The organism is Pseudoalteromonas sp. SG45-1 (assembly GCF_014164135.1).
In the GTDB taxonomy this organism is placed as follows: Bacteria; Pseudomonadota; Gammaproteobacteria; order Enterobacterales; family Alteromonadaceae; genus Pseudoalteromonas; species Pseudoalteromonas distincta.
The window spans coordinates 57,672-115,342 of sequence record NZ_JACJEP010000004.1; the positions used below are offsets into that span (position 1 = coordinate 57,672).

General features: G+C 38.4%; 51 protein-coding genes (2 of these 51 cut by a window edge). 36 read left to right on the top strand and 15 right to left on the bottom strand.

The window, feature by feature from the left end; all coding sequences use genetic code 11:
- Positions 1-438: the beginning of a cytochrome c/FTR1 family iron permease gene (locus H5117_RS05200; RefSeq protein ID WP_182716667.1), read on the bottom strand. The gene continues 1,416 nt to the left of window position 1, outside the view; only the first 438 of its 1,854 coding nucleotides appear in the window; it begins with the start codon at positions 436-438; its stop codon lies off the left edge, out of view.
- A 283-nt stretch (positions 439-721) separates the two neighbouring features.
- Positions 722-2,005 (bottom strand): sodium:proton antiporter, encoded by a 1,284-nt coding sequence (locus tag H5117_RS05205; RefSeq protein ID WP_182736429.1) that lies wholly within the window; start codon positions 2,003-2,005, stop codon positions 722-724.
- Positions 2,006-2,336: 331 nt separating this feature from the next.
- On the opposite strand from H5117_RS05205, the gene H5117_RS05210 reads away from it, so the two are divergent.
- From H5117_RS05210 to H5117_RS05220, 3 genes are all read left to right on the top strand, one after another.
- The gene (locus tag H5117_RS05210) at positions 2,337-4,253 is read left to right on the top strand and encodes an ATP-dependent DNA helicase (RefSeq protein ID WP_182736431.1); all 1,917 of its coding nucleotides are present in this window, start codon (positions 2,337-2,339) and stop codon (positions 4,251-4,253) included.
- A gap of 9 nt (positions 4,254-4,262) precedes the next feature.
- A complete protein-coding gene (tsaB, locus tag H5117_RS05215) occupies positions 4,263-4,964 on the top strand; it encodes a tRNA (adenosine(37)-N6)-threonylcarbamoyltransferase complex dimerization subunit type 1 TsaB (protein WP_182736433.1) in 702 nt (233 codons plus the stop codon).
- 68 nt (positions 4,965-5,032) lie between these two features.
- Positions 5,033-5,362 carry a hypothetical protein gene (locus tag H5117_RS05220; RefSeq protein ID WP_182736435.1) on the top strand — a complete coding sequence of 110 codons (330 nt, stop codon included), beginning with the start codon at positions 5,033-5,035 and terminating at the stop codon, positions 5,360-5,362.
- Between the two features lie 95 nt (positions 5,363-5,457).
- Here the strand turns inward: H5117_RS05220 and H5117_RS05225 are convergent, their stop codons facing one another.
- Positions 5,458-6,747, bottom strand: coding sequence for an alkaline phosphatase (locus tag H5117_RS05225; RefSeq protein WP_182692913.1), 1,290 nt, complete (start codon positions 6,745-6,747; stop codon positions 5,458-5,460).
- Positions 6,748-7,156: 409 nt separating this feature from the next.
- Here H5117_RS05225 and H5117_RS05230 point away from each other — a divergent pair, with 409 nt between their 5' ends.
- From H5117_RS05230 to rnd, 3 genes are all read left to right on the top strand, one after another.
- A complete protein-coding gene (locus H5117_RS05230) occupies positions 7,157-8,008 on the top strand; it encodes an alpha/beta hydrolase (protein ID WP_182736437.1) in 852 nt (283 codons plus the stop codon).
- A gap of 115 nt (positions 8,009-8,123) precedes the next feature.
- Entirely contained in the window at positions 8,124-9,776 is a 1,653-nt protein-coding gene (fadD, locus tag H5117_RS05235; protein ID WP_182672373.1) for a long-chain-fatty-acid--CoA ligase FadD, read from the top strand.
- Between the two features lie 51 nt (positions 9,777-9,827).
- The gene (rnd, locus tag H5117_RS05240; protein WP_182736439.1) at positions 9,828-10,958 is read left to right on the top strand and encodes a ribonuclease D; all 1,131 of its coding nucleotides are present in this window, start codon (positions 9,828-9,830) and stop codon (positions 10,956-10,958) included.
- Positions 10,959-11,281: 323 nt separating this feature from the next.
- Here the strand turns inward: rnd and minE are convergent, their stop codons facing one another.
- From minE to minC, 3 genes are read right to left on the bottom strand one after another with little or no spacing between them, the layout of a single operon-like run.
- Positions 11,282-11,545: a cell division topological specificity factor MinE gene (gene minE / locus H5117_RS05245; RefSeq protein WP_004334706.1), complete on the bottom strand. Its 264-nt coding sequence runs from the start codon at positions 11,543-11,545 to the stop codon at positions 11,282-11,284.
- A 1-nt stretch (position 11,546) separates the two neighbouring features.
- Positions 11,547-12,356, bottom strand: a complete 810-nt coding sequence (gene minD / locus H5117_RS05250) for a septum site-determining protein MinD (RefSeq protein ID WP_004334708.1) — start codon at positions 12,354-12,356, stop codon at positions 11,547-11,549.
- Positions 12,357-12,361: 5 nt separating this feature from the next.
- Complete coding sequence (minC, locus tag H5117_RS05255) at positions 12,362-13,066, bottom strand: septum site-determining protein MinC (protein ID WP_024596847.1); 705 nt, start codon at positions 13,064-13,066, stop codon at positions 12,362-12,364.
- 155 nt (positions 13,067-13,221) lie between these two features.
- Between minC and H5117_RS05260 the strand changes: the two genes are divergently transcribed.
- Both H5117_RS05260 and H5117_RS05265 read left to right on the top strand, forming a co-directional pair.
- Positions 13,222-13,509, top strand: a complete 288-nt coding sequence (locus tag H5117_RS05260; protein WP_004334712.1) for a YcgL domain-containing protein — start codon at positions 13,222-13,224, stop codon at positions 13,507-13,509.
- On the top strand, positions 13,502-14,518 hold the full coding sequence (locus H5117_RS05265; protein WP_004334714.1) for a lytic transglycosylase domain-containing protein: 1,017 nt from the start codon (positions 13,502-13,504) through the stop codon (positions 14,516-14,518). Before H5117_RS05260 ends, H5117_RS05265 begins: the two co-directional genes overlap by 8 nt.
- A gap of 40 nt (positions 14,519-14,558) precedes the next feature.
- Here H5117_RS05265 and H5117_RS05270 read toward each other — a convergent pair whose 3' ends face one another.
- Positions 14,559-15,104: a GbsR/MarR family transcriptional regulator gene (locus H5117_RS05270; protein ID WP_024596846.1), complete on the bottom strand. Its 546-nt coding sequence runs from the start codon at positions 15,102-15,104 to the stop codon at positions 14,559-14,561.
- Positions 15,105-15,309: 205 nt separating this feature from the next.
- Between H5117_RS05270 and adhP the strand changes: the two genes are divergently transcribed.
- A complete protein-coding gene (gene adhP / locus H5117_RS05275) occupies positions 15,310-16,320 on the top strand; it encodes an alcohol dehydrogenase AdhP (protein ID WP_024596845.1) in 1,011 nt (336 codons plus the stop codon).
- Between the two features lie 138 nt (positions 16,321-16,458).
- On the opposite strand, the gene H5117_RS05280 is transcribed toward adhP, so the two are convergent.
- Positions 16,459-18,879: a TonB-dependent siderophore receptor gene (locus H5117_RS05280; protein WP_182736442.1), complete on the bottom strand. Its 2,421-nt coding sequence runs from the start codon at positions 18,877-18,879 to the stop codon at positions 16,459-16,461.
- 218 nt (positions 18,880-19,097) lie between these two features.
- On the bottom strand, positions 19,098-20,375 hold the full coding sequence (locus H5117_RS05285; RefSeq protein WP_154902860.1) for an amidohydrolase family protein: 1,278 nt from the start codon (positions 20,373-20,375) through the stop codon (positions 19,098-19,100).
- 154 nt (positions 20,376-20,529) lie between these two features.
- Here H5117_RS05285 and H5117_RS05290 point away from each other — a divergent pair, with 154 nt between their 5' ends.
- From H5117_RS05290 to H5117_RS05375, 18 genes are all read left to right on the top strand, one after another.
- The gene (locus H5117_RS05290) at positions 20,530-22,371 is read left to right on the top strand and encodes a DUF885 family protein (protein ID WP_182736444.1); all 1,842 of its coding nucleotides are present in this window, start codon (positions 20,530-20,532) and stop codon (positions 22,369-22,371) included.
- Positions 22,372-22,468: 97 nt separating this feature from the next.
- Complete coding sequence (locus H5117_RS05295) at positions 22,469-22,981, top strand: YcgN family cysteine cluster protein (protein ID WP_004334734.1); 513 nt, start codon at positions 22,469-22,471, stop codon at positions 22,979-22,981.
- Entirely contained in the window at positions 22,981-23,493 is a 513-nt protein-coding gene (locus H5117_RS05300; RefSeq protein ID WP_024595017.1) for an RNA methyltransferase, read from the top strand. Before H5117_RS05295 ends, H5117_RS05300 begins: the two co-directional genes overlap by 1 nt.
- Positions 23,494-23,571: 78 nt before the next feature.
- Positions 23,572-24,462 (top strand): ABC transporter substrate-binding protein, encoded by an 891-nt coding sequence (locus H5117_RS05305; RefSeq protein WP_182736447.1) that lies wholly within the window; start codon positions 23,572-23,574, stop codon positions 24,460-24,462.
- Between the two features lie 88 nt (positions 24,463-24,550).
- Positions 24,551-25,807 (top strand): sugar MFS transporter, encoded by a 1,257-nt coding sequence (locus tag H5117_RS05310; RefSeq protein ID WP_024595015.1) that lies wholly within the window; start codon positions 24,551-24,553, stop codon positions 25,805-25,807.
- A 255-nt stretch (positions 25,808-26,062) separates the two neighbouring features.
- A complete protein-coding gene (locus H5117_RS05315) occupies positions 26,063-27,952 on the top strand; it encodes a methyl-accepting chemotaxis protein (protein WP_182736449.1) in 1,890 nt (629 codons plus the stop codon).
- 5 nt (positions 27,953-27,957) lie between these two features.
- Complete coding sequence (locus tag H5117_RS05320; RefSeq protein ID WP_182736450.1) at positions 27,958-29,040, top strand: GGDEF domain-containing protein; 1,083 nt, start codon at positions 27,958-27,960, stop codon at positions 29,038-29,040.
- Between the two features lie 13 nt (positions 29,041-29,053).
- Positions 29,054-29,668, top strand: a complete 615-nt coding sequence (locus H5117_RS05325; RefSeq protein WP_024594646.1) for a DsbA family protein — start codon at positions 29,054-29,056, stop codon at positions 29,666-29,668.
- 251 nt (positions 29,669-29,919) lie between these two features.
- Positions 29,920-30,672 (top strand): DUF3450 domain-containing protein, encoded by a 753-nt coding sequence (locus H5117_RS05330; RefSeq protein ID WP_004334751.1) that lies wholly within the window; start codon positions 29,920-29,922, stop codon positions 30,670-30,672.
- A gap of 10 nt (positions 30,673-30,682) precedes the next feature.
- Complete coding sequence (locus H5117_RS05335; protein WP_182736454.1) at positions 30,683-32,050, top strand: MotA/TolQ/ExbB proton channel family protein; 1,368 nt, start codon at positions 30,683-30,685, stop codon at positions 32,048-32,050.
- 3 nt (positions 32,051-32,053) lie between these two features.
- The gene (locus tag H5117_RS05340; RefSeq protein WP_182736457.1) at positions 32,054-32,581 is read left to right on the top strand and encodes a MotA/TolQ/ExbB proton channel family protein; all 528 of its coding nucleotides are present in this window, start codon (positions 32,054-32,056) and stop codon (positions 32,579-32,581) included.
- Positions 32,582-32,634: 53 nt separating this feature from the next.
- On the top strand, positions 32,635-33,048 hold the full coding sequence (locus H5117_RS05345) for a biopolymer transporter ExbD (protein ID WP_004334764.1): 414 nt from the start codon (positions 32,635-32,637) through the stop codon (positions 33,046-33,048).
- 12 nt (positions 33,049-33,060) lie between these two features.
- The gene (locus H5117_RS05350) at positions 33,061-33,666 is read left to right on the top strand and encodes an energy transducer TonB (protein ID WP_024597386.1); all 606 of its coding nucleotides are present in this window, start codon (positions 33,061-33,063) and stop codon (positions 33,664-33,666) included.
- Positions 33,667-33,710: 44 nt separating this feature from the next.
- On the top strand, positions 33,711-35,039 hold the full coding sequence (locus tag H5117_RS05355) for a lipopolysaccharide assembly protein LapB (protein WP_165723864.1): 1,329 nt from the start codon (positions 33,711-33,713) through the stop codon (positions 35,037-35,039).
- Positions 35,040-35,335: 296 nt separating this feature from the next.
- The gene (locus tag H5117_RS05360; RefSeq protein ID WP_182736461.1) at positions 35,336-39,424 is read left to right on the top strand and encodes a hypothetical protein; all 4,089 of its coding nucleotides are present in this window, start codon (positions 35,336-35,338) and stop codon (positions 39,422-39,424) included.
- A gap of 64 nt (positions 39,425-39,488) precedes the next feature.
- Complete coding sequence (locus H5117_RS05365; protein ID WP_182736471.1) at positions 39,489-42,185, top strand: TonB-dependent receptor domain-containing protein; 2,697 nt, start codon at positions 39,489-39,491, stop codon at positions 42,183-42,185.
- A 203-nt stretch (positions 42,186-42,388) separates the two neighbouring features.
- A complete protein-coding gene (asd, locus tag H5117_RS05370; RefSeq protein WP_182733035.1) occupies positions 42,389-43,528 on the top strand; it encodes an aspartate-semialdehyde dehydrogenase in 1,140 nt (379 codons plus the stop codon).
- A gap of 339 nt (positions 43,529-43,867) precedes the next feature.
- A complete protein-coding gene (locus tag H5117_RS05375) occupies positions 43,868-45,757 on the top strand; it encodes a bifunctional diguanylate cyclase/phosphodiesterase (protein WP_220491762.1) in 1,890 nt (629 codons plus the stop codon).
- 151 nt (positions 45,758-45,908) lie between these two features.
- Here H5117_RS05375 and H5117_RS05380 read toward each other — a convergent pair whose 3' ends face one another.
- Positions 45,909-47,069, bottom strand: coding sequence for a GGDEF domain-containing protein (locus H5117_RS05380; RefSeq protein ID WP_182736483.1), 1,161 nt, complete (start codon positions 47,067-47,069; stop codon positions 45,909-45,911).
- 477 nt (positions 47,070-47,546) lie between these two features.
- On the opposite strand from H5117_RS05380, the gene H5117_RS05385 reads away from it, so the two are divergent.
- Positions 47,547-48,671: a DUF748 domain-containing protein gene (locus tag H5117_RS05385; RefSeq protein ID WP_182736485.1), complete on the top strand. Its 1,125-nt coding sequence runs from the start codon at positions 47,547-47,549 to the stop codon at positions 48,669-48,671.
- A gap of 88 nt (positions 48,672-48,759) precedes the next feature.
- Here the strand turns inward: H5117_RS05385 and H5117_RS05390 are convergent, their stop codons facing one another.
- Positions 48,760-49,569 (bottom strand): ion transporter, encoded by an 810-nt coding sequence (locus H5117_RS05390; RefSeq protein WP_007583228.1) that lies wholly within the window; start codon positions 49,567-49,569, stop codon positions 48,760-48,762.
- Between the two features lie 100 nt (positions 49,570-49,669).
- On the opposite strand from H5117_RS05390, the gene H5117_RS05395 reads away from it, so the two are divergent.
- From H5117_RS05395 to H5117_RS05415, 5 genes are all read left to right on the top strand, one after another.
- Positions 49,670-49,882, top strand: a complete 213-nt coding sequence (locus H5117_RS05395; protein WP_007583226.1) for a hypothetical protein — start codon at positions 49,670-49,672, stop codon at positions 49,880-49,882.
- 14 nt (positions 49,883-49,896) lie between these two features.
- On the top strand, positions 49,897-50,178 hold the full coding sequence (locus H5117_RS05400) for a hypothetical protein (RefSeq protein ID WP_182736487.1): 282 nt from the start codon (positions 49,897-49,899) through the stop codon (positions 50,176-50,178).
- Positions 50,179-50,246: 68 nt separating this feature from the next.
- Positions 50,247-50,438, top strand: a complete 192-nt coding sequence (locus H5117_RS05405) for a YwbE family protein (protein ID WP_004334795.1) — start codon at positions 50,247-50,249, stop codon at positions 50,436-50,438.
- Positions 50,438-50,956, top strand: coding sequence for a DUF4240 domain-containing protein (locus tag H5117_RS05410; protein ID WP_007377587.1), 519 nt, complete (start codon positions 50,438-50,440; stop codon positions 50,954-50,956). Before H5117_RS05405 ends, H5117_RS05410 begins: the two co-directional genes overlap by 1 nt.
- Positions 50,957-51,395: 439 nt before the next feature.
- The gene (locus H5117_RS05415; RefSeq protein ID WP_004334802.1) at positions 51,396-51,857 is read left to right on the top strand and encodes a hypothetical protein; all 462 of its coding nucleotides are present in this window, start codon (positions 51,396-51,398) and stop codon (positions 51,855-51,857) included.
- Between the two features lie 27 nt (positions 51,858-51,884).
- On the opposite strand, the gene H5117_RS05420 is transcribed toward H5117_RS05415, so the two are convergent.
- The 3 genes from H5117_RS05420 to H5117_RS05430 all read right to left on the bottom strand — a co-directional run bounded on the left by H5117_RS05420 (position 51,885) and on the right by H5117_RS05430 (position 54,046).
- Positions 51,885-53,144 (bottom strand): Y-family DNA polymerase, encoded by a 1,260-nt coding sequence (locus H5117_RS05420; protein WP_024598178.1) that lies wholly within the window; start codon positions 53,142-53,144, stop codon positions 51,885-51,887.
- Positions 53,132-53,545: a S24 family peptidase gene (locus H5117_RS05425; RefSeq protein WP_004334808.1), complete on the bottom strand. Its 414-nt coding sequence runs from the start codon at positions 53,543-53,545 to the stop codon at positions 53,132-53,134. The genes H5117_RS05420 and H5117_RS05425 overlap by 13 nt, the downstream gene beginning before the upstream one ends.
- An 81-nt stretch (positions 53,546-53,626) precedes the next feature.
- The gene (locus H5117_RS05430) at positions 53,627-54,046 is read right to left on the bottom strand and encodes a MarR family winged helix-turn-helix transcriptional regulator (RefSeq protein ID WP_182712376.1); all 420 of its coding nucleotides are present in this window, start codon (positions 54,044-54,046) and stop codon (positions 53,627-53,629) included.
- Positions 54,047-54,249: 203 nt separating this feature from the next.
- On the opposite strand from H5117_RS05430, the gene H5117_RS05435 reads away from it, so the two are divergent.
- The 3 genes from H5117_RS05435 to H5117_RS05445 all read left to right on the top strand — a co-directional run bounded on the left by H5117_RS05435 (position 54,250) and on the right by H5117_RS05445 (position 57,421).
- Entirely contained in the window at positions 54,250-54,993 is a 744-nt protein-coding gene (locus tag H5117_RS05435; RefSeq protein ID WP_182672349.1) for a siderophore-interacting protein, read from the top strand.
- 141 nt (positions 54,994-55,134) lie between these two features.
- Entirely contained in the window at positions 55,135-56,124 is a 990-nt protein-coding gene (locus tag H5117_RS05440) for an LLM class flavin-dependent oxidoreductase (RefSeq protein ID WP_182736489.1), read from the top strand.
- 283 nt (positions 56,125-56,407) lie between these two features.
- Positions 56,408-57,421, top strand: a complete 1,014-nt coding sequence (locus H5117_RS05445; protein ID WP_024609084.1) for a patatin family protein — start codon at positions 56,408-56,410, stop codon at positions 57,419-57,421.
- 200 nt (positions 57,422-57,621) lie between these two features.
- Here H5117_RS05445 and H5117_RS05450 read toward each other — a convergent pair whose 3' ends face one another.
- A protein-coding gene (locus H5117_RS05450; protein ID WP_182694871.1) for an Lrp/AsnC family transcriptional regulator crosses the window boundary here: on the bottom strand, positions 57,622-57,671 show its final stretch. It continues 382 nt past the right edge of the window; the window shows 50 of its 432 coding nt (coding positions 383-432); the start codon falls outside the window, past its right edge; its stop codon occupies positions 57,622-57,624.

The window sequence follows — 57,671 nt, forward strand, 5'->3', positions numbered from 1 at the left end:
AAGCGGACCGTCGCCTTGACCACTAGGGCCGTGACACATTGAGCAGTTAGTAGCAAAAAGCGCTTTAGTTTGCTCAACCGGAAGCAGCGATGTAGGTAACGATAGTTGTGGCATAAATGTAAGCAGCGACTCACGAAGCGCTGAGCTTGCTGCACGTACATCGGCAACACTCGCTTTATTGGCAATCGCTGTATGCAGTGTTTTAGCTTGTGCCTTTACTGTATCAAACTCATTGGTTTGGCTTGATAGCTGTCCAGCTTGCTCAATAATAACGTGCGAAAATTCAGTCATTTCTTGATATTCGTCGGGGTCTAGTATTTCACCATTTCCAACAGCTGCCACGTAATCTACACCTACATACTCTGCAAGCTGTGCAATTTGTTTTATTTTTGTTTGCTCATTAGGTGAGGCCGACACATTAAAGCTTGCCATAGCCATTATAAAAAGCACAATAAAACAATGAAGTTGTCGTTTGCCCAGAGATACCAAATTTAAAAACACGTGAGAATTATTTTTGGACATTGAAAAGCCCTACAGAGGAAAAGCCAAAATTATAATTGTTTTCATTTGCATTTCAAGCGGATTAATTTAAACAAAGAAGATAAATAAAAAGGATAACAATTTATAGAACTTTAAAGTGTTTTTGTAACACGTGAGTAACAGTAACCAAGTGATTTATATAATAACTTGGTTACTGAGTTGATTGCTCACAAAGCATTTATTACTTTGCTTGCTCAGCTGATTTAATACTGCTTTGAATAAGCGGTGAAATAGTTAAGCCTTGTACAATAATAGAAAATATAACCACAACGTAGGTAACAATCACGATTAGGTTATGTAGGTCAGAGCCACCTACAAAAACTTGCTCGCGTGGAATTGCTGCCGCCATTGCCAGTGCAAGACCACCGCGTAGCCCACCCCAGGTTAAAATTTTAACACTGTGTTTATCGTAACTTCTAAAGCGTTTAAAGATGACAAAGGGTGCGCCTACGCTAATAAAGCGTGCTAGTAATACTGCAGGTACCATTAGTAAGCCTAAGCCAATTTCACCAAGCGTGATTGGCATCGTCACTATTAGCATACCTATTATTAAAAACAGTAGGGCATTTAAAAAGCTATCGGTTGCATGCCAAAAATCTTTTACGTAACGAGTGTCTTCAGGCCCCGTGCGCTCAGTTGCTTTAGTACGAGTAATGTTACCCATTAATATGCCGCTTGTTACCATGGCAAGTGCGCCTGATATTTCCCAAATATTTGCAGCAGCAAAACCTGCGGTAGGAATAGTTAAGGTTATCAATAAGCGAATGTTTACATCGCGGCTGTTAATAATTAAAAAGTGGCCAACCAAAGCGATAACCAAACCAAACGCAATGCCGCCTAGGGCGTCTACAAAAAAGAGTTCTGCTATATCGCCAAATTGTGCATCGGTGCCATAAAAAGCAACCGAAAAAATGGTCGTAAATATTACTAAACCAATACCGTCGTTAAATAGTGACTCACCTTCTACTTGAACTGAGATTCCTTCTGGCGCTCGCATTTGTTTAATAATTGCAAGTACGGCAATAGGGTCGGTTGGGCTAATAAGCGCGCCAAATAATAAACAGTATATAAACGGTACATCAAAGCCAAATAAGGCAAATAGATAAAAACTCAAATAACCAACTACAAAAGTGGAAGCAATAGTAGAAAATAGCACTAGTGCGGTTATTTCCCAGCGCTGTTTACGAAGCGCCATAAGGTTAATTTCCAATGCGCCAGCATAAAGTAAAAATCCGAGCATACCTTTGAGTAATAACTCGTTAAAGTTAATACTGGAAACAATTTGGGTCATGGCTAACGCATTTTGATCGCCTAATAATTTAACGGCAATAATCAATAATAAAGAAATAACAACTGAGCCTGTAGTAATGGCAATTGTAGTTTGCATTTTGAGGATATATTGGTTTGCAAAAGCAATAAAAATTGCAATGGCAGAGAGAAAACAAATGAGATACCAAGCATTCATTGGCTAACCTTACTATTTTTTTAACGACACACGAAAAAGAGGATTATAAACCCGCGTATGGTACTCCTGTAATATTTCAGAGTCACAGTTTTTATGCCTAAATATAGCTTTTAATACGGATTATTTTTAGTAAGAGTTAATAGAAAATTAGGCTTTGTAAATATTGTCATTATTAAATTAAATGTACGTTATAAATACACAGTGTATTGTAAAATCGAATGATTAATCTCACTATTAAAGTGCGTATTAATTCGTAAAGTAAAAGTGGGTTTTGTAATTACTTGCCCTTAATGCTTTGCTTACGTAAAATCCCGCTATTATTTATTTTAAAGTGATTGGTATTATCAAACAGCTGTTTAGTGCAACCGGGCCTTTAGCGTTATCTTTAGATGGGTATACGCCTCGCCAACCACAAATTGATATGGCAGTAGCTGTTGCGGATGCATTAAAAAACAGTTCGCAATTAGTTGTTGAAGCAGGCACGGGTACGGGTAAAACATTTGCATATTTAGCCCCTGCACTTAAGTCAAAAGGGCGCACGATAATATCAACAGGTTCTAAAGCTCTACAAGAGCAGCTTTATCACCGAGATTTACCGCAACTAGTTAAAGCTTTAAGTGCTTCAAAAAAAACCGCCTTATTAAAAGGGCGCGCCAATTACCTATGCACCTACCGACTTAATCAACATGTTGCACATGTACCTACTGACGACTCCGACGTAATGCATCAACTAGCTATGGTAGCTAAGTTTGCAAGCGAAACACAATCGGGCGATTTGGCCGATTGTATAGGTATAGAAGATGATGCCAAAGTACTGCCTTATGTAAATTCAACAGCCGATAATTGTTTAGGTAAAGAGTGTCCAGATTTTCAAAGCTGTTATATACGCAAAGCACGTTTAACTGCGGCCGATGCCGATGTGGTTGTAATTAATCACCATTTGTTTTTTGCTGATATGGCTGTAAAAGAAAGTGGCTTTGCTGAACTTATGCCAAAAGCCGACGCATATATATTTGATGAAGCCCATCAGTTAAGCGAAATTGCCAGCGATTACTTTGGTGAAAGTGTTAGCACTAAAAAGTTGGTAGATTTAATTAATGATTTACGTGCTATTTATAGAGCTGAAATTCCCGATATGCTGCAACTTGGTAAAAGCTTAAACAAGCTTGAGACAAGCGTTGCTGATTTACGTTTACAATTCGGTGTTGATGGCAGCCGTGGCGATTGGCGAGAAAAACTAAGCGATAAACAAATTTGCGCGGCGCTCCATCGTGTGATCAGTGATTTAGATTTTGTTTATCAAGTACTCAAGCTTTGCCTAGATAGAAGCGACAAAATTGAGCATCCATTTGAACGTGCACTTGCGTTTAAAGGGCTGTTAGAGCGGGTTTTTGATACAGCCCAAACCGGCTTTAGTTATTGGTATGAAACAACGCGCCGTTATTTAACAATTAATATAACGCCATTGAATGTATCAGCTAAGTTTGCTCAAATGATGCAAGACACGGGCGCAGGATTTGTATTCACTTCTGCAACACTTTCGGTTGATAACAAACTAGAGCATTTTAATGCAAGCCTAGGTTTAAAGCCAAAACAAAGCATGATGGTAGATAGCCCATTTGACTACCCTAATCAGGCGCTGCTGTGTTTACCTCGCTACTTACCCGAATCGCATGCTGATAATATGCCACATGCAATTGTAAAACTAACGCTTGAGCTTATAAAATCAGCACAAGGGCGTTGTTTTGTGTTATTTACTAGCTATCGAATGATGCACTTAGTGGCCGAAGGGCTAACTACACAAATAGACTACCCAGTTTATATGCAAGGGCAAATGTCTAAGCGTATAATTTTAGAGAAATTTACTCGCCATGGTAATGCGGTATTACTCGGCACGGCTTCTTTTTGGGAAGGTGTCGATGTACGCGGCAGTACATTAAGTTGTGTTATTATAGACAAATTGCCATTTGCAGCCCCTGACGATCCATTGCTACAAGCTAAAATGCAAGATTGCCAAATGCAGGGAAAAGACCCTTTTTCACACATACAATTACCGCAGGCTGTAATTGCGCTAAAGCAAGGTGTAGGGCGTTTAATTCGAGATAGTAAAGACAAAGGCGTACTTGTAATATGTGATAATCGCTTAGTTACACGCCAATATGGCCAAGTATTTTTAAAAAGCTTACCACCGATGCGCCGCACGCGAAGCTTAGAAGATGCCAATACATTTTTAAAACAAATTAATTAGAGTACTAAAATGATCAAAAGTAATATCCTTGCCCTTGATGCTTCAACTGAAGCACTTTCAATTGTTTTACATTACCAGGGCCAAACGTTTCATCATTTTGAAGAGTGTCCGCAGCAGCACAGCCAAAAAATACTTCCACTTGTGGATGAACTTTTAACTAAAGCAAACTGTAAATTAAAAGACTTAGACGTAATTGGTTTTGGCCAGGGGCCAGGTAGTTTCACCGGTGTACGTATTAGTGTTGCTATAGCGCAAGGCTTAGCGTATTCAACTAATTTGCCGCTTGTTGGTGTGTCTACACTGGCTACTATGGCTCAACAAACGTTTGAACAAAAAGGCAGCCTGAGTGTTTATCCAAGTATAGATGCGCGTATGGGGGAGATATACTTTGCACATTACCAAGCGCAAAATAATCTAATGCTTTTAGTTAACCAAGAATGCGTTATAAAACCTGATTTACTAAATAATGACTATATAGCGACCACTGAGCCATCTGTAGCTGTGGGCACGGGCTTTAAAACCTATCCTGATGCGCTAAATGACTTTGAAAACGTGACAATTAATACTGATATTACATTGCCTGATGTGCGTTATATGTTAGCGCATGTTGAAGCCGCGTTTTTAGCGGGTGACGTTGTAAAAGCGAGTGACGCTCAACCTAAATATGTGCGAGATACGGTAACGTGGAAAAAGCTACCAGGGCGTGACTAATCATATTATTTGCAAATTGGTTGTTTTTAAATCATAATTTTATACAATATTAAGGTTGGAGACGCGTAATGACGCTGCCTATTGGTTCAGGTTTTTTTACCGGGGATATTCCGGGTAGGGTTAGCCCTACTAAAGTTGTTACTAATAAACCACAGAGTTTATTAGACCAGCCGGCTTCTCAAAAAACGAATACCGATTATGTAAAAAGCAGTGTCGAGGGCGTCGAACTTGCTAATCAGCTGTTTAAAAGCAGTGCTAAAAGCAATGAATACAGCCAAACAATTTACGACCAACCGACAGCTCAAGTAAGTAAAGCGATTTCTACTTATACTGAATTTGCTAATTTAGAACGTAGAGCCGAAGTACAAAATTTAATAGGTGTTGATATATACGCTTAAAGCTTAATTGAGCGCTTTAGATAAATACAGCGATAAAATTCAATAAAAAGCCCGAACATGTGTTCGGGCTTTTTGTGTTCAAAACGAGGTGAAATTTACTGCTCAATAAAGCCAATCAGCTTATCTGCAATATCAGTATTATTTTGTGAGCCGATAAATTGCTCACTGCCTTTGCCATAGGCAAATACTTGAACGTCTACAGCGGTGTGTCCGCCAGTTGTCCAGCCAGTAAAGCTTGCATCACTAATAATACTTTTAACAGCTAAATTAAGCGCTTTTTCGCCCATTTTTTTAGCTTGCTCAAGTTTGATTTGGTTTTCAGTTGTAAATTCAATATTGGTGTTAGCAGTCCATACTGGTTTTAAGTCTTTAGACTCCATAAGTTTGTCTGTTAACTTACTAGCCGTTGCCTTAACACCTTTAATTACGTCTGTTTCCCATTTAAATTGGCCGTGCGAACCAATAGTTAAGCCGCCCGTTGAGTGATCGGCTGTAACTACAAGTATAGTGTCTTTATTTTTATCAACGTACGCTTTTGCTTTTTCGATTGATTTAGCAAAGTCGTCCATTTCAGCCATCGCACACGCTATATCGTTAGAGTGACCACACCAATCAATTTGGCTGCCCTCAATCATCACAAAAAAGCCTTCTTCATTCTGGTTATCTAGTAAACCAAGCGCTTTAGATGTTAACTGAGTAAGGCGAGTTGGGTTCATATCAAGGGCAAATGGCAAGCCTTTGCTTGCATACAAACCTATGGCAGGTATTTGTGTAATTTGTCCCAGATTATTAATATCGTCACCGTATTGGTAACCTGCCGCTTTAAATTCTTCAACTAAATTACGGTCGTCACGAATAAAATATTTAGTACCGCCACCTAGCATTAAATCAACAGGTAATTTACCAGCAATCTTATTATCAATATAATCGTTGGCAATATCATCGTAGTTGTAACGAGATTCATTGTGGGCTGTAAAGCTAGCAGGTGTTGCATGGTTTATTTGTGAAGTTGCTACAAGCGCTGTTGTCATACCGCGCTCTTTTGCCATTTCAAGCATGGTTTTAACTGGCTTTTTATCTGTATCTACAGCAACTGCACCATTATAACTTTTATGGCCGCTACTAAGCGCTGTAGCACCCGCAGCGCTGTCTGTTACATAAGTATGGTCATCAGGGTAGGTGTGAGCCATGCCTTTTAAAATAGTGTCAAAAACCGTGCCTTCTACTTCTTTTGTTGCAGGGTCATCTTTAAAATAGCGATAAGCCGTGGTGTAAGCCGGACCCATGCCGTCACCAATCATATAAATTACATTTTTAGGTGCTGATTCTGCGTAAGCACCAGAAGCGGTGCATAAAAGTGCCAATAAGCTGATCTGTTTTTTCATGGTTGTACCTTATGAGTGTACCTTATTTAATAGCCGCTGATATTGTATACAGATAGTATGATAAATAAATGAATATCTAAGATATTTATAATTTAGGGTTATATGGATAGAATTGTAGTTAACGCTGTTAGTTCTATTTATTTAAATTATACTGGTTATAGCTTAACTACATATGATGCTATCACCTTTTAATTGTTCAAAAGGCATACAAAGCAAATATATTTAAAAAGATCAGCTTATTTTTTTTGTAATTAAGCTTATGATATCGTTTAAATTTTATTTTATATTTTTTACTTTCTTTAGAACATCAAGATAATTAAATAGCGAATTTGGCACCATTTTCTCGGTTAGTGGTCTGACAACTTGTATGCTATAAATAATGATGCTCTAAATTAATAAAGGACTTGCCGTGCAGCCATTTAATATTGAAACCAATAACTTGAATATTCATGGCTTAAAAGTAGGTTCTGGGGATGAAATAGTAATAGCGTTGCATGGTTGGTTAGATAACTGCCACAGTTTTATACCAATGTTAAGTAAAGCTAAGCCAAAGCACACTTGGTACTGTATTGATTTTGTCGGGCATGGTTTATCATCTTGGCGAAGTGATGATGCACATTATTATTTTGTTGATTATATTGATGATGTGTACCAACTTATTAATGCGCTTGGTGTTAAAAAAGTGCATTTAGTTGGGCATTCGATGGGAGCCATGGTTGCAGGGCTTTTTGCTAGTTGCTTTGGTGATTATGTAAAATCTGTTACCTTTATTGAGGGGATTGGGTGTGTTACAACTCCCAGCGAAGGCGTATGTGAACAGCTAAAAAGTGCAGTATTAAATAGAGCGCGTTTAAAAAATAAGAAGCAGAGAGTTTATAAATCGAAAGAGCTTATTTATGAAGCACGTGCTCAAACAACCGATTTGAATAGTGAGCTTATTGCTCTTTTAATGCAGCGAAATATAAATTCGGTTTTAGATGGTTATACATTAACAACTGATCCAAAGCTTAAAAATCACTCAGGTTTTAGGTTTAATGAGGCGCAATGTATTGGTGCAATAAAAGATTTAATTGCACCGTGCCAATTAATTTTAGGTAACGAAGGTTATTCGTTTGTAAAACAAAATCTGGCAAAGTATATTAGTTATTACAATAGCTTAAAGGTCATTAATGTAGATGGTGGGCACCACTGTCATATGCAAAGTAGTGAACTATGTTTTAAGCATATTCAAGACTTTATGCTGCAAAATGGTGCATGTTAATTGTAAGTTTACGTAAAATGTGGGATTATTCCTCCATTAGAGTATTTGCTCAATTGTTAAAGCGCCTTACTTAGATTAAGGTTAATAAAAATATAATTATAAACAGGGGCTAAGAGTGGAAAAAATCTGGCTTAAGCGCTACCCAGAGGGTATGCCTGAAACAATCGATCCTGAGCATTACAACTCGTTACTCGAAGTGTTCGAAAAAAGTTTTACTGACTACACCGATTTACCTGCATTTACTAATATGGGTAAAACGCTGTCTTATAGCGAAATAGATACAGCAACAAAAAAAGTTGCTTCCTACATTCAAAATGATTTAGGTCTTAAAAAAGGCGACAAAGTTGCCGTAATGATGCCTAACTTACTACAAACACCAGTCACCATTTTAGGTATTTTACGTGCAGGTTGTGTGGTTGTAAATGTTAACCCACTTTACACTGTGCGTGAGTTAGAGCATCAGTTAAAGGATTCTGACACTACCGCTATTTTCATTTTAGCAAACTTTGCTGACACACTTGAAAAGTCACTTGCACACACTGATGTTAAACACATTGTAGTAACGCAAGTAGGCGATATGGTTGGTGGGCTTAAAAAGCACATAGTCAACTTTGTTGTTAAGCACATTAAAAAAATGGTGCCAAAGTTCAACTTACCAAACACAATTAACTTTTCAGACGTTCTAGCTGCAGACGAAACTAAATATACACGTCCTGAAATGAGCTTGTCCGATCTTGCTTTTTTACAGTACACCGGTGGCACAACAGGTGTATCAAAAGGGGCAATGCTGAGCCATGGCAATATGGTTGGTAACCTTGAGCAAGTTTCAGGCTGTTTAGACAAAGTGTTAAATCGTGGTACAGAAGTTGTTGTTACCGCTTTACCGCTTTATCATATATTTGCTTTAACAGCTAACTGCCTGACGTTTATGAAGTACGGTGGTTTAAATATATTAATCACAAATCCACGAGATATGCCTGGGTTTGTTAAAGAGCTAGGTCAGCATAAATTTACAGCTATTACTGGTGTTAATACGTTATTTAACGGTTTATTAAACACACCAGGTTTTGCTGAACTTGATTTCAGTCATTTAAAAATGTCACTTGGTGGCGGTATGGCCGTGCAACGTCCTGTTGCTGAAAAGTGGCAAAAAGTGACTGGCTCAAAATTAATGGAAGGCTATGGCCTTACAGAATGTTCTCCATTAGTAACTATTAGTCCTTATGATTTAGAAGCATATAACGGCTCTATTGGTTTGCCTGCGCCTAATACTGAGATTAAGCTAATACTTGATAACGGTGAAGAGGCCGCTAAAGGTGAACCGGGTGAAATGTGTGTGAAAGGCCCGCAGGTTATGGTGGGCTATTACAATCGACCAGATGCAACAGCTGAATGTTTAAAAGATGGCTGGTTTGCAACAGGTGATATTGCAACTTATGACGATGAAGGTTTCTTCTTTATTGTAGATCGCAAAAAAGACATGATCATTGTATCTGGCTTTAATGTTTTCCCTAATGAGATAGAAGAGGTAGTGGCTATGCACGAAGGTGTGCTTGAAGTTGCTGCTATTGGTATTCCTCACGATGTAAGTGGTGAACAAGTTAAAGTTTTTGTTGTTAAAAAAGACCCTTCTTTAACTGAAAAAGATATAATAAGTCACTGTCGTGATAATTTAACTAATTACAAGGTCCCAAAACTGGTAGAGTTTAGGGATGAGTTACCTAAAACTAACGTAGGTAAAATACTCCGAAGAGCCTTGAAAGATTAGCAACCTATAAAAAAGCCGACATATGTCGGCTTTTTTATTGTAGGAGATTAAGTGCAATACCAATTGATCGAAACCCAAAATCAACTGAACACTTTTGTTGAACAAATAAAAAATAAGCCTATTTTAGCTATTGATACTGAGTTTATGCGTCGTCGCACTTTGTATCCAGAAGTTGCACTTATCCAAGTTTTTGATGGTGAGCATTTAGCGCTTATCGATCCGTTAGCTGAGCTCTCATTATTCGATTTTTGGGAAATACTAAAAGATCCTAGTGTTTTAAAAGTACTGCATTCTCCTTCAGAAGATATTGAGGTTTTTCAAAAATACGCAGGCTTTGTTCCATCCCCACTTTTTGATACACAATTTGCGTTGCAGTTACTTGGGGAAGGTAACTGTATGGGCTTTGCCCTCATGGTAAAAGAGTTGCAAGGTATTGAAATAGATAAAAGTGAGTCACGCACTAACTGGCTACAACGTCCGTTAACTAAAAAACAGTTAGATTATGCTGCTGCAGATACTTTTTACTTATTGCCGTGTTTCGAGCTGATTATAGAGCGTATTAATGCCGATGGGTTCTTTGACATTGTAATAAACGAGAGTGAGCTGATAGCTAAAAAACGTGCGTTTCAAACACCAGACGAGCTTTTATGTAAAGATATTAAAAATGCATGGCAACTCAAACCGCACGAACTTGCGGTTTTAAAAGAACTTGCTGTATGGCGCAGAAACAAAGCCATTAAGAAAAATTTAGCGCTAAATTTTGTGTTAAAAGAACATAACATGACTGAAATTGCCAAACGTGGTCCTTCAAGTTTAAATGCTCTACGTCAAATTCCAGGAGTTGAAGCTATTGAAGTTAATCGCTCTGGTGTAGATATAATCAAGTGTATTGAAGTTGCCAAAGCAGTACCAGATGCTGAGCATCCTGAAGTACTTAAGCGCTTAATTGATTTTCCTACTTATAAAAAAGTAGCCAAAGATATTAAACAAAAGATCACTAAAGTCGCTAAAGAGCACAATATACCAGAAGACGTTATGGCCTCTAAAAAGCAAATTAATCAATTGATTAGTTGGAATTGGAAGTTAACTAATGAGCAAAAACAAAGCCATATTAAGCCTGATTTATTAAGCTCTTGGCGCTATAACTATGTTAAAGACGCTTTAAAAGAATGGGATACTTAAGACTAGATATTTTTTTTACTGTGTAATACTTATACCAATCCGCAATAATACTTAATCATTTTGCGGCGCTAAACGTGTCGTTACCTGTGTTAAAAAATCTCATTTAGAACAACTAAATAGCGATTTTTTTGCTTAGCTATCAACACGTTTTTCCATCCTCAAAATAGATCACTTAATTAAGCGAATTGGTATTATCTATAATTTTTGTGTTACATAGTGAAAAAGTTTTAGTTGCATGCAAGGGATTAAAACGTAGATATTTAGAAAGTTATTAAAAAGTAAATGAAAATAAAGAGGGCGCTTATAAAGCGCCCTTTCTTCAATTACTTCTTTTCTTCATCAGGTAGTGTAACGTTTAGCTCAAGTACGGCTAAATCGTCTTCGTTTTGATCAAACTGAACCTGAACTGCATCGGTACTTACGTTCACGTATTTACGGATCACATCTAAAATATCTTGTTTTAATTGTGGTAAGTAATCCGGCGTTCCTCGCTGAGAACGCTCGTGCGCGACAATGATCTGCAATCGCTCTTTTGCTAGTGACGCACTGTTTTTCTTTTCTGAGCGGAAGTAGTCAAGTAAAGACACGTTAACCTCCAAAAATCCGTTTAAATAAGCCTTTTTTCTCAACGTCTAAGAAGCGAAAATCGACGGTTTCACCTAGTAAGCGGTTAATTGCATCAGAATAAGCTTGGCCTGCATCAGATTCTGTATCCAATATAACAGGTTGGCCTGAGTTTGAAGCACTTAATACCGCTTGCGATTCAGGAATAACCCCTAATAATGGGATTGACAGAATATCTTGCACATCTTCTACCGATAGCATTTCACCTTTTTCAACACGACCAGGGTTATAGCGTGTTAATAGTAAGTGTTCTTTAATATTTTCTAGGCCTTCTTCAGCACGTTTTGATTTGCTGTGTAAAATACCTAAAATACGATCTGAATCTCGAACTGACGACACCTCTGGGTTTGTTGTAACAATTGCTTCATCAGCAAAGTACATCGCCATCATAGCGCCAGCTTCAATACCTGCTGGTGAATCACATACTATGTAATCAAAGTCTTCTTTTAGTTCATTTAGTACGCGTTCAACACCTTCACGTGTTAAAGCATCTTTATCACGAGTTTGTGAAGCAGGTAGTAAAAATAATTTATCTACACGTTTATCTTTAATAAGCGCTTGGTTAAGGTTTGCCTCACCATTAATTACATTTACAAAGTCATAAACAACGCGGCGTTCACAACCCATAATTAAATCTAAGTTACGTAAACCAATATCAAAGTCGATAATAACTGTTTTATAGCCTTTTAACGCTAAGCCTGTGCCAATTGCAGCACTTGATGTTGTTTTACCAACACCGCCTTTACCTGAGGTAACGACAATTACTTTTGCCATGAGATTTATCCTTTAACCAAAGCTGAAATTTCTAATGATTCGTCTTTTTGTTGTATTTGCACTGCATTTCCCCAATGTTCACCTTGTAGCGAATCACTGATCCAGTAATTACCATCTATTGAAACCAGCTCGGCTTCAAGTTTTTGGCAAAAAATGTGTGCTTCTTTAAAACCTTTTGCGCCTGCAATAGCGCGACCGCGTAGGGTGCCATAAATATGCACATTCCCATCGGCAATGACTTCCGCACCATGACTAACTGCGCCAAGTACTATCAAATCTCTATCTTTTGCATAAACTTGTTGTCCAGAGCGAACTGTACCGCTGATAATTTGCGCTGGTAAATGCACCGTTTTTTCTACAATCGATGTATTGGGCTCTTGTTTAACAGGTTCGCTCTTAACGTCTTGTGAATAATTTAAAACAGATAAGCCAGCAGCCTTTGCTTGAGTATGTTGCTCATCTGAGCCATTACACACACCAACCGCATTAAAACTCATTCGCTCGATTAATGATTTTAAGTGAACAAAATCAAGTGAACTGTTTTTGATTTCAATTAAATTAACGACAATAGGCGCACCCTCAAAAAACTTAGGGGCCTGGGCTATTTTTACATACAGTTGTTCTGCTAAAAGGTTTATATCAGTACTATAAAGATGCAAAACTGATAACGTAAAAAGATTCCCTTTTAACTCAAAAATTTGGTCCGACATACACGCTCAATTGATTTGTCTGATTAGAAATTAATTTTAGATAAACGTAGGCTGAATAGGGCCTTTATTGAAATTTCTAATCTAATTTTTCTAACTTATTATTACTCTCATGTTATAGTGTGCGGCATTGTTAAGCAAGAATTTATAGGGCCATAATGCTCACTGCAGTATATAAAAGTAAGAAAAAAGCGGATACGTTCTTATTTGTTGAAAAAAGAGATGATTTTAGTAAAGTTCCGGAACCTTTGATGGCTATGTTTGGTCAACCTGTTTATGTGATGATCATCAATTTAGCAAAACGTGAGCATTTAGGTGGGGCAGATTTAGAAACTGTAAAAGCAGCGTTATCAAATCCTGATAAAGGCTACTACTTACAAATTCCACCACCTGAGCAAAATTTGCTAAGCCAATTACGAAAAGACAATGGAGTTGATAGTGATTAAAAAACTTATCGTTATATTATGTGGTGTATGTTTAAGCTCACCTGTTATGGCAAAAACTCAGGCTGAATTTCAAGATTATTTAGCGAATTTAAAGCAAGAAGCTATCGCAAAAGGTTACGAAGCCAAACTTATTGACGATGCGTTTGCAACAGCAACGTATAAAGAAAAAGTGGTTTCGGCTGACAAAAACCAGCCAGAAGTTAAAGAAACCCTTGAAACGTATTTACCAAAACGTGTACCACAATGGAAAATTGACCGCGCACGTAAGCTTTACGCAGAAAACAAAGAGGTACTTGAAAAAGTAGCGAAAGAGTTTGGCGTACAAGCACGCTTTATAGTCGCGCTTTGGGGGCTTGAAAGTAACTTTGGTACAATTCAAGGCGGTCATAACGTTATTTCATCATTAGTGACACTTGCTTTTGATGGACGCCGAGAAGCACTTTATAAGCGCCAGCTTTGGGCTGCACTGGATATTTTAAAGTCGGGCCACATAACGCTTGATAAATTTAAAGGCTCTTGGGCAGGCGCAATGGGGCAAACGCAATTTATGCCTACCTCTTTTAATGCTTACGCGGTTGATTACAATAACGATGGCCGTAAAGATATTTGGACTACAAAAGAAGATGCATTTGCCTCAATTGCTAATTATCTAAAGCAAGAAGGCTGGAACGACTCTCTTACGTGGGGTCGCCAAGTTCAGTTACCTGAAAACTTTGATAGTAAATACGTTTTAGTGCGTGGTACCAAAACTCGCAAGCAGTGGTTAGAATATTGGAACGACTCAGAGCGCTCATTAGCTGATTGGCAAGCACTGGGTGTTCGTAAAGCTGATGGTTCTGATTTACCTAATGTAGACGTACGTGCTGCGCTGGTTATGCCTGATGATATAAATGGTCGTATGTACTTAGCGTACGATAACTACAAAGTGTTTATGCATTGGAATCGCTCGTATTACTTTGCTACTAGTGTAGGTTACTTGTCGGACAGAATTGGTTATCCAAAAATCTAATTTTTAAAATATACCTATAAATAAAGCCGCAATTGCGGCTTTATTCTTTTTTGAATATCTTTTCTTTTAGGTCAATAACTTTACCAATTCCAGAACCTAGCTTCATTAGCTTATTAAGTTGCTCTGGCGTTAAACGCTGTAGTTCTGATGACCATTTAGTGACGGTTTCAAGTAGGTTGTGAATCTCACCCATTTGTTTTTGTGCATAAAGCTCATCATCGTTACTGGCTTCGTCTAATAAGTTATCGCGTAGTAGTGTTAAGGTGGGCTCAATTTCACGTTTTTTACGTTCTTCAAATACGCGATTTGCCATATCCCAAATATCGCCAGCAGGGGCGTAGTACTCTTTACGATCGCCAGGAATATGCTGTACTTTAATTAACTGCCACGATTGCAGCTCTTTAATGCCCATACTTACATTACCGCGAGAAATACTAAGCGCATCTGCAATCTCATTAGCTGTCATTGGGTTTTTAGTAATAATCAGCAAACCACACATTTGTCCGATCGTACGATTGAATCCCCATCGGCTGCCCATCTCACCACAATGCATTACAAAGGCAAAATTCTTTTCGGATAAACTCATAGCTTAGTAACTTTCAGTAATTTCAGAAAGTAAATGCTAGCACGCTCATTATGGATAGCAAGTTCTTAGCAGGCTTATAAGTTAATTTAAATGACTAAAATATGATTTAGATTAATATTTATACATCTATATTAGGATATGTTGTACACAACAATACATAAATAAATCCTTATCTTTAATTTTCTTCACATACGATGGAATGACTATGAAAGCTGCAATTAATACTCAATACAAAGGTAAATTAGAAATAACAGACTTACCAATTCCTGAGGTGGGAATAAATGATGTTTTAGTAAAAATAGCGGCCTGTGGCGTTTGCCATACCGATTTACATGCCTGTCATGGGGATTGGCCAGTAAAACCAAAAATGCCATTAGTACCAGGGCACGAAGGTGTCGGTGTTATCGAAAAAGTCGGAAGCAACATTAAGCACTTAGAAGTTGGCGATAGAGTCGGTATTCCTTGGCTCTATAGTGCATGTGGGCACTGTGAGTTTTGCCTAGATGGTAAAGAAACACTGTGTTTATCGCAGCACAATACTGGCTATTCTATTGACGGTAGTTATGCAGAATATTGTTTAGCGCATGGTGACTACGTTGTAAAAATACCAGAAGAACTCGGTTTTTCTGAGGCTGCTCCATTATTTTGTGCAGGTGTTACAACCTATAAAGCATTAAAAGTATCCGGTGCTAAACCAGGGCAGTGGGTTGCTATTGTTGGTGTGGGCGGGCTTGGTCATTTAGCAGTACAGTACGCTAAAGCAATGGGTTTTAATGTAATAGCTGTTGATACAGGTAAAGAAAAACTCGCGCTTGCTAAAGAGCTAGGCGCAGATATCACCCTCGATTTTAAAGAGGTGGTTCCAAGCGAAGCTATTTTTGAACAAGTAGGTGGTGCGCATGGCGTTGTGTGTACTGCAGTGTCTAAAGCTGGATTTGAACAAGCCTATAAAAGTGTACGCCGTGGCGGTAAATGCGTATTAGTGGGATTACCTCCAGAGGATATGCCACTTCCTATTTTTGATACTGTGCTTAATGGCATTTCAGTAGTTGGCTCTATTGTTGGTACACGTAAAGATTTGCAAGAATGCTTGGAATTTGCAGCGCAAGGTAAAGTAAAAGCGATTATTGAAGAAAAACGCTTAGAGGACATTAACGAAATTTTTGATGATATGCTCAAAGGTGAAATTAACGGTCGCATAGTGGTTACCATTTAATTTAGATTAAGCGTTTATAAAACACAAAAAAGCACGGCTTCTAAATTAGAAAACCGTGCTTTTTAAGTCTTTAACTAACCTGAGCGCTGAAAATAGCTGCTTGAGATAGATTTATTATCCAGAGTTCAGGTTAGCTAGTTAAAGTGTGTAACTAAAACTTAGTTTTGCATTACGCTCTTCCCCTGGCATACCACCTAAAAACATCGCTTTTGAGTAATACTTTTTGTTGAACAAGTTATTTAAGTTTAACTGCATATGCCATTTATCAGTTGTATACGATACAGCTGTATCGTAAGTCGTATAACTTGGTACATAACCATCAGGAATCGAGAATGAACTTGAATTAGTACTTCTGTTATCTACAAACGTAATACCACCACTTATATTTACAGCTTCAGGTAAATTAAACATATCTGCGTAGTAGGTTACCCACGTACTTGCTGTTACGTAAGGCACACCTTTTTGGCGTGTGTCGTAACTGCTGCTATTAGGATTACTTTTGTCACGTGCATCTTGATAAATACCGTTTACGTTTACTTTCCATTTATCGTTCAAGTAAGCATTTAAATCAAGCTCAACACCTTTTGTTTGCTCTTTACCATCATAATAGCTTTCAGGTACATCTGAGCCTGATGTTAATGCGTCATAAAGCGGGTTTGCGTATTCTAAATTAGTACGAGAGCTTTCAAATATAACAACAGATGCGAGTAGTTGGTCATCAAATGCTTTAAATCTAAAGCCTAGGTCGTTACTTATAGACTCTGAATCTTCACGGTCAGCTTCGTTTCCTGCCACAGAGCCTAATACACTATACGCTGTACGCCCTTTTGAATGATTTACAAATACAGATAAATCTTCAGATGGCTGATACGTTGCACCAAGGTTATACGTTAAGCCAGAATCTGATGTACTCGCTTCAGGTGTTGGCTCTGCACGGCTAGAACTGTAGCGCTCATCAACACCAAAGTGCTCATAAGTTTGCTCAATTCGGTTATATGCCACACCAATACGCGTTGTAAGTTCTTCAGTTATGTAACCAACATGTTGAATGCCTAAGCCCCATGCTTGTACTTTTTTATTGTAGTCACTTGTTTTAAGCGGATCGTAATCTTCAAAGTTACCGGTTGGCCAATTTGGTTCTCTTATATCGTAAATATACGGCAAAGAACCTTGGTACGTTACATCACCATCATTGTTTGTGAGTACGTAATCTTGATCCCATATTGAGAATTGTTTAAAACGAATATCTCTATCTTCGTAGTTGGCGTTAACTAGTAATTCGTTATCTACGTCGCCTAACATAAAGTCATAACGTAAATCTAAGAAGTACTGCCATGATTTTTCATCTGCTTCTACTTGGCGGTATTCTTGGCGGCGTGCTGCATACGGGTAAAGTACACCGTCTTCAACTAATGGAGCACGAGGGTCGTTATTAATTATTCCATCGCGTGTTGAATAGACGTAGTTATATGCACCTGTTTGGCGCGCAAAACTTGATGTGTAGTTACGGTACTGTAGCTGCTGGTTTAAAAACAAATCGTCAGTAATGTAATAGTTATGCGTTAATTTAAAACGCAACTCTTCACCTTCGTTAGCATCAGCCATTGGTGAAATAATACCATTTGTGCCAAAGCTATAAGGTGTTAAGCCATCAGATGCAGATAATGAATTAGCAAGTTGGTCGCGTTGTGCATCACTTAACTGTACGCCGCTTACTGTCGGATCGTTTACTAAATCGGCACCAGTTACTTCCCCCGCGCTTAAGCCGTTTGCAGTTTCTGCACTGTAAATACGAATAGGATGACCAATAGAATCAACCGCTATTTCATCTTTTATATAGGCTGCAGAAAGCATGATGTTTTGTCTGTCATTAAGCACGTATTTAAGTGAGGTATAAATTTCGTCGCGATCTTCTTTTAAATCGCGAAAGCCGTCACTTGACGCTGTTTTAGCCATTACACGATAAGCTAAATCATCTGTTATAGCGTTAGTGCTATCAAACGATAATGAATAGCTATCCCACTGGCCAAGCTCAGCCGCAACTTTGTGTTTTTCTTCAAACTCTGGTTTTTTTTCAATTAGGTTAATTACGCCACCTGCACTACCAATGCCATATAAACCTGTTGCTGGGCCTTTTAAAACCTCAACAGATTCAACATTTGTAAGTGAACGAGTTGGGTTAAATGTATTCCCCAGGCCTGCACCACCATACATACCATCGTAGGTGTAGTTTGCATCTAAACCACGAATTACTAAGTTATCACCAATACCGTAATTATTACCTGCTTGTGTTAAGCCACTTACGTTTCTAACTAAATCTTGTAAGCTATCTACACCTTGAGATTCAATCAGTTCTCGGTCAATAATTACTACCGGTGCAGGAGTTTCCATTAAAGACATGTCTGATTTAGTAGCAAGACCAGAGCTCATCACCACGCGGTTTTGCTTTTCGTATACGCTGATGCGTTCAATATCAGGATTAACTTGTGTATTTTGGGCAAATCCCACATTTGCATTTAAACAAGCAAGAGTAATAAGAGAGTACTTAAACGTTTTCATAGAGTGATAACTATTCGCGTTATTGAATTTTCGCGAATGATAATGGTTATTGTTTTTAAAGTGAATAGAAAGTTCATTTTATTTGATTAAATAAAACTGTTCGGATAATTAATAGACAAAAGCGAGTCTAATAGGGGGGCGGTGACCCTTTTATGGCATATTCAATATAGGTGAGAGTTTTATTAAGGCTGAGTAAACTCAGCCTTAATAGCGTGTATTTACAACTGGTTTTTATAAACAACACCTGCTTTCATTACAAAAGGTACTGCCTCTAAGGTTTTAATACTTTTAAGAGGATTTGCTTTTACCGCAATTATATCAGCTGCAAATCCGGTTTTAATTTGTCCTAACTGAGTATCCATTTTTAATAACTTAGCGCTATTAATAGTTGATGCTTGAATGGCTTGTAGTTCTGTCATGCCAAATTCAACCATGCGGCTAAACTGTTTTGCATTATCTCCGTGCGGGTAAATTGCTGCATCGGTACCGAACACCATTTTAACACCCGCTTTTACGGCACGGCTAAAGCTATCACGTTGCCTTTTAGAAACTTGGCGCTCTTTATTTAGGTTTTCTTCGTCTACGCCGTTTTGCTCGCCATAAGTGAGTGTGTATTCGGTGTTATAAATATCCATAGAAAGCCAAGTTCCATGCTCTTTGGCAAGCGCTATCGCTTCGTCATCTAAAAAGCTGGCATGCTCTACGCTATCAACACCTGCTTTAATGGCTGTTTTTATACCGCTTGTACCGTGTGCGTGAGCAGCTACTGGTAAATCTCGCATATGGGCTTCATCAACAATGGCTTTCATTTCTTCAAAAGAATACTGCTGTGCACCTACTTTAGTCCCTTTTGAAAATACTCCACCTGTGGCGCAAAACTTAATAGCATTTGCCCCGTATTTAATATTTTCGCGTACTTTTATACGCGCAGCCCATGGACCGTCTGCGACGCCACTTGAAGTATATTTAAGCTCAGGAGGCAGGCGGTTGTTATCACAGTGCCCGCCAGTAATGCCGAGTGATGGGCCTGCAGCCCAAATACGAGGGCCAACTATGTCACCCGCATTTATGCCGTCACGCACGGCTATGACGCTGTAACCTTCTGCGCCAACATTACGTACTGTTGTAAATCCAGCTTCTAAGGTTTTTTTAGCAAAATGAGCCGCTTTAATCGCCATTCTAGGAACTGACTGGCCTAAACGCTCACTGCGCGGCACCGTAGGGTCACTCGTTAAATGCACATGCATATCCATTAAACCTGGCATAAGGGTTAAATCAGGGAGTTGAATGTGTTTATCATCTTTAGTCAGCGTTGGTTTTTTATTTTGTTCAATGTTTGTAATTACGCCATCATCAATAGTAATTAAGGGTGATTTAATGAGCTTGCCATCTTTAACATCAACCATGGCTTTAGCCGATAGGTATGTAACTGCATGGCTATTAAAAGTGGTTAAGCAAAGTAAGGCAATAGAGGTGCTGAGTAGTTGTTTTTTCATTTTATTTTTCTTTTAAATCATATTTGAATTAATAGAAATGTAACAAGTTCAGATAAAAGTGCAAATTTAATACGATGAATGCAATCTATCGTAATTTCTTTATTAAGCACGGTTTAATGCGCATAATTAAAAAACGATATTAAAAAGGATTATCATGAAATCAATTAAATTAGCATTAGTTGCCAGTGGCGTTATGTTTGCTTTAAGTGGCTGTATGAATACTGAGCTTAGTACACAGACTAATACCAGTACGCAGTTAAACACAGTTAACGCATCAGCAGGTATTGTTTCAGAGCTTTCAGCAGAGCAACAACTCGATGTACTTGTTGCACAGTATTACGATGAATCGCTCACATATAGCCCCATCAGCGCAACGTACAATGGTCGTAATGAGTTTAACGATCAATTCACGCCTGTGATTTCAAAAGAAAATAGAGCAAAAAAAGCCGCTTTTTATAAAAAATATCAACAGCGATTAAACTTTATAGATAAAGCACAGTTAACAGGGCAATCGCTTTTAAGTTTTGAAATATTAGAGCGTGACCTTGCACTTAAATTAGAAGGCATGCAGTTCCCTGATTATTTACTACCAATAAATCAAATGGCGGGTGCGCATAACACCTTTGCAGGTTTTGGTTCAGGTCAAAGTGCTCAGCCGTTTAATACCGTTGAAGATTACACCGCTTTTATCTCGCGTAGCGAAGGTTTTGTAAAGTGGCTTGCAAGTGTAGAGCGTTCAATGGCGCAAGGCATCAAACTAGGTATTACGTTACCAAAACCACTTGCTGAAAAATTACAGCCACAATTTGCAGCTCATGTAGTTAAAAATGCCGAAGACTCATTATTTTGGAGACCAGTTAAAAAATTACCAGAATCGTTTAGCGAACAACAAAAGCAAAAAATTACAGCGCAGTATCGTCAATTGATTATGCAGCACTTAGTACCGGCTTATAAAAGTATGAGTGACTTTTTAGCTAATCAATATATTCCTAATAGTCGAGAAAGCGTAGGTTACAGTGACTTACCAAACGGTAAAGCATGGTACGAATACCAAATTAAGAAAAACACGACGCTTAGCTTATCTGCAGACGAAATTCATGACATTGGTTTAAGTGAAGTGTCGCGCATTTTAAGCGAAATGAAAAAAGTAAAAGAAACCGTAGGCTTTAAAGGTGAGCTATCTGAATTTTTTGATCATTTACGCGATTCAGATGAATTTTACTACGACACGCCTGAGGAGTTAATTGCGGCATATGAAAACGTTAAGAAAAAAATAGATGCGCGTTTACCTCTACTTTTTAACATAGCACCCAAAGCACCTTACGTTGTAAAAGCAGTTGAAGCCTACAGAGCGCAGTCGGCAGCAGGTGCATCCTATGCATCTCCGGCGCCTGATGGCTCTCGCCCTGGTATTTTTTATATCAATGCTTATAACTTAAAAGCGCAGCCTAAATTTTTACTCGAAACTTTATCGATTCACGAAGCAGCCCCGGGTCATCACTTTCAAATAGCACTTCAGCAAGAAATTGAAGGCTTACCTGATTTTCGTAAATTTGGTGGTTATACCGTGTTTGCAGAAGGTTGGGCGCTTTACGCAGAAAGCTTAGGTAAAGAGCTAGGCTTATTTACCGACCCTTATATGTGGTATGGACGTTTATCGGATGAGCAATTACGCGCAATGCGTTTAGTGCTTGATACTGGTTTTCATGCAAAAGGGTGGACGCGTCAACAAGGTATAGATTACATGCTTGCAAATTCATCTATGGCTAAAAGTGATGTAATTGCTGAAGTAGAGCGATATATTGCATGGCCAGGACAAGCGCTTTCTTACAAGTTAGGGCAATTTAAAATTCAAGAATTACGTGATTTTTCTAAAAAAGAACTCGGCAATAAATTTGATATTAAAGCGTTTCACACGCAAATATTAATTGATGGCGCATTGCCAATGCCAATCCTTGAGGAAAAAATTAAGCGTTGGGTTAAATCTCAAAGCTAATTTGTAGCGCAAAGCCAGTACTTTGAAAGGGTATTGGCTTTGCGCCATTTACAGCAATACGGTAGAATGCGCGCTCTTTAGGGGGCACGAGTAAACTATGTTTGATCAACAATTAGCAAATACACAATTTTGGCTTAAAAAAAGCTTAAGCGACATGAGTCAAAACGAATGGGAAGCCATTTGTGATGGATGCGGAAAATGTTGTTTAAATACGTTTATTGATAGCGAAGATGAAGACGAATTTACCGCCACCGATCAGTTACGCGAAGGTGAGCAATTAATATTTACTAATATTGTATGTCAGTATCTTGATAACAACACCTGTGGTTGTAGCGAATATGAAAACCGCCAAACGCTTGTTCCTTCTTGTGTAAAACTCACAAAAGAAAACCTTAAAGACATCTTTTTTATGCCACAAAGCTGCAGTTACCGTCGTTTACATGAAGGTCGTGGTTTGGCTTCTTGGCATCCGTTATTAAATAATGGTGATAAAACAAAGATGCATGAGCTAGGTATTTCTGTAAAAGACAAAACAGTAAAAGATTGCGATGTAAAGCTCGACGACTTTGATTTGTACATTGCAGAATGGCCAACAAAGGACGTAGATTAATGAGTAAACAACAAGCCGTAATTGGTTTAATCAATCCTAAAAGCCCGACTAATGTTGGCGGTGTATTGCGAGCAGCTGGCTGTTATGACGCTAAACAAGTTTTTTTTACAGGCAATCGCTACTTAAATGCCAAAAAATTCCATACAGATACAAAAAATGTAGTGGAGCGTATTCCTTTAACCGAAACAGATAATTTAGAAGCAATAAAGCCACAAGGCGCAACGGTTGTGGTTATTGAGCTTATTGAAGGTGCAACACCTTTACCTGAGTTTAAACATCCTGAAAATGCATTTTATGTATTTGGTCCCGAAGATGGTTCTGTATCAAAAGACGTCTTAAAGTGGTGCGATGAGGTTGTTTATATTCCAACTATTGGCTGTATGAATTTAGCGGCAACCTGTAATGTAGTTTTGTATGACCGCTTGGCTAAATTAGGCGGCGTTGAGAGTAGTGACGATACTATTATTAGCTCTCGTGATACAAACAATAAAATGAGGTGGCAAAAAAGCTGATTAGTTAAGGTTTATTTGTGCAAAAGTGTTAGTAGTAGCTAAACTTAAAAACACTATTAATCACAAATAGATACTAAAATGCGCTGGTTTTATTTTATATTATTGCTAACAACTAGTAATAGTTTTGCTGAAACATCGGTTGAGTATTTTCAAAATGCTACTCAACACACTTTAACTGGGCATTCCCATAAATCAGGGGTGCTCTATGAAGCTAAAAACTCCAAACAAACACTTCATCTAGCCACGCTCGATTGGCCTCCCTATATTGGTAATAATGTATGTAATAAAGGCTGGGTTTATCAATTTTCAATTGCCTTGTTAAATAGTAAGGGCTACAGCGTATATATTGAATTTTTGCCTTGGGCAAGAGCGGTACGAAATGTAGAACTAGGCAGGGCTGACATACTAATGCCTGAATACTTTATAGAAGATACAGCCCCCTCCGATTATGTTGATGGTAAAACACGTCGAGAATTACTCGGCTTATCTAATTCGTTTAAAGGTGGCGAAATTGCTTTTTTAAAAAGGAAAGGCGATACAGACCATTTCACAGGAAACTTGAACTCGCTCAAAGGGCTTAAGATTGGTGTTGTTCGAGGGTATCAAAATACGCCAGAGTTTGATGCCATGATGGACAATGGTGAGTTTGAAGTTATCGCCTCTGTTGATGACTTACAGCTTGTTAAGCTACTGACTGCTAAACGTGTTGATTTGGTTATTGGCGATCCTCAAGCTTTGAAATCATCTGTGGCTTACTCCTCTTTAACTAAACCTGAAAAACATTCTTTGCTTTCTTCCATTGAGCAAGAAAGCATTCCTTTGCAATATAACTCGTTATATTTTGCCATTAGTAAGCGTGCACATAATTGGCTTTTAGTATTAGAGGATATAAACGAAGGGCTTTATCAGTTTAATAACAGTGGCGAAATAGACCGAATTGTTAGAGCGACCAACACGCAATGTGAATAACGCCACTGGAACGTTCCATAAGTGCGCTGACTAATTTATATTTAAACATGTAAAATCGTTTTCAACTTGTTAATGGAGTGAAAACGACGTGAGTGAAATAAATACAAACCAATCATTCGCGGTCAACGAACAGCCAAATAAAAATTATCTGTTTCCACTGACTGCAATGACGACCCTATTTTTTTTATGGGGTTTTATTACTGTTTTAAACGATGTACTAATACCACGCTTAAAAGGCGTATTTGATTTGAGCTTTTTTGAAGCGATGCTAGTACAGTTTTGCTTTTTTGGGGCTTACTTTATTGTTTCTATTCCTGCGGGGCTTTTAGTTAAGCAATTTGGTTACAAAAAAGGAATTTTAACTGGTTTAATTGTGGCTTCAATGGGGTGTATGTTGTTTTACCCTGCTGTTGTAGTACATGAATATTGGCTATTTTTAGGCGCTTTATTTGTACTTGCTGCTGGTGTAACTGTACTTCAGGTTTCTGCTAACCCTTATGTTGCAGCTCTTGGCAGTGAAAAAACAGCTTCTTCTCGTCTAAATTTAGCACAAGCACTTAATGCGCTTGGTACTACCGTTGGGCCTTATGTTGGTGGTTTATTATTTTTCGGTACGGCAGGTAGTTTAGCCGCATCGGCAGCAACTGCTGAATCTGTAAAAGTGCCTTATTTAATGCTTGCTGGCGCTTTATTGCTTATCGCTATTGTATTTGCCTTTATAAAGCTTCCAGAAATTGAAGCCCACAAAGAGGAAAATAATACAGCAATTGAATCTCGTTCGTTAATGCAAGCACCGCACCTAACTATGGGTGTACTTGCTATATTTTGCTACGTAGGCGGGGAAGTTGCCATTGGCAGCTTTTTAGTTAACTACTTTGGTGAGGCGCACATAGCAGGGCTTGAAGAGCATACTGCGGCCGCACTTATTAGTTATTACTGGGGCGGGGCAATGGTAGGGCGTTTTATAGGCTCTGTATTATTACAAAAGATAGCACCTTCTAAAGCTATAGCGTTTAATGCATTTAGTATTATTGCGCTATTATTGATCACTATTTTTACTCAAGGTGACGTCGCTTTATACTCAGTATTGGTAATTGGTTTATTTAACTCAATTATGTTCCCGACTATATTTTCAGTTGCAATCGAGCGACTAGGATCATTGACGAGCAAAGGTTCTGGCTGGTTATGTTTAGCAATTGTTGGTGGTGCACTTGTACCATTACTGCAAGGGTTTATAGCTGATACAGTAAATATACAGCAAAGCTTTTTTGTTCCAATGTTATGTTATGTATTTATTGCATGGTACGGTTTAAATGTTGTTCGCTTAGCAAATAAGTGGAAATAACAGACTATACAAGAGTGACTGAATACGTATTCAGTCACTTATAAAGCTATATTTAATGGGAACGTTCCATAAAAAATAAATCTAGTCATTAATTATTTAATATTAGCCAGTTACCCACGAAAGCCTTTTGTTTTACAATCCTTTATTCTTATTTTTCATCAATAACCTAACTGTAAGTCTCTTTTACTAGGACATTTAGCTAAATTTTTGCTAAAACAGTAAGGCTAATAACGATAAATAATAAAAAGGGTGTATATGCTTAACTCGTTGAAATTTACTTCCAAAGTGACTATTGCAGCCTCCTTAATTTTGGTTTTGGTGCTAGGGTTATTTACTTTTAATAACTACATTGCGATGCGCAAGCAAACCGAGCAGCAGTTAAGCTTGGTATTGCAACAAAATTCCGAATCTGTTTCACAAAATATAGCGAGTTGGTTAAATGCAAAGTTGGCGATTGTTATATCAATTGCTAAAACCCATAAAGCTAATGATTCTAAAGCACTCACCCTTTCACAACTAAATACAGCAGAGCTTGCTGGAAGCTTTAAAAATACGTATATAGGTAAATCCAGCGGCACGTTTATATTAAACGATCAAACGGTTGTATTACCTGCAGATTTTGATGCGACTTCTCGTCCTTGGTATAAATTAGTCGAAAACAAATCAAATACCGCTTTTACAACTCCTTATATTGATGTAACCACTAACGAGCTTACAATTTCAGCGGTAGTACCCATACTCCAAAATGGTCAGTTTAGCGGCGTTGCAGGTGCCGATATTGATATGCAGACCGTGACAAAAATTATCAACGATATTGACTTTTTAGGACTCGGTTATGGTTTTTTACTCGATAATAAAGGCCAAGTGTTAAGCCATCCAAATGCTCAGTTAAACTTAAAAAATACATCAGACATATTTGGCACGAATACGCCTTTACAAAGTGAGTTTACCCAGTACGAGATAAACGGAGAGTCTAAGCTTATTTCGTTTACAAAAATTAGTGGTATTGAAAACGTAGATTGGTACCTAGGTGTTGTTATAGACAAAGATAAAGCGTATGCCAGTGTCTCTAATTTTGGCCAAACCGCAGCTGTTTTTATGGTGATAGGAATTATCACTATTATAATTATGATGCAGCTTTTATTACGCTATTTAATGCAGCCAATGAATCGTTTAAACGATGCTATTAAAGATATAGCACAAGGTGAGGGCGATTTAACAAGGCGTTTAACCGTTGAAAACGACGATGAATTTGGCGATTTAAGCTATTCATTTAATATTTTCATCGAAAAAATTCAGCATTCAATAGAACAAGTAAAAGAGTCTACAAAGCAATTAGATACAGCTATTGAGAGCTTGGTATCACAAACACATTCTTCGCTGTCTATGTATGATGATCAAAGTAAACGAACCGATAGCGTTGCAGCAGCTATCAACCAGTTTTCTGCCACATCAATGGATATTTCAAGTAATGCAGAGAGTGCATCGCAGCTTGCTAAAAATGCAGATGAACACTCAACACAAAACCAAGAAGTATTAAGCCACAGTGTTGCAACTATCCACCAGCTCTCGGGTAATATGGAAAAAGCTCAGCAAACTATAAACAGTTTAAATACGCATACAGCCAGTATTGGCCAAGTGCTTGAAGTTATTAAAGGTGTAAGCGAGCAGACTAATTTATTGGCACTTAATGCCGCAATTGAGGCGGCTAGAGCAGGAGAGGCGGGACGCGGTTTTGCCGTTGTAGCAGATGAAGTTCGCCAATTAGCGCACCGCACTCAACAGTCAACGCAAGAGATTGAAGACACAGTGAGCCAGTTACAAAAAGGCTCAAACCTTGCTGTAGAGCTTATGAAAACAAGCCTTCAAGACAGTGAAAAAAGCGTACAACAAGCAGATGCCGTCGGCAATTTAATGAGTCATGTTATTCAAGCTATTAAGCAAATAAACGATGCAAATCATTCTGTGGCCAGTGCAACAGATGAGCAAAACCAAGTTGTTAAGTTATTAGATACTGATATTCAAACAATTAGTGCGCTTTCTATACAAGGCAAGGCTAACTTAAATGACACGCTTGACGAATGTACCAAACTAAAACAGCAGTTTAGTGCCTTAGAAAATATGGTTCAAAAGTTTAAAGTATAAAATTAATGACTAAAAAAAATGTGAATAAACCAAATTGGCTCAGTCTAATAAATATCGACAGTGTTTATAGCTCAGACATGCAACGCAAAGCGTTTTCTTTATTTACCATGATTGGGATTTCAATTGTGGTGATCGCAGTATTAGTGTTTTTTAATTATAAGCTTTATTCGCCACTACTGACCGCTTCATTAATTATCGTTAACATTACAAATATATGCTGTTCTATCTACTTTATAAAAACGGGTAACCTGCAAGTTGTGGCATTAATAAGTATGAGCATTGTGTGCATGATGTTTGTTGCACTTGTTTATACCGGCGGTAAAGATAATACCGCGCTATATTGGCTAATGTTTTATCCTGTCGTAACGTTTGCATCTTTAGGGGTTAGACTAGGTGCTTGGTTAGGCTGTACCTTACTGTTTTCTTGTATTGTTATTTTATACGGCCCTGACTTTGGTCAAGTTAGCTATGGCAACGTAGAAAAAACACGTTTTATAGCGTCCTTTTCTATGGTGTTTTTATTCTCATTTATTGGTGAGTATTTTAGGCATAAAAGCCACATGGCTATTGCCGATATTACGCTAGAGCAAAAACAAGATGCTTATACTGACCCCCTTACTGGCATAGCAAATAGGCGTTTTATTACCTCTCATTTTTTAAAGCTTGCTCAAACACGCCCAGAGCAGTACTTACCTTTTTCAATTTTGTTAATTGATTTAGATAATTTTAAATCTTTAAACGATACGCATGGCCACGATTTTGGTGATACGGTATTGATAGAATTTACCAAACTTCTTGAGTCTCAATTTTTGGCAACTGCGTTAAAGGCCCGTTATGGCGGTGAGGAATTTGTTGTTATTTTACCGCAGCTCACAGCCTCTGCAGCCTCTGTAATTGCGAACAAATTTCGAGAAGCCGTGGCAGGGCATGTTATATTTACTGATGACAAGCAGCGTATTTCAATCACCTGTAGCATTGGTATTTCCCAAGTAAATAAAGTAACTGATTATGATGATTCATTAAAGCAAGCTGATGAAGCTCTTTATAGTGCAAAGGCTGCTGGTCGTAATAGTGTCGTCTCAAACTAGTTGAAGGATTAATATGTCTCAAAGTAAGTTAATATATGTTCATGACCCAATGTGTAGTTGGTGTTGGGGTTACTCACCAACCTGGCTTAAGCTAAAATCAGAGCTTGCTGGTAAAGTGGCAATAGAATATAAAGTAGGTGGTCTTGCTCCCGATAGCCAAGACCCAATGCCACAAAATATGAAAGAGATGCTTGAGGGCACTTGGCATAAAATTTCAGCTCAGCTAGGTACGCAATTTAATTATAACTTTTGGCGCAATTGCCAGCCAAGGCGTTCAACGTATCCCGCATGCAGAGCTGCACTTATAGCGCGTAAAGCGGGTAAAGAAGCTCAAATGGTGGCTGCTATCCAACACGCTTATTACCTAAACGCACAAAACCCGTCTGATGAAAGTACATTAATTAGTTTGGCTGAAAAAATTGGCTTAAATAAAGATGAGTTTTCGGCGCAGCTAGCGTCAAGCGAGCTTAATGATGAATTTAAAGCTGAGTTATCCTTTGTTCGCACTTTACCAATTCAAGGTTTTCCCTCACTAGTGCTTATTAAAGATAATAAAGCTTACCCTATAGAAATTAATTATACCGATTGGCACTATTCCCTTAATCAAATTAATTCAATTTTGGATTAACCACCTTCTTGCATCTTCTTAATAGGGGGTATTTGGCCAGCAAGTACCCTTATTCGCGTTAAAACCTCCTTGTAAGTCTCAATTGTTACCATTGTCATAAAAGCGACTTTTTTGCGCAACATCCTTGTCATGTTTCATCTATAAACTCCTGCTCATTGAATTATTAAGTCATAAATTATTTATATAACAAAGTTTATGACCTAAAAAAACAAACTAGCAAATCCGCTAACTAACGAGTAAAGGTGTATGCGATGAAAGGCGTTAAACCATTAATCTTAGCTGGTATTGTGGCCGCAAGTGCAGCAGTACACGCAAACGATTTAGATAAGGTTATTGATAAAAGCAGTGAAATTAATAAATCAGCTGCGCAATCACAAACAAAAATAGACAAGATTGCAGATTCAATGCAAGGACGTTTACAGCAATTTAAAACCCTCAATAAAGAGATTGATGGTTTAGCTGTATACAACGCCCAGCTAACTAAACAATTAAATAATCAAATAGAAGAGATGGAATCTTTAAACCTGTCAATGGATCAGGTTTCTATTATTGAACGTCAAATTACGCCGCTAATGCTTAGAATGATTGAAGGTCTTGAGCAGTTTGTATCTTTAGATATTCCATTTTTAGCTGATGAGCGCACTAAGCGCGTTACGTCTTTAAAAGAAATGATGAATCGTGCTGATATTAACTCAAGTGAAAAATTTCGCCGTGTACTTGAAGCGTATCAAGTAGAAGTAGACTACGGGCGCACTATTGAAGCTTATACCGCACTTTTAAATGTGGATGACAAAGAGCGTGAAGTTGATTTTTTACGCATTGGCCGTTTAGAGCTTATTTACTTAACACGCGATGGCAAAAAAGCAGGTAGTTGGAATGCAGATACAAAATCATTTGAAGCATTACCAGACTCTACAATAAGCCAAATTAATAAAGGTTTACGCATTGCGCGTAAACAACTTGCCCCAGATATGTTAACTCTGCCAGTACATGCAGCAGAATAAGAGGTTGAAAATGAAATTGTTTACTCAAATGACAAAAATAGCTCTTTTTGCTGCAAGCCTAAGCATTACTGGTGCAAGTATAGCGGCAGAGCCAATGAACTTAGATTCATTACTTAAAACACTCGAAAATGGTAAATCAGCTCAAAGCGAGCAAAATAAACAACGTGAACAAGAGTTTGCTGCTCGCCAAAACGAGCAAGTACAAACACTTAAAAATACCCAAGCAAAGCGCAATCAAATGCTGGTGGAATCTGAACGTCTAGAAACGCAATTTGAAGAAAACGAAGTAAAACTTGCTAACTTAACAGACACGCTTTCTAAACGCATGGGTTCGCTTAAAGAGTTGTTTGGCGTTCTTCAACAAGTTGCAGGGGATTCTAGTAATAAGTTTGCGACATCAATAGTATCTGCTCAGATTGCTGGGCGCAGTATGTTTATGGATGACCTTGCTCAAAAGATGGGTTCAACTTCAAAACTTGCTTCAATAGAAGATATTGAAAAAGTATGGTTTGAATTACAACGCGAAATGACCGAGCAAGGTAAAGTAAGTCGTTTTAACGCAAGTGTTATTGTTGAAGGCGGTACTAAAGCACAGCAAGAAGTTGTGCGAGTGGGCGCATTTAACCTTATATCAAACGGTAAGTATTTAGAGTTTAACTCCTCGACTAATTCTTTGAGTGAATTAACACGTCAACCTGTATCGCGCTTTACTGCAACAGCAGAAGAGCTACAAAGCACTAAAAGTGGCGTGGTGCAATTTGCACTTGACCCAACAGGCGGCTCTATTCTTGGTTTATTAGTACAAGCGCCTGATACACAAGAACGTGTTCATCAAGGTGGCACAGTGGGTTATGTGATTTTAGGCGTAGGTGTTATTGCACTTCTTATATCACTTGAGCGTTTTTTCTCACTATTGATTATGGGCGGTAAAATTCGTCGCCAGCTTAAAGATACAGTTGCACGTGATGACAATCCGCTTGGACGCGTAATGAAAGTAAAAGATCAATTTCCAAGTGTTTCACACGACACACTGGAGCTTAAACTAAGTGAAGCTATTTTACGTGAAATGCCAAAAGTGACGCGTAATTTAACACTTATCAAAATCATCTCTGTTGTTGCGCCGCTACTAGGTTTATTAGGTACGGTAACCGGCATGATCAATACATTCCAAGCAATCACCTTATTTGGTACTGGGGATCCTAAGCTTATGGCGGGTGGTATTTCTCAAGCGCTAGTAACAACGGTATTGGGCTTAGTGGTCGCGATACCAACGGTATTTTTATACACCTTACTTAATACGCGCGCTAAAAATATCTTGTTAACTATTCAAGAGCAGAGCGCCGGTATTATTGCAGAGCGAAGCGAGAAAGGAGCATAAACCATGGTGCTATTGATTGACTCAATCAATGCTATCCGTGATTTTCTCGACACCGGTGGCCAAGTTCTCTTGGTCATCGGGGTGTTAATCTTCGCGATGTGGTTATTGATACTCGAGCGATTTATTTACTTTTTTAATGGTTTTAGAAGCTATAAACACGCTCTTAAAGCCACTTGGATTAACCGTACAGAACGAGATAGCTGGAATGCAGAGCAAATACGCGAAGCGATGATATCGCGAGCTGGTATGCGCTTAAACACCAATCTTTCTTTAATTAACGTGATGGTTGCTTTGTGCCCGCTACTTGGTTTGTTAGGCACGGTGACGGGCATGATAGAAGTGTTTGATGTAATGGCAATTACTGGCACAGGTAGTGCGCGCTCAATGGCATCAGGGGTATCAAAAGCAACTATCCCGACAATGGCAGGCATGGTAGGTGCGTTATCTGGGGTATTTGCCTCAACGTACTTACAACGAAAAGCTAAGCGCGAAGTAGAACTACTACAAGACAGCATGGTTTTAGACCATTAAGCAAAATTTTGATAAGCGGCTTATATAAAGCCACTCATCCTAGGAGAATAAAAATGAGAGCCCCGTTAGGAAACCTATTTCAAGAAGACGAAGCTGAAGAAATAAACATGACCCCAATGTTAGACGTTGTATTTATCATGCTTATTTTCTTTATTGTAACTGCCTCTTTTGTTAAAGAAGCCGGTATTGATGTAAACCGCCCAGAAGCCGCAACAGCTGTTAAAAAAGAGCGTGCTAATATTTTAGTGGCTATTTCTGATACAGGCGAGATTTGGATTAATAAACGTCAAATTGATGTACGCGCAGTACAAGCCAATATCGAGCGTTTAAAAGCAGAAAATCCACAAGGTAGCGTTGTGATTCAAGCGGATAAAAAAGCCACTACCGAAATGTTAATAAAGGTGATGGATGCCTCGCGCGCGGCGGGCGCATTTGATGTATCAATTGCCGCACAAGATGCGTCTTAAGGGCTAGTTATGTTGCGATATTTAGTTGCATTAGTGATAGCCGGTGTAGTGACCTTTATGTTGTTTTTAGGCATGCAGGCACTGATCACTGGCGGTGAAGGCGCTATGACGGATCCGGTAAAGGGTAACGTACTTGATTTTGTTCGCTTGAAAAAAGAAGAAACCGTACAAAAAAAAGAGCGTAAGCCACAAAAGCCACCAACACCAAAAGAGCCGCCACCACCAATGGAATCACCGCAAATGCAAAATAGTGATGCTACAGCAAATGCTAACAACTTTGACTTTGGTGCCAATGTAGATGCGGATGTAAATTTAGCCGGCGGGTTAGCACTTGAAACAAGTGATGGTGAATACTTACCGATTGTAAAGGTGGCCCCAGTTTATCCGCGCCGTGCGTTATCACGTGGCATAGAAGGCTACGTGATTGTTGAATTTACAGTAACTAAACAAGGCACTGTACGCGACCCACAAGTAGTAAAAGCAGAGCCTGAGTCACTTTTTGATAGAGCTGCGATGGATGCAGCCCTTAAATTTAAATATAAACCGCGCGTAGTAAACGGTGAAGCCGTTGAAGTTGCGGGTGTTCAGAACAAAATATCTTTCCAAATTAGCGGTTAATTAGTAATTAACCACGAGTAAACGGACAGAAATGCGAGGCGATTATGAAATTACTACCTACAGCTAAACTTTTAAAGTTAACACTATTTTGTACCGCTGCGATCAGTACAAGTATTGTTACACCAAGTGCTCTAAGCCTAATTCCAGGGCTACATGTAGCTACGGCATATGCAGAGCAAGAACAAAAAACGAAACGTGTACCAGCACTACGTGAAAAGGTTTATAGCCAGCTTGCTCGTGCCCAAAAACTTGCAGACGATGGTGATGTTAAAGGTGGACTTGAAGCGCTTGATAGCATTCAAGAGCGAGCTGCAAGCATGAACTCGTACGAAGTGGCAATGATGCATAACTTTTACGGGTTTATTTATTACAACGAAAACGACTTACCAAAAGCGATTGCCTCGTTTGAAAAAGTGGTAGCTGAGGAAGCCATTCCTGAGTCACTTCGTTTAAGCACTACATTTAGCTTGGCTCAACTGGCTATGGCTAATAGTGATTACACTAAAGTTATCTCTTTTTTAGATGATTGGGACAGTATTAACACTCAGCCTAAAACAGAAGGCTACTACTTGTTAAGGGCTCAAACATACTATCAGTTAAAGGATTATAAAAAAGGGCTTGAGTATATCTCCCAAGTTATCTCCTTAAGTGATAGCGAAGGTAAAATTCCTAAGGAAAACTGGTTAGTACTTCAGCGTGCAATGTATTACTCACTTAATCAAGCTGACAAAGTTGTTGAAGTACTTGAGCGCATGGTAAAGCTTTATAATAAGCCTGAGTATTGGGTGCAGTTATCGGGTATGTATGGTGAAACAGGTAGGGAAAAACAACAGTTGGCGGTAATTGAAGCCGCTTACCAGCAAGGATTTTTAACCTCTAAATCTGATTTACGCCAATTAGCGCAAGTGTATTTATACAATGGTTTAGCGTTTAAAGCTGCAAAAGTGATGAGCGATGCCATTGATAAAGATATTGCTGAAAAAACAGCAAAAAACTACGCTTTTGTTGCCGAGGCGATGATCCAAGCTAAAGAAGATGAAAAATCTATTACCTACTTTGCAAAAGCTGCTGATTTATCTGAGCACGGTAAATACGATCAACGTTTAGCCGAAGTATTTGTAAATACAGAGCAATATGAAGAAGCCGCCGATGCAGCGCGTAAAGCACTTGATAAAGGTGGTCTTGATTTTGAATCAAATGCATTTGTTGCACTGGGTATGGCGCAGTACAACATGCAAAATTTTGATGCATCAATTTTAGCGTTTGAGCAGGCAGAAAAACATAAAAAATCTCAGCGTTTAGCACAGCAGTGGATCAAATATGTAAAGCGCGAAAAAGTGCATGCAGAAACACTTAGAACAGCTTTACTGTAAATTTTAAAGCGCTTTACTAATTAACAAGTAACGCGTGTAAAACCAGTTCATAATCGCAACACTAAAACCGCCTCAGGGCGGTTTTTATCGTCTCTAAAAGCATCCAATTGCTTGATTTTAAATAAGTTACTTTTGTCATCTTATGGTTATTAAACTGTAACTACTTTGTCATAAGTCTCCCGTATTGTAACCGCAGCTAAACTCAAGTGACCTTAAAGCATTATTTAAGTGTTTTATGGTGACTTGAGTTTATTTGAGCACCTAAAAAATAATTAAATACTTTAACGGAGTGAACAATGAAATTATCTGACTTATTCAAAGTAAGTTTGATTGCAACTGCAGTATCTTTAGCTGGTTGTGGTGGAGACTTAGTAGTATCTGAAGGCAACACAACTATTAATGAAGGTGATACAGTAACTAACGTTATTGAAGGCGGTGACGATACAAGTGGTGAAACGTCATCACGTGATGATTCACAAAATGCTACCACTGGCTTTCCTACTGATATTGATAATGCACTAACTCAAGGTTTAGCAACTGATGTTTCTAGTGAGTTTACATCTATTACAGATAAGCCCGTATATCGCTTAGCTGCAGATACCGTGTTCACTACTGATGTATCGTTAACAAACGACGCACACTGGATCTTAAATGGCCGTACTGCGGTTGGTAATGATCGCGCAGATAACGCCAAGCTTTATATTCAGCAAGGTACAACGATTATTGGCGAAACAGGAGATGACTTCCTAGTTGTTCGTCGCGGTTCACAAATTGAATCGGTAGGGACTGTAAGTCAGCCCATTACAATGACCTCAATTCAAGATGTTACAGCTCAAGAAACAACGATTGGTCAGTGGGGCGGTTTAGTATTATTAGGTAACGCGCCAGCAAATTCTTGCGGCGACCAAGAAGGTGAAGCAACAGCTGATGAACTTGCTAATTGTGGTGTGTCGGCTGAAGGTGATGCAGGTCAGTTTGGTGGCGATATCAGTGATGATAATTCAGGTACTTTAAAGTATGTACTTGTTAAGCAAGCCGGTAAAACGTTAGGTAATGGTGATGAGTTAAATGGTATTACGTTTGCCGGTGTTGGCTCTGCAACTACGGTTGATTATATTCAAGTACATGAAAATCTTGATGATGGTATAGAGTTCTTTGGTGGCACAGTTAATGTAAGCAATGTTGTACTTACAAATATTGGTGACGATTCGCTAGATTGGTCTTTTGGTTGGACGGGCTCAGCTACAAACGTTTATATTCAGCAAGCGGCTAACGTAGGCGATAACGCTATCGAAGCTGATAACTCTGAATTTGATTCAAGTGCAACACCATTAACACTACCTACTATTTCAAACGTTACAATTGTGGGTGCTGAGGGCAATAACGGCATTCGTTTACGTGCGGGTACTGCAGGGGTTCTTAAAAATGTATTTGTAACGGGCCCAGCTACTTATGAAAACTGCTTACGTGTAGGTTCTGATTCAGTACCTCGTGCAGAGGATGGCACACTTACGATTACAAACTCTATAGTTGCTTGTCAAACTGCAGCGAATAACTTTGGCAGCGAAGTTATTAACGGTGGCGATGTACAATCTTGGTTTGAAGGCCAAGACGCTAACCAAACACTTACCCCAGCTGATTTAATGCTAGATGACAACGGTTATACACCACTTGCTGGCTCGCCGCTTATTGCAAATACGCAAGTTGGTGCATTTGATGGCTCAACTAATTGGATGGAAGGTTGGACTGTTGGTATTAATGGTGGCTTCCCTACTGATATTGATAATGCGCTATCACAAGGTTTAGCCTCAGATGTTTCTAGCGAATTTCCGGAAATTACAGATAAGCCAGTATATCGCTTAGCTGAAGATACAACGTTTACAGCGGATGTAACACTTACAAATGACGCACATTGGATTTTAAATGGCCGTACCGCAGTAGGTAATGACCGTGCAGACGTTACAACACTTTATGTTCAAGCAGGCACGACATTAATTGGTGAATCAGGTGATGACTTTTTAGTTGTTCGTCGTGGTTCGCAAATTAACGCAAATGGTAATGCAACTGCACCTATTACAATGACATCTATTGAAGATGTAACAGGCGCTGAAACAACAATTGGTCAATGGGGCGGTTTAGTACTTTTAGGTAATGCTCCTGCTAACTCGTGTGGCGATCAAACTGGCGAAACGACTGCTGAAGAACTTGCTAACTGTGGTGTATCAGCTGAAGGTGACGCTGGTCAGTTTGGTGGCGATATTAGCGATGATAACTCAGGTGTCCTTCGTTATATTGTCGTAAAGCACGCAGGTAAAACTCTTGGTAACGGCGATGAGCTTAATGGTATTTCGTTTGCGGGTGTAGGCTCTGCAACAAAAGTAGAATATATCCAAGTTCATCAAAATCTTGATGATGGCGTTGAGTTTTTTGGTGGTACTGTAAATGTTCGTAACATAGTACTTACTGATATTGGTGATGATGCCTTTGATTGGTCGTTTGGTTGGACAGGTCGTGCGCAAAATATTTATATTCAACAAAGTGCTGTTGGTGGTGATAACGCTATTGAAGCGGACAACTCAGAATTTGATTCAAATGCTACACCTTTAACAAAGCCACTAATTTCTAACGTAACAATTGTAGGTGCTGATGGTACTAACGGTGTTCGTTTACGTGCAGGTACAGCGGGCGTTCTACGTAATGTAGTAATTACAGGGCCTGAAGGTTACTCAAACTGTTTACGTGTGGGTTCTGACTCTGTAGCAAATGCAGAATCTGGTGAGCTTTCTATTGAAAACTCAGTAGTGGCATGTAGTGAAGATAATAACTTTGGTAGTGAAGCAATTGGTGGTGGTAACGTTCAATCTTGGTTTGAAGGCCAAACAGGTAACCAAACGCTGACAGCTGCTGGCCTTAGTTTAGCAACCGATGGCTTTACACCTAAATCTAGCTCACCATTATTAGGTTCGGGTGTTGATTCGTCAGACCTTGATTCGTTCTTTACTAAAACAGATTATATTGGTGCGTTTGATGGCGATAATAACTGGATGGATGGTTGGACAGTCGCTATAACACCAAGTTTTCCTGATGATATTCAAAATGCCTTAGAGCAGGGTTTTGCTACTGATGTATCAGCAAGCTTTCCTGAAATCACAGACAAGCCAGTTTATCAGTTAACTTCTGATGTTGTATTCACTTCAGACGTAACATTAACTAACGATGCACATTGGATTCTAAAAGGCCGTACAGCCGTAGGTAATGACCGCGCTGATGAAACGACTTTATATGTTCAATTTGGTACTACGCTTATTGGCGAGTCGGGTGATGACTTTTTAGTTGTTCGCCGTGGTTCTAAAATAGAGGCCGTTGGCAGTGCAACTCAGCCAATTACTATGACGTCTATTGAAGATGTTACTGGTGGCGAAACGACTATTGGTCAATGGGGCGGTTTAGTGCTTTTAGGTAATGCACCGGCTAACTCGTGTGGCGATCAAGAAGGCGAAGCTACCGCTGATGAGCTTGCAAACTGTGGTGTGTCTGCTGAAGGTGATGCTGGTCAATTTGGTGGTAATGACCCAGAAGATAACTCAGGTACTTTAAAATACGTGGCAGTTAAACAAGCAGGTAAAACGCTAGGTAACGGAGATGAGTTAAACGGCATTACGCTTGCTGGTGTTGGTAGTCAAACAGAGCTTGATTACATTCACGTTCATGAAAACCTGGACGATGGTGTTGAATTTTTCGGTGGTACTGCAAACATCAGTCACCTTGTTTTAACTAATATTGGTGATGACTCACTAGATTGGTCATTTGGTTGGACGGGTAAAGCGCAATACGTACTTATCAAGCAAGCCGAATCAACAGGTGATAATGCAATTGAGGCGGATAACTCTGAGTTTGATTCAAGTGCAACACCACTCACAATGCCTACAATTTCTAATGTTACTATTATTGGTAATGTAGGGGTTAACGGTATACGTCTACGTGCAGGCACTGCGGGTATGCTTAAAAACGTGGTTGTGACAGGTGGGGCAGATTATTCAAATTGTTTACGTGTAGGTTCAGATTCAGCTCCTCGCGCAGAGGATGGTACATTAACTGTTACTCACTCAGTTGTTGCATGTGAAACGGCAAATAACTTTGGTACGCAAGCAATTGGTACTGGTAATGTTGAGTCTTGGTTCTTAGGCCAAACAGGTAACTCTGTGCAAGCAGCCACAGACCTTGGTTTAGCAGATAACGGATATATGCCTTCGGCTGAGTCATTACTGTTAGGTAATGGTTTTGATTCTTCAAGCCTAGATAGTTACTTTGATTCAGTAGATTACATTGGTGCAATGGATGCACAAACAGACTGGACAGCAGGTTGGGTTAAGGTAGGTCTTTAATCCAAACCACATTATAGCCGAGCGAAAGCTCGGCTAATGTCTTGTTTTGTTTCGGAGTATAAAAATGAAATCTTTTAAACCCTCTTCTCTTGTTCTATGTAAACTAAATTGCGCAGTTATGGCTGCAATTATGGGGCTATCAGTAAACACAGCTATAGCAGCCGAAGCCGAAGAGCAAGAAATAGAAGAAGTAGTTGCTGTTGGCCAGCGACTAAAAGGTAGTGCAGGCGCAGTACTACAAGAGCGTCAAAATCAGGCATTTGTTGCTGATATTATGGGTGCTGATCAAATATCACGCACAGGTGATGGCGATGCAGCTTCAGCGCTTCGTCGTGTGACTGGTTTAACCTTAGTCGATGGTAAATATATTTATGTTCGTGGTTTGGGTGAGCGTTATTCAAGTACCCAACTTAATAGCATGTATGTTCCAAGCCCAGATCCCACTCGATCAGTTGTTCCACTGGATTTATTTCCATCGGATATTATTGAAAGTTTAAGTGTGCAGAAATCGTTTTCTCCTGATATGCCAGCGCACTTTGGTGGTGGTAATGTAAATATACGCACCAAATCTATTCCTTCTGATTTTTTGTTTAAAATACAGTTAGGTACTTCATATAACACCTCTAACAGTGACACCGGTTATTTTTACAGTGGTGGTGATGATGATTGGATGGGGCGCGATGATGGTACACGTGCTTTACCTTCATTAATTTCTACAGCGCTTAAAAGTGATGCAGGACTTGAAGGTGACAGCAGTACTACGCTTGAGCAGCGTCAAGCGCTCCTACAATCTCTAGATTGGCAAGTTGGACCTACTGAGAAAGACGTTGATCCAGGCATGAATTTTTCAGTAGCACTAGGTGATAGGTTTGAGTCTGAAGTAGGTACTTTTGGCGTGCTTGCAGCTGTTTCCTATGACAATGAATGGGAAGTAGTTAAAGAGCAAAGCGGTACAAATTTAGGTAGTTTGGGCTGCGAAGATAAATGTTTTGCACAAACTTATGATGGCATATCTACTGAACAAACCGTTCGTTGGAGTGGCACATTAAATTTAGGTTATGAATTTAATAATAACCATAAATTTGAACTAACGAATATAGCGCTTCATGATATGAGTGACAGAGTGCGTAATCGTGACTTTTTCGATGCTAACGAGTCTGAAGAAGGTGTTACTGAGTTACGCCGTGTTGACGTTATGTATGAAGAGCGTGAAATGTTCTCTACGCAGCTCAAAGGGACGCATAATTTTCCTGAATTAGAAAATTTATTTTTTGATTGGTATGCAGGTACAAGCCGCGCCAACAGGGATGCTCCAGGTGCGTTAGATGTTGTTTTTCAAACTAACTTAAATGATGGTGTATTTGAATCAGAGCAGTTACAAGATGTTGCTGCTACTAACGTAACGCGTGATTATCAAACTTTGCATGATGACGTAGATACGTATGGTTGGAATATGGGCATCCCGTTTTATGGTGATGGCTATGAGTTAGAGCTTAAGGTGGGTGGCGATTTTTCTGAAAAAAAACGTGATGCAAGTAATATTCAATTTGGTATTACGCACCGTGGTATAACAGATGAATATACATTTGGCTCAAACATAGACCAAATTTTTTCTGACGAAAATTTAGCTAATAGTGAGTTTTATACAAGTATTACAGGCTCTGGTATTTTTGATGATGGTACCGCAGATGGTGATAAGTACAGCGCTGCACATAAGTTAGACGCTTATTATTTTATGGCCGACTTTTTCTACGAAAACACATGGCGTATAACCGGTGGTATTCGTTGGGAAAACTTTTCTCAAATATCAGTGCCTTTTCAGGCTCATACTAATTTCTTTGATGGAACAATTGAAGAAGTGAGCGAAGTTGCAATAAAAGAAGATAACTTTTTTCCTTCTTTAGCAATTACTTATATTATGGATGAAGAAATGCAGTTTCGCTTAAACTTAAGTGAAACGACGATTCGCCCAGATATGCGTGATGTAAGCTCAACTTATTATGTTGACCCACTAACAGAGTTTTTAGTGCGAGGCTCGCCTACACTTCAAAGCTCTAAGCTAAAAAATGCTGACTTTAGGTTTGAGTGGTACATGCCTTCAGGAAACAATCTATCAGTTGCTTTGTTTTATAAAGATATTGAAAACCCAATTGAAATGGTTGAGTTAGCGGGTGTTGGTGGAGCTGCTCCGCAATTACTAACAGCAAATGCGCAGTCGGGTGAACTAACAGGTATTGAGGTAGACTTTTTAACTGACTTTAGTTTTATTCATAATGATTTATCTGCCATATTTTTATCAGGTAACGTTACTCTATCGGATTCAAGTGTTGAGCTTGGCATAAACGATGCTGATGGGGTTGATTCATTATTTGAACAACAACTAAAAGAGGCGTTGGAAGCTGACTCTGTTTCTAACATTGTTACTAATAATAAACGTCGTTTAGTTGGTCATTCTGAATGGGTAGCAAACTTACAAATGGGTTATGACTCTGCTGATGGTTTTCATTCTACCTCAGTTGTTTATAACGTGTTTGGGCCGCGCATAATCGTACCAGGTACGCGTGGTAACGAAGACGCAGAAGAAAAGTCATTTCATTCTCTTGATTTAGTTTATTCTTACTTCCCTAACTTTAATACTAAAGTTAATTTTAAAGTTAAAAATATACTTGGCCAAGAAAAAGAAATTGAACAAGAAAACTTAACACTTTGGCGTCAAGAAGAAGGCACTGAGTTTAGTTTAAGCTTTAGCTACGAGTTTTAATTTTCTACCCAAGGAAGGGGGATATAATAAAACCTAATTACCTATTAGCCCTGTATTTAATACAGGGCTTTTTTATGACTATGAAAAATATTTAAGTTCTACTTTATTCACTAGTTTTAGCGCGCTGGTGGTGTTATTTTGACGTTAATGAAAATTAAATCTCACGCAATGAATTTAATTTTTAATGTATTAAGGCATCTTTTATGAATCAAACAGTGGAACAAACAATGAAAAAAGTAGGATTAGTCGGTTGGCGTGGCATGGTTGGCTCTGTGTTATTAGAACGTATGCAGCAGCAAAGTGATTTTGCCCATATCGACACCACCTTTTTCACCACCTCACAAGCGGGTCAACTAGGCCCTAATATAGCAGGCGACGCAAAACCATTGCTAGATGCAAGTGACATTAGCGAACTTGCTAAAATGGATATTATTGTTACTTGCCAAGGCGGTGACTACACCAATGCGGTATATCCAAAATTACGCGAGTCGGGTTGGGATGGTTACTGGATTGATGCAGCTTCAGCACTGCGTATGAGTGAGGACAGCATAATAGTGCTAGATCCCGTAAACAAAGATGTTATTGAACAAGGCTTAGAGCAAGGCGTTAAAACGTTTGTTGGCGGTAACTGTACAGTATCGCTAATGCTACTTGCACTAGGTGGTTTGTTTGAGCAAGACCTAATTGAATGGGTAAGCCCAATGACTTACCAAGCAGCCTCTGGTGCTGGTGCACGAAATATGAAAGAGCTTATTGCACAAATGGGCGCTATTCATGCAAGTGTTGCTGAGCAATTAGATAACCCAAGTTCTGCTATTTTAGAAATTGATAAAATAGTCAGTGAAACAATGGCGTCAAATGACTTACCACAAGACCAATTTGGTGTGCCACTAGCGGGCAGTTTAATCCCGTGGATTGACGTACCTATGCCAAGCGGTCAGTCTAAAGAAGAATGGAAAGCGCAAGTAGAAGCCAATAAAATTTTAGGCTCTTCTAAGCAACCAGTGCCAATTGATGGTTTATGTGTTCGTATTGGCGCTATGCGTTGTCATTCACAAGCGATGACCATTAAATTACGTGAAGATATTAGCGTAGAAAAAATTGAAGAAATTTTAGCGTCTCATAATGAGTGGGTTAAGGTAATTCCAAACGAGCGTGAAATTAGTGCCACAGACTTAACACCGGTTAAAGTAACGGGCACTTTAAGCATTCCTGTTGGGCGTATTCGTAAATTAGCTATGGGACCAAAATACATTAGCGCATTTACAGTTGGCGATCAGCTTTTATGGGGCGCGGCAGAGCCACTTCGTCGTATGCTACGCATAATTGTTGATGGTGAGTAATACCAATTCGCAATAATACTTAATCAATTTGAGGGGGTTAAATCTGACGTTAACTACGTTAAATATTTCTGATATAGAACAACTAAATAACGAAATTTTTGCCTTGTTATCGACACGATTTTCTTCCCTCAAAATAGATCACTTAATTAAGCGAATTGGTATAATATATAATCAGTATTAACAAAAGGGGTTGGCAATTTGCCAGCCCTTTTTAGTTTAATGGCTTATAAAACCGCTTAAGAGGCTAAAACAATACTTTTTTATGAATGTTCACTTTTGTTTATTATTGAACATAAGTAAACTGTTTACATTGTGCAACAGCCTATTCAAGTAACATTAATGACCTCTCACACAAATAACTTTGCCAATAAGCGATTAGCATTTGTTAGCTCCTATTTTAGTTCTGCAATTGCTATAAACACGGTTGTTTCTTGTTTTCTTATTTTTAGCAGTATTAACCACAGCGCCTCGCAAGAAAAACTTTATTGGCTTTTTACGTTATCATTTATTTCATTACTTCGAATAGCAAGCCATGTATTTGTTAACAACACCCATGCTTTTAAATATCATCTGTATTTTATAGGTTTATTATTAACGGCTTTAACATGGGCTGCTTTTCCTATTTTGTTTTATGAAAACATGCAAATGCAGGAAAAATTTGTATCATTGGTTGTTTTTAGCTCCCTTGCTGGTGGAGGCGTTAATGTTTTAGCTTCAGATATTCGTTCCTCCTTGTCGTATATAACCTGCTTATTGGTTCCTTTTAGTATTTTATTACTTTTACAGCCTATTGAAGATGAGAATGTACTAGGTGTTTTAGGGCTCGTTTTATGGTTTATTTTGTGTTTTATAACGGCTTCACGTAGTGCAAAAGATGTAAAATCATCAATTAATAACGAACTTAAGTTAGATCAATTTATTGAAAACTTAGAAAACGAAGTGCAACTTCGTACCGAACAAATAATTTCTTTAGAGCAAAAAGACAACCTAACTAAATTGTTTAACAGGGGGAGCTTTGTTTCTAATGTTGAACTTGATTTAGCCAATCAAAATGATGATATTAAAGCTGTTTTATTTTTAGATATGGATGACTTTAAAATCATCAACGATAAATACGGTCACGATTTTGGTGATTTTGTGCTGGCTCAAACAGGTAAACGATTAGTTGAAACACAAACCCAAGGCGATTTTATTGCTTGTCGATGGGGAGGTGATGAGTTTATTTTTTATTCTCGCACTAACACCGAAGACGAACTTTTTGACTGTGTTTTTAGATTAGTTAAAACCTTAACGAAAACAGTAAGCATGGACAGCTATCAAGTAAATCCCTCTTTTAAGGTTGGGCTGTATTTTACGCGCGAAAATTTTAATCTTGCAGAGGCGATTAAATACGCTGATGTAGCTATGTATGAAGGTAAGAAAAGCCGTAATGAAATATCGGTATTTGACGAGCGAATGCATGAATCGCTTAAAAGAGAAGAAGTACTTCGTAGCTCAATTAAAGAGTGCTTAGAAAAAGGTGACTTTCATCTTTGTTATCAACCCATTGTTGATATAAGCACAAATGAAATAACCACGTTTGAAGTATTACTTCGTTGGCAATTTAATGATGAATTTATCCCCCCTTCAGAATTTATAGATATTGCAGAGCGATATGGAAAAATTAATATATTAGGTGAGTTTGTACTAGAGCAAGCCATTGCGAGTTTAAGTAAGTTAAATGCGGTGAATAGTAAGATTGGATTGTCGATTAATGTGTCTGTCTTGCAACTAGAAAACCATAATTTTTTAGATTTTTTAGTTGCGCTTTTAAATAGATACGCAGTTAAACCATACAATGTGCATTTAGAAATAACAGAAACAGTCATGATTAAAAATTTACCGTATTTGTCAAAAGTGATTACGGCCATAAAAAATACCGGTGTACGTATCTCTATTGATGATTTTGGTACCGGGTTTTCTTCTATATCGGTTTTAAAAGAGCTGTCAGTTGATTACATTAAAATAGATAAATCTTATATTGATAACATTTGTGAATGCTCAAAAGATAAAAGTATTGTATCTGCGGTAACTAACATGTCGCATATGATAGGTTGCCAAGTAATAGCGGAGGGCGTAGAAAGCCCAGCTCAGTTAACGTTATTACAAAGCTTACAAATTGATAAGTATCAAGGTTTCATATTCAGTAAACCAGTTAGATTTGCCGACGCGCTTAAACTTATTAGTTAGAGCGCTGACTTTTTCACAAAGTTTGTTTATGTAGGGATGATCCAACAGTGCCGTGCGTTTTGCTTAGCGTTTTCATCATGCTTTGTACATAATCCTGCTACTGAAAAATCAGTCGCTAAAGGTCAATACCCCTAGTAATAATGAACTTTTATTAACTTAATGTATTCACATGAGCCACCTGATTACGCCCTTCATTCTTGGCATGGTAGAGTGCTTTATCTGCTTCATTTATTGCACTCTCAATTGTCGTTTTATTACATTTAATATTTATTACGCCAAAACTTGCCGTTACATTAATTACTTTATCGTTAAAATGAATTGGGTAACTGGCCAGTGCACTTCTTAGTTTTTCGGGAAGATCTTTAGCTGACGATTCGTCGTTTCTTGCTATTAATAAAGCAAATTCTTCGCCGCCAATGCGGCCAAATAAATCACATGGGTTTATGCAGTTTTGCATTATTTTTGCAGCTTCTACTAAAACTAAATCACCACCTGCATGTCCAAATTCATCGTTTATTTTTTTAAATTTATCTATATCCCAATAAATTAAGCTGACGTAGTTATAATTATTAAGTTTATCTTTTAGTTGCTCTTGGCTTTTATTATAGAATCCACGCCTATTTAAGCAGCCTGTAAGTTCGTCGCTCATTGCAAGATGGTTCATTTTTTCAGCTAAATCTGATGCCATCATAAATATTATGAATACGGCCATGCCTACATGTGCAGTAGGGACAGTAATAAAATTAATTAATGTATACAGCGCTATATATTCTTCATTTACTTGGCTGCCTTGCAGTAACGCTATGCTTGCTGCAACAAATAAAAGTAATCCACATAGCGTATAAGTAATACTAGCGCCTATTTCGGCAGGAAGTGATTTTTGTTTATGCCTGAAAATAATAACTGCATTGAGTACAAGTAAAATCACATCATAATACACATACAAGGACATAAATAAGCCAACATGCACATATATAGCTGTAAAATAATAGACAGCAGCAAGAGTAACTATTGCTGAGATAATTAAATAGCGAATTTTTATACCCGAGTTTACCCTAATGCAATGCCCCCACGTACCTAGCAGTACTGAACCTACAGAGAAGCTACTTCCTAACATCCAATATAATGTGTTTGAGTTAAATAATGGTTCTGCCAACATTGTTGCCCATTGGCATGTAGAGAATGCAAATGCGATTGTCCAAAGCATGGCATATTGCTTTTTACCTAACGTATACCACGACATTAAAAATATGACAGACCAAATAATACTGGTGAAAAAGAGGGTAACTAATATATAAAAAATAGGATTCATGTATTTTTATTCTTGTTTGCGTTAATTTTACTTTAGTAGATGAAAGCGGTTTATTCGACCTAACGCCGGTTATTAGTTAGCTAAATTGTAAATAGATATGTATGCAATCATTTCTTAAGTTGTGTATTTGAATAGTGGTATATCCCTTGCTGTAATAACTGTTGTTTAGAGCTTTAAGCTTATATAGCTTTGCTTTGTTTATAATTTTATTCCTAACAGGTATTTAAATTACAATTATTAGTAATTTTTACACGTTTATTTATTTGCTTAATTAAAGAATTCAGCTAGGGCTTATTTATTCTTCTAGGTTAAATTTGTAGCTGTACGTTTAGGTTTTAGGTAAAGCAGAGTTTATGTTGTGTGGCTATCTTCATAAGTGCTTTATAAAAATAAATATTAAACATACGCAGCCCTTTATATAGAAAAATTTAACCCTGAAAGGTCAAAAGGCCCCCGTTTTTAGTAAAGGAAATTACAATGCATTTTTCATCCAAAATATTTCACGACAAATACCTTAAAGGTGTAATAGCGCTGGTTGTGTTACTTATACTAACGCGAATAGCCGCGCCTTATGTAGTTCAGCACTACGTAAATTATCAGCTAAAACACACACAAGGTGTTACTGGGCATGTTGGTGACGTAGATTTGTTTTTATATCGCGGTGCCTACGCAATTGACGACGTTGAAATTTATGCTGTTGATGCAACTTCAGCTCCTAAGCCTTTGCTGAGTATTCAAACTCTCGATTTTTCACTTGCGTGGTCAGCCCTTTTAAAAGGGAATTTAGTAACAAACATGGCGTTTACGCGCCCTAAAATAGTTATTTATGATAAAGACCCCAATGCTTCTGAGCAAAATAAACAAGTAAAAGACGAAACTACTTGGGTAGGTCTCGCCAATAATTTAGTACTGTTTTCTATTGATACCTTAACAATTGAGCAAGGCAAGTTAACTTTAGTTAACTCAACGAATAGTGGTGAAAAACCCACTTTTATATCAAATATCAACGCTCGAATTGAAAATATAACCAACGCGCAAAACCTATCAAAAACACTAGTGACTACTCTAAGCGTACAAGGTGCATTAATGGGGGAGGCCGCATTAAAGTTTGATGGCAAATTAGATCCCTTTAGCAAACAAGCCAATTTTGATTTTAACGCAGAGGTACAGCGTTTCTCTGTTAAAAACCTCGATACTGTATTTAAGGTATACACGCCTTTTGATATTGAAGCGGGTGGCATTGATGGCGCTATGGAATTGGTGGCTAAAGATAATAACTTAAATGGTTATGTAAAAGCGGGCGTTCAAAACTTGAGTGTGTTCTCGTGGCGCGAAGATATAGAAAAAGATGACGATGGAATATTTACGGCCATATTTGAAGGCAGTGTTGATTTACTGGGCTCTATACTCGAAAACGATGAGTCTAAACTTGTTGCTGCACGTATCCCTATAGAGGGGCAATTAGATAATACGGATGTTTCGACTTTTCAAGCTGTGATTTCGGTATTAGAAAACGCATTTTTTGATGCGTTTAAAATGAAAGTAGATAACGTTATTTCTTTTGAAGATACGGATGAAAAATCTGATAACGAGGAGAATTAAAGCTCTTTGGTAATGTTCGTTTTAGTTAAATACTTAAGCTGCACCCACTTTTTAAACTTTAAGTGGGTGCTTTAGTACTTTTCTCAGATTAGTTTTTGCGGTTACTCAATAGCTCTTTAAGCTCAGCAATTTGGGATTGTAGTTCGTTTACTTGCCCTTGCGTTGCAGGTAATGAGCTGTCGTCTGCGAGCTCTTCTCGCGCTTTGCGGTGCTCTTCACTCATTACTTCTAAAATGGCACCTACCATCATATTTAAAAATACAAATGCGGTTAAAAATATAAACGTAAGGTAATAAATCCAGCTTAGTTCGTACACCGCCATTGTTTCATACATTATGTCGGTCCAATCTTCAAATGTTGCCACCCTAAACAGAGTAAGCATGGAGATTGAAACATCTTGCCAAAGTACGGGGTTTATTTCAGCAAACATCATGCTGCCCATTGCAGCGTATATATAAAAAATAACAAACATTAATAGGGCTATATAACCCATTTGTGGAATGGCTTTAAGCAATGAATTAACTAATAAGCGCAGCTCTGGGATCATCGATACTAATCGCAGTACTCTAAATATGCGAAGTAATCGAGCAATTAACATAGTAGAGCCAGCAGCAGGATATAAACTGCCCAATACTATGATGGTGTCGAATATGTTCCATCCTTTAGAAAAAAAATGTTTTATGCCTTTACTTGCAATAAAGCGGATTACTAGTTCAATTAAAAAGAATGCGGTAATGCCAACGTCCATCCAATTTAGAGCAAGCTCTACGGTAGGATGTAGTGAGTAAGTGTGCGCACCTACTGTCAGGGCAGAAACAATAATTACAGCTATAACAAATGATTGAAATATCTTGCTTTTGTCTATACGCTGAAACAACTTTTGTAACTGCGACATCATAGAAATAGATCCTTTGGAGATTAAGATTTTATGGCGCTAATATACAATAATACTGTAATAATTTAACGCTTTTTCGATATAGAAAGTGTAAGGAAATTTAATGTTTATCAATAAACTAAAAAGTAGCGCATTACTTATTGTTGGATTATGTGTTTTAGCAGGTTGTAGCTCTGATGCGCGTTTTCATGAAGTTCAATCGGCGCGCCTTGATGAGTGTAACTATAAAGCTGACAAAGAATATTACGAATGCTTAGATAAACAAGATTCTAACTACGAAGAGTTTAAAAAACAGCAACAAGCAGAAACTAAATAAGTAACCTTTATATTATGACTAAAACTCAAAAGCAGCGCGATAAGCACATTAGACTAGCACTTACTAATGCATGCGAAGCAATAAAAGAAAGCGTAATTGGTTTTGATTATCTAACGCATACCATTGATTTAAATAATGAGGCCAATACGTTAAAAGTACAATGCTATTTTAATGATGATATAGCCCTTGAAAGTGCAAAACCGCAACTTAACGAATTAACAAATATAATACTCAAAGAGCTTACTAGTATTAAGTTGAACGCAAAACCAGCACACATCTCATTTTTAGCCAATTAACAGCGGTTTAGTTGGTATGACATCACATGGACGTTATAATTAGATAAATTATTTTTAGGGTTTAAATTATGGCTGTTCCTTCGCGTTCGCAAATTTCACCAGGTACCACAGTAAATATTGTATTAAAAGAAGATCAACGCAGCGGCACATTAACAGAAGGTGTGGTTGAGCGCCTTTTAACAAAATCACCAAATCACCCACACGGCATTAAAGTACGTTTAGAAGATGGTCAAGTTGGCCGAGTAAAAGAGATTTTATAATGGCAGCGTTAACAGAACAGGCTTTTTGGGAATTAGTAACAACGCCTGATTTAGGGCTCGATCCGCAAAGTGTGAGCGATAACCTAAAAACTAAACTTAATGATTTAAGCGATCAACACCTTATTGATTTTGATAAGCACTTTGGCATACATATGCGCAAGTGTTTTACCTGGGATTTATTTGGTGCCGCTTTTGTGATGGCTGGATGTAACGACGATTACGGCTTTAGCGAATTTAGATGTTGGTTAATTTCGCGCGGTAAAACAGTATTCGAAAACGCCTTAGAAAATGCTGATTCTATAGCGCAGTGTACACCTGTTTATTACTTAAATGAGCAGCCTTACCCGTATATTGATGAGTATGATTTAATAGCCGGTTTATTATTTGAAGAACGCAGCGAAGATGAATTACCGTTTATTCCATCAGGCAGCGATGAACCCAAAGGCAAACGTTTTAAAGACAAACCTAAGTTTTTAAAGCAAAGCTACCCTTTATTATTTGCAAAGTACTGGCAATAAAATAAACAGTGATTTGAGCGCTATTCAAACAATTTTATGAGTTCAATTTCCCTACAAGTAAGCGCATTGATATAAATCGTTTTGTTGTTTAAGTACGTATTAACTAAAGTACTTAACAGCAAAATGGTTTGTAATGCAGTATCTAGGATGAATCTTTGTGGATTTAAATGTGTTCAATCTAAGGGATTTATTTGTGGCACGAGGTTTGTAACCTAATGGGATCGGTAATTGCTCTTGCGTTATCTTACTGGCTTACACACATGTAAGAATCAGTAATAGTCGAGCAAAGCTCCCTTAGCTGCTCGTGTCTTAGTTCCTGAATACGACTTCTCTCCTTTTATAGTAAATCTCTGTTATAGTTGTTAAAAGTTATAAAAGCTAAGTGATTAGGCATTTTGCTATTATTTAACACGCTGACTCACGAGGATACACCCACGAAATGAAATATTTAACACTCGCTTTATTAACTGTCGCTTTTACAAGTGCAAATGCTTTTTCTGAGCCGAGTAATAAAACACGATTTATACCGCTTTTAAAGTCAAAATTGGGAGCCTACGAAGTTGTGTCGAGCAACTCAGGGTTATGCGTTAACAGCAATTTGAGTTTGACAGATGAAAGTGATTTAAGTGCTGGTTTTAAACTTGGTGAGCAAATTGTATTTGGATCGCTCCACAATGGTACCCGAACCATTAAAAAACCAAACTTTTGCTTTATAACCAGCACTCTTAAATATAAAAGTGATGGCCTTGAAAACGGCTTAAGAATGAGCCGTTGTGAAAGCCCAGCAAACGAAAAAACAATCAGTCAAAGTATCAAATTTTTAGCTGATAACACACTCAAATACACATTGAGCGAACCCAATGTAGAGTGCACATTTAAAAAAGCAGATGAGAGTAAATAAAGCATCTAGTAAGTAGTAAGTAGCAAATCATTCGCAGTATATTTTAGGGATATCGCGCCAACGCGTAGTGTACTGCGGCGACAAAAAATCACGGTTCATGTGCCACCGGTCATTTAATTTACTACTTGCAAGGCTTAGCATTCCTTTTCCGTATCGATTGTTAATTGTGTCTAAGCATTGCATAAGTTTTGGATTATCAGGGCTTTTATTAAATAAGTCATTTTGCTGAAACTGTTCTGATATTAGCTCTACCGCACCCACACCACATTTATAAAACCGTATACCGGGTTGGTAAATCTTATTAAATACCTCAGATACAGCATTAGCCATCACGCAGGTGTCGTTAGTGGGTGAGGGGAACTTATACACAAAAGACTTTTTATAATATCTATTTTCGTGCGCGCCACTGGCTGCAAAAATATAAAGCTGGTGAGTGAGCGAGTGTTGCGCTCTTAATTTATTAGCCACTGTGGTTACATGGTTAATTAGCGCTGTTTTAAGTGCTGTTGGCTCACATATGCGCTCTCCAAAACTACGGGTTGAATAAATCTCCCGCTTATCTTGTCGTACATCATCCCAGTTTAAACATGTTATCCCGTTAAGCTCGCTTACTGTGCGTTCAACAACCACACTAAATGCACGGCGCATTGCTCTAGGGTTTTGCTGAGCAAGATCCCAGGCGGTGTGTATATTCATTATTTTAAGTTTTTTAGCTAGCCGGCGGCCTATCCCCCACACATCTTCGCAGCTCATTCTTTGTAAAATAGCTTGGCGAGTTTGTTCGCTATTTATTACTGCAACACCATTAAAACCACTGAGCTTTTTAGCGGCATGGTTAGCGGCTTTTGCTAAAGTAGGGGTCGGGCCAAAACCTACACCTACAGGAAGCTTTGTTTCGCGCCATACTGTGCGCCTTATTGTATGACCGTATTCATGCCAGTCTTTAATTAATGATGTGTAGCCATCAAAGTGCAAAAACGATTCATCAATACTGTATATGTGCTGTGTATCGCAAAAGCGAGCGATGATATTCATCATTTTGTCGCTTAAATCAGCATAAAGCTCGTAATTACTAGAGCGAATAACAACGTTGTTTTGTTCAAGTAAATGCTTAACTTTAAAGTACGGGCCAAATTTAGGAATATTTAAGCGCCGAGCAATAGGGCAAATAGCGCATACACAGCCATCGTTATTGGTAAGTACAACCACGGGTTTGGATCGAATAGCAGGGTCAAATACTTTTTCGGCGCTGGCATAAAACGACACAGCATCAACTAAGGCATACATTTTAGTAACTCTGGGCTTTGCCTGTGCATTCTTATTGATAGCGTTACTACGCCTTCGAGCTGAAACTCGTCTGCAGAGGTGAGTTGTACAGGCTTATGTAAAGAAGAAGCTGAAAGCAGCCGCGCATTGGTTTTATCAAGCAGCTTGCATACAAAAAGACCATTTAAGTTAGCAACAATAACGTCACCATTCTCTGCAGGCTCTGCACGGTCAATAACTAATAAGTCCCCTTCAAAAATTCCGACTTCTTGCATAGAGTTACCCGATGCTAGGCCAATAAAGGTAGCATTTGGGTGCTTTATTAAAAGCTCATCAAGGGTTACACCTAGCTCGGTGTACTGCGCTGCGGGCGATTCAAAACCACACACGCCTGCTTCTATATAAATGGGAATGACAAACATAACACAACCTAAAACGCATATACTGTATAAGTGTACAGTATATGCGTTTTGTGTAAGTTATGCCAAGAAATGTATAACCGATCAATCCATATTTTTGATCATTTGCTGTGCGATATCTAAAAAGTCTTTGATTTTCTGAGGGTTTAAGTTTTTACACATTTGATTATTTATTTTCTGCTCTGAGGCTAATAACTTATCAAAAAGAACTTTACCTTGCTCTGTGAGCGACAAAATAAAGCAGCGCTTATCGTGCTCACTTGCCTGTTTATTTATTAAATTTAAGCCAATAAGATCTTTAATTAAACGTGCTATTTGCGCTTTGTCGCGCTGCGTTTTAGTAACAATATCGTTAGCCGTACAGTTATTTACGTTCGCAATAATATGTATGCAGCGTACGTGCATAGCATTAATACCAAGTTCGCCTGCGTTAATTGCTTCACGAATTGTGACGCGGTAATTTTGCATCAATTCAAATAGCGTATTTGATAAAGGTGTATTCATAAAACTCTCAATGTAGTTGACAAAGTCAATCAATTTGTTATAGTTGATTTTATCAACCAATGGGGCGTTGTGCAATGTCTGCTTTTATAGCAGACAATTATTATACCAATCTGCTTATATATGGGGTCTATTTAATTTGTTAAATTGATCAAAGATTATGCAAGTTGGTATTAAAGTCCAAGTTTTGTAAAACGAGGTAATGCATGGGTAAACAAATTCGCAAAGCTAACATATTAAGTACGCAGCAAATCACACCACACCTACAACGCATTGTTGTAGGCTCTGATGATTTTAACGACTTAACCTCACAGCACATTGGTAACTATGTAAAAGTACTGATCCCAAAAAATGGTGAAGTAGATTTTAACTTAAAAACAGCGTGTATGCGATCTTACACAATAAGGCATGTAGATGCACAAACAGGCGCGTTAACACTTGATTTTGTTATAAATATGCACCAAGGTCCGGCAACTGACTGGGCTAAAATTGCAAAAGTAGGTGATGAGGTAGGTATTGCAGGCCCAGGCCCTAAAAAGCTAGATAATTATGGGCATTCGCATTATGTGTTGCTAGGGGATTTAACTTCGGTAAATGCAATAAAGGGGTATATACAGCAATTACCTTTATTTTCAAAAATTGATGCCTTTGTACATGTACCCACCGAAAAAGACATTATTGATTTAGAAACAAGCCGCGATGTTAATTGGCTTGTTACCGACAATGCTGACGAAGCGCTACTTAGCGCGCTTCAAAATTTGCACATTACAGCAGAGCCTCCTATTGTATTTATGGCATTGGAAGCTGGGCTTGTTCGTAAAGCAAAAGCACTGCTAACAGAGCAATTTAATATACCACGCGGTAATATTGTTTCCTCAGGGTATTGGAAAAAAGGCGTGGATTCAGAAGGCTATAAAAAGCTGCGCCAACGTGATGCACAGCTTGCTTGAATACCTTAGAGCAAAATAACATATACCTATTTTGCTCTAATACCACTGCGTAACTTGAATTGACCTAATAGCAGACCCATTTAAGTGTTTTATGCTAATGATGTAATACATTGTTAGCATGCATTTTTAGGAGCTGCTATTTTGTTAAATTCCATTCCTTTTTCGTTATTAGAACTTGCCCCCATGATCAAAGGGGACAGCGTAACTAACACTCTTCATAAAAGTACTAAATACGCTCAACGTGCAGATGAGCTTGGCTTTAACCGTTTTTGGCTTGCTGAGCATCATAATATGCCAGGTATAATTTGTGCGGCCACTTCAATTTTGGTTGGTCACATTGCAGGTAATACCAAAAAGATACGCGTTGGGTCGGGCGGTATTATGCTGCCTAACCACTCCCCATTAGTTGTTGCTGAACAATTTGGTACATTAGAGAGCTTATATCCAGGGCGAATAGATTTAGGGCTAGGGCGTGCCCCAGGTAGCGATCCTGTAACGAGTCGTGCATTAAACAACGATATGAGCCGCGCAGAAAATTTCCCAGGTGAGGTAACTGAACTGCAAACATTGTTAGGTCCTTACAATGGTACGAATCCTATACGTGCTATACCGGGGGAGGACACAAACGTTCCGATTTGGTTATTAGGCTCGAGTTTATTTAGCGCGCAACTAGCGGCGCAAAAAGGGTTACCGTATGTATTTGCAGGGCATTTTGCACCGCGCTTTGTGCACGATGCAATAGCGTTGTATAAGCGCGAATTTAAAGCATCAAGCGTACTTGATAAGCCATACGTAATGCTTGCACTGCCTTTAGTGGCTGCAGATACCGACGATGAAGCGCAATACTTGTCGACTACTTCTAAGCAACGTGTACTCGAACTTATACGCGGTAATGAGCTGTGGCTAAAACCACCTGTTGAAAGCATGGACGGGTTATGGAGCGAACAAGAGCGCGCTCATGTAGAGAACTTTTTAAGCCTAAGCGTAGTAGGCGGACATGTAAGTATTAAACACAAGTTAGAGATGATAGCTAAACAGCTAGAAGTTGATGAGTTTATATTTACGAATGATGTGTTTGATAGTGAAAAACGCCACCGTGCACTCGAAATTTTAATGGAAATAAAACACTAAAATATAGTTAGTTAAGCAAGCGTACACTCTGGGCTTGTTAATATACAGACATCATCAAAAGTTAAACTTTTTTAACTCATTTTATTAACTTTAAGTGATGTCTGTATTTGTTATTTAAATATTCAAAGTAAATTTGATTTCTATTTTTAGTACATATTTTGCTTTATATACCGTTCTGTTTTTTCAATTGAACTGATTTAAACAATCAATTTTAAGATATCACTTTTGTTTTTTATAATGTAGCTATTAAACCAGACATCATAAAATTAAAGGCAGGTACACCGTGAACTCTCTAAACACCGCAACAGCTAATTCAGTTAACAAAACAGCGCAGCCAAAAGTTGCTCTGATTGCTGAAGGTGGCGGGCAGCGAGGGATATTCACAGCTGGCGTACTTGATGCGTGGTTAGAGCAAAGCTATGACCCTTTTGATTTATTCATTGGTACTTCAGCGGGTTCACAAAACTTAACTAGCTACTTAGCGCGTCAAAAAGGCTACGCTAAACGCCTGATTAGAGGACTTTCGCGTAATAAGCGTTTTTTTCAGCTTGGTCGCGGATTAGTGGGTAAGCATATAGTTGATCTAGATTGGTACTTTGACAAAACCACTGAAGTAAACAGAGCTATAGATTTCAAAACAGCGAAAACTAGTTTAGGTGAGCGTGAACTACTTATAACAGCCACAAATGCACGAGACAGAAAAGCTTATTACTTATCGCCTACAGGTGATAGCGGTCAATGGCGTGATTTGTTAAAGGCTTCTAGCGCACTTCCGTTTTTATACAAACAAGGTGTAAAGTTAACACCTTGGTTAAACGCAAAAGCAGCGAATGAAACACATCTTGTTGAAGAACAAGCACAGAGCGATTTTTATCTAGACGGCGGTTTAGCCGCTCCACTCCCTGTGCGTGAGGCTTACAACCGAGGTGCTCGTAAAATTGTTGTAATAAGAACGGTTGACGCTAATTTTCAAGCGCAATCTGCATGGGTACAAAAGCTAAGAACATTTGCTATAGCATCAGGCTATTGTCCAAAAACATTGGACTACTTGATACAGCACGAAAAAGCGTATTTAGATGAGCTTGAGTTTATTGCAAATCCACCAAGTGATGTGGAAATAATACAAATTTTTGCAGACGAAAAACTGCATAGCAAATTATTAGGTAGTTCAAATAACGATTTACGTTTTGATCATAAATTAGGCTTAGCTGCAGGTCGATCTTATTTAGCGCAGCAAAGCCAATTTGAGATCAGCAATACGCATAATTACTCACAAAGCGAGTATCGTTACAATTAAGCCAATCGGATACCTAAATCATGAATAATACTGCGACTTAAAGTTGCAGTATTATTCATTTAAATGCCTTTTATTTAAATGACACCCACCCGAATTTGTACATTTATTAACCCCTAGATTCTAATTGGAAGTGCCTTGTGAATACTTAAAACATTATAAATGGGTGTCATTTAAGTATTCTTTTAAATATTAAAAATAACTTAAGTTGATGAAAGTAATATGCTTGTTTCACTATTTAAAATACCGTCAA

Excerpts from the sequence above, each read along its gene's own strand:
- H5117_RS05395 (WP_007583226.1), top strand. The coding sequence starts at position 49,670 with ATGTTTATCAATAAACTAAAAAGTAGCGCATTACTTATTGTTGGATTA.
- H5117_RS05270 (WP_024596846.1), bottom strand. The coding sequence starts at position 15,104 with ATGAGTTTATCCGAAAAGAATTTTGCCTTTGTAATGCATTGTGGTGAG.
- H5117_RS05415 (WP_004334802.1), top strand. The coding sequence starts at position 51,396 with ATGAAATATTTAACACTCGCTTTATTAACTGTCGCTTTTACAAGTGCA.
- H5117_RS05410 (WP_007377587.1), top strand. The coding sequence starts at position 50,438 with ATGGCAGCGTTAACAGAACAGGCTTTTTGGGAATTAGTAACAACGCCT.
- H5117_RS05405 (WP_004334795.1), top strand. The coding sequence starts at position 50,247 with ATGGCTGTTCCTTCGCGTTCGCAAATTTCACCAGGTACCACAGTAAAT.
- H5117_RS05390 (WP_007583228.1), bottom strand. The coding sequence starts at position 49,569 with ATGATGTCGCAGTTACAAAAGTTGTTTCAGCGTATAGACAAAAGCAAG.
- H5117_RS05385 (WP_182736485.1), top strand. The coding sequence starts at position 47,547 with ATGCATTTTTCATCCAAAATATTTCACGACAAATACCTTAAAGGTGTA.
- H5117_RS05335 (WP_182736454.1), top strand. The coding sequence starts at position 30,683 with ATGAAATTGTTTACTCAAATGACAAAAATAGCTCTTTTTGCTGCAAGC.
- H5117_RS05295 (WP_004334734.1), top strand. The coding sequence starts at position 22,469 with ATGTTTGATCAACAATTAGCAAATACACAATTTTGGCTTAAAAAAAGC.
- H5117_RS05345 (WP_004334764.1), top strand. The coding sequence starts at position 32,635 with ATGAGAGCCCCGTTAGGAAACCTATTTCAAGAAGACGAAGCTGAAGAA.
- H5117_RS05400 (WP_182736487.1), top strand. The coding sequence starts at position 49,897 with ATGACTAAAACTCAAAAGCAGCGCGATAAGCACATTAGACTAGCACTT.
- H5117_RS05430 (WP_182712376.1), bottom strand. The coding sequence starts at position 54,046 with ATGAATACACCTTTATCAAATACGCTATTTGAATTGATGCAAAATTAC.
- H5117_RS05330 (WP_004334751.1), top strand. The coding sequence starts at position 29,920 with ATGAAAGGCGTTAAACCATTAATCTTAGCTGGTATTGTGGCCGCAAGT.
- H5117_RS05420 (WP_024598178.1), bottom strand. The coding sequence starts at position 53,144 with ATGTATGCCTTAGTTGATGCTGTGTCGTTTTATGCCAGCGCCGAAAAA.
- H5117_RS05315 (WP_182736449.1), top strand. The coding sequence starts at position 26,063 with ATGCTTAACTCGTTGAAATTTACTTCCAAAGTGACTATTGCAGCCTCC.
- H5117_RS05280 (WP_182736442.1), bottom strand. The coding sequence starts at position 18,879 with ATGAAAACGTTTAAGTACTCTCTTATTACTCTTGCTTGTTTAAATGCA.
- H5117_RS05205 (WP_182736429.1), bottom strand. The coding sequence starts at position 2,005 with ATGAATGCTTGGTATCTCATTTGTTTTCTCTCTGCCATTGCAATTTTT.
- tsaB (WP_182736433.1), top strand. The coding sequence starts at position 4,263 with ATGATCAAAAGTAATATCCTTGCCCTTGATGCTTCAACTGAAGCACTT.
- asd (WP_182733035.1), top strand. The coding sequence starts at position 42,389 with ATGAATCAAACAGTGGAACAAACAATGAAAAAAGTAGGATTAGTCGGT.
- H5117_RS05260 (WP_004334712.1), top strand. The coding sequence starts at position 13,222 with ATGCTCACTGCAGTATATAAAAGTAAGAAAAAAGCGGATACGTTCTTA.
- minD (WP_004334708.1), bottom strand. The coding sequence starts at position 12,356 with ATGGCAAAAGTAATTGTCGTTACCTCAGGTAAAGGCGGTGTTGGTAAA.
- H5117_RS05355 (WP_165723864.1), top strand. The coding sequence starts at position 33,711 with ATGAAATTACTACCTACAGCTAAACTTTTAAAGTTAACACTATTTTGT.
- H5117_RS05375 (WP_220491762.1), top strand. The coding sequence starts at position 43,868 with ATGACCTCTCACACAAATAACTTTGCCAATAAGCGATTAGCATTTGTT.
- H5117_RS05290 (WP_182736444.1), top strand. The coding sequence starts at position 20,530 with ATGAAATCAATTAAATTAGCATTAGTTGCCAGTGGCGTTATGTTTGCT.
- adhP (WP_024596845.1), top strand. The coding sequence starts at position 15,310 with ATGAAAGCTGCAATTAATACTCAATACAAAGGTAAATTAGAAATAACA.
- H5117_RS05225 (WP_182692913.1), bottom strand. The coding sequence starts at position 6,747 with ATGAAAAAACAGATCAGCTTATTGGCACTTTTATGCACCGCTTCTGGT.
- H5117_RS05365 (WP_182736471.1), top strand. The coding sequence starts at position 39,489 with ATGAAATCTTTTAAACCCTCTTCTCTTGTTCTATGTAAACTAAATTGC.
- H5117_RS05425 (WP_004334808.1), bottom strand. The coding sequence starts at position 53,545 with ATGTTTGTCATTCCCATTTATATAGAAGCAGGCGTGTGTGGTTTTGAA.
- H5117_RS05380 (WP_182736483.1), bottom strand. The coding sequence starts at position 47,069 with ATGAATCCTATTTTTTATATATTAGTTACCCTCTTTTTCACCAGTATT.
- H5117_RS05305 (WP_182736447.1), top strand. The coding sequence starts at position 23,572 with ATGCGCTGGTTTTATTTTATATTATTGCTAACAACTAGTAATAGTTTT.
- minC (WP_024596847.1), bottom strand. The coding sequence starts at position 13,066 with ATGTCGGACCAAATTTTTGAGTTAAAAGGGAATCTTTTTACGTTATCA.
- H5117_RS05300 (WP_024595017.1), top strand. The coding sequence starts at position 22,981 with ATGAGTAAACAACAAGCCGTAATTGGTTTAATCAATCCTAAAAGCCCG.
- H5117_RS05325 (WP_024594646.1), top strand. The coding sequence starts at position 29,054 with ATGTCTCAAAGTAAGTTAATATATGTTCATGACCCAATGTGTAGTTGG.
- H5117_RS05220 (WP_182736435.1), top strand. The coding sequence starts at position 5,033 with ATGACGCTGCCTATTGGTTCAGGTTTTTTTACCGGGGATATTCCGGGT.
- H5117_RS05435 (WP_182672349.1), top strand. The coding sequence starts at position 54,250 with ATGGGTAAACAAATTCGCAAAGCTAACATATTAAGTACGCAGCAAATC.
- H5117_RS05340 (WP_182736457.1), top strand. The coding sequence starts at position 32,054 with ATGGTGCTATTGATTGACTCAATCAATGCTATCCGTGATTTTCTCGAC.
- H5117_RS05285 (WP_154902860.1), bottom strand. The coding sequence starts at position 20,375 with ATGAAAAAACAACTACTCAGCACCTCTATTGCCTTACTTTGCTTAACC.
- H5117_RS05320 (WP_182736450.1), top strand. The coding sequence starts at position 27,958 with ATGACTAAAAAAAATGTGAATAAACCAAATTGGCTCAGTCTAATAAAT.
- H5117_RS05360 (WP_182736461.1), top strand. The coding sequence starts at position 35,336 with ATGAAATTATCTGACTTATTCAAAGTAAGTTTGATTGCAACTGCAGTA.